Source organism: Bradyrhizobium sp. HKCCYLRH3061, from assembly GCF_051168015.1.
GTDB lineage: Bacteria > Pseudomonadota > Alphaproteobacteria > Rhizobiales > Xanthobacteraceae > Bradyrhizobium.
In genome coordinates this window covers 114,439-164,473 of record NZ_JBNPUE010000018.1, presented here as the reverse complement: position 1 = coordinate 164,473, position 50,035 = coordinate 114,439, and the positions used below count along the sequence as shown (strand labels likewise).

Below are 50,035 nucleotides of genomic sequence, written 5' to 3'. Positions count from 1 at the left end.
GAGAGAGAGAGAGAGAGAGAGAGAGAGAGAGAGAGAGAGAGAGAGAGAGAGAGGTTGCCGGAGGTATCAGTATACTAATATATCAGTTATTGCATGCCAGATACCAAGAGCGGCAGGTTATCAATGGTTTCAGCTCTGATCAAAGAACGTCCGCCAGCTCCCGTGCTGCGGAATACGACGTTTCGCGGCCGGCGTTGATCAGCACCGCTTCGCCGACGGCAGGATTGAGCTCCATCTGCAGGATACCGCCTCCGGCGATTCGAAGCTCAGCTTGCTCGCACAGGTGCCGGGCGATTCGTGGGCGGCGTCCGCGAGGAATCTCCTCTCACTCGCTTCCTGGTCAGCCCGTGCGCCTCGACCGGGACGGCGGCCGGAAATTTCAATATGCCCGGTCGAAAGTATGCCTGGTCGGACTTGGCGCCCATTTTGCCATATCCGGCCTGCGACGTCTTCGCGAAGCGACCGCCACGGCCGCGGGGCAGGGGTGCCGAGGTCCGGAGGGAGAGACGTGGGATGGCCCATCATCGTGCAGCGATTGACGTCGGCTGCTCGGCCCAGACAAGGAGACCGGGCGTGCTGCATGGACCCCTCATCAATGACTTCGCACAGCTCTCGGTTCATTGTCCTTGACTTCGAAACATCGCCCCTTTAAGTCGCACTCCTCCGCGGATTTCGCGATCACGCGGGAGTAGCTCAGTTGGTTAGAGCGCCGGCCTGTCACGCCGGAGGTCGCGGGTTCGAGCCCCGTCTCTCGCGCCATGTTTTCAATGGCTTAGCTTTCGATCTGATCCGTCCGCTGGCGCAAGCGGCACTCCCGCGCGATCTCTTCCCGCCTACGACCTGATGCCCCGCCGACTGCAAGTGCTCCGTCGCCAATTTTCCGACCGGGCATGAAAAAGGCCACCCGGCGGGTGGCCTGCGAATACTGTCAGATGGCAGCGGACAGTGGCCTCAGCGGACCATCGAGTCGCTGGAACTCGTCATGGTCACCGGCTTGCCGGCCTTCACGACGTGCGATGCCGTCTGGCTGTAGTCGACGTTGGCGCGGGTCGCTATGCCGAAAGCGGTCACGGCGATGCCGGCGATCAGGGCAACGGCGACGATCTTCAGATGGGTCGATCGGTCTGCGGAATGCAGCGAGTGGTTCATGTCAGCCTCCCGGCGTCTCAGAGCGCCACTTTGTTGCCTGGACATGTACCCCTGCTTTGTTTCGATCCGGTTTCTTCGTTTCCTCAAAATGGTTTCATCGGTTGCAGCCGCCGCGGCGGCAATCGGGAGTATGCGGCCGGGGCTGACTGCGCGCGGCGGTGCCGGCATCGACGGCGGCCGCGGATGATCTTGATCCGGCGGCCCTTCGTGACCATTTCCCGCGGTAACGGAAGCCTATCGGGCGACGGTCCAGTCGCCTCGTTTGGATCGCCCGATCGAACGCTGATCCGCATCCGTCTCCGACCAGCCCAGCCTGCGCACAACGCCGTGCGTCCTCGCGATTGCTGATCGCCTCAGCATCCTGCGGTGGACCGTGCGGCACCGTAATGCTGCGGGTCTGCAATGCGGCTCCTGCACGCGTCATCCGCGGCGCCGTTGCTCGGTGTGTCCCGGTTTCCGCAATGTGGGGAGGGATGACGACAGCGAGACGGCTCGTCTTGCGCGGCTTGGTGCGCTGCGCTAAGGCTTCGACCAATTCCAATGCAACGAGTCTGCGGTTTGCACCGAAACCGCAGAGGAAAGTGGCGCCGATGACCGGCATCCTTCAGAACTATCTCCCCCTCGTCGTTTTCATAGGTGTCGCAGCCATCATCGGGGTGGTGCTGCTGATCGCGCCGTTCCTGGTCGCCTACCAGCAGCCCGATCCCGAGAAGCTCTCCGCCTACGAGTGCGGCTTCAATGCGTTCGACGACGCCCGTATGAAGTTCGACGTCCGCTTCTATCTGGTTGCCATCCTTTTCATCATCTTCGACCTCGAAGTCGCCTTCCTGTTCCCCTGGGCAGTCGCATTCGGCAAGCTCGGCGCGGCCGGCTTCTGGTCGATGCTGGTGTTCCTGGCCGTGCTGACGGTCGGGTTTGCCTACGAATGGAAGAAAGGCGCGCTTGAATGGGATTGAGCCCGACCACGTCCTCGACCGGGCCGGCGATCGCTCCGGCCCCGAAGGGCATTCTCGATCCCGCGACCGGCAGGCCGATCGGTGCCAACGACCCGTATTTCCTCGAGGTCAGGTCCGAGCTGTCGGACAAGGGATTCTTCGTTGCCACCGCTGACGATCTCATCACCTGGGCCCGCACCGGCTCCCTGATGTGGATGACGTTCGGCCTGGCCTGCTGCGCCGTCGAGATGATGCAGGTCTCGATGCCGCGCTACGATGTCGAGCGCTTCGGCTTCGCGCCGCGTGCCTCGCCGCGCCAGTCCGACGTGATGATCGTCGCCGGCACGCTGACCAACAAGATGGCGCCGGCGCTGCGCAAGGTCTACGACCAGATGCCGGAGCCGCGCTACGTCATCTCGATGGGGTCGTGCGCCAATGGCGGCGGCTACTATCACTATTCCTATTCGGTGGTCCGCGGCTGCGACCGCATCGTTCCCATTGACATCTATGTGCCCGGCTGTCCGCCGACCGCCGAAGCGCTGCTGTACGGTGTGCTGCTGCTGCAGAAGAAGATCCGGCGCACCGGCACCATCGAACGCTGAAGGTTTTTCGTTATGGACGACGGCAGGCTCGACGCCCTTGGGCAGACGATCGTAAGCGCGCTCCCGGGCGCCGCGATCGGCCATACGGTCGCTTTCAATCAGCTCACGGTGAATGTGGAGCCCGCCCGGATCGTCGAGGTCGTGACACATCTGCGCGACGATCCGGCTCTCCGCTTCGTCAACATCACCGACATCACGGCGGTCGACTATCCCGAGCGCGCCAAGCGTTTCGATGTCGTCTACCACTTCCTGTCACCGACGCTGAACGCGCGCATCCGGCTCAAGGCCGAGGCCGACGAGACCACGCAGGTGCCGTCGCTGATCGATGTCTTTCCGGGCGCCGATTGGTTCGAGCGCGAGGCCTACGACCTCTACGGCGTGATCTTTGTCGGCCACCCCGACATGCGCCGCCTGCTGACGGACTACGGCTTCGACGGCCATCCGCTGCGCAAGGACTTCCCGACGACGGGGTTCGTCGAGGTGCGCTACGACGACCAGGAGAAGCGGGTGATCTACGAGCCGGTCAGGCTCAACCAGGAATTCCGCAAGTTCGATTTCCTGTCGCCCTGGGAAGGCGCGGACTATCCGCTGCCGGGCGACGAGAAAGCGAATAAGTGAGTGGGAGCGCGAGCATGAACGAGCAGAGCCCGGCCCTCCGCAACTTCACGATCAATTTCGGCCCGCAGCATCCGGCGGCGCACGGTGTGCTGCGCCTGGTGCTGGAGCTGGACGGCGAGGTGGTCGAGCGCGTCGATCCGCATATCGGCCTGCTGCATCGCGGCACCGAGAAGCTGATCGAGACCAAGACCTACATGCAGGCGATGCCCTATTTCGATCGGCTCGACTACGTCGCGCCGATGAATCAGGAGCATGCGTTCTGCCTCGCGGCCGAGCGCCTGCTCGGAATCGAGGTGCCGCGCCGCGGCCAGCTGATCCGCGTGCTCTACTCCGAGATCGGACGGCTGCTGTCGCACCTGCTCAACGTCACCACCCAGGCGATGGACGTCGGCGCGCTGACCCCGCCGCTGTGGGGCTTCGAGGAGCGCGAGAAGCTGATGGTGTTCTATGAGCGCGCCTCCGGCTCGCGCATGCACGCCAACTACTTCCGCATCGGTGGCGTCCACCAGGACCTGCCGCCGAAGCTGATCGACGACATCGACGCATTCTGCGATCCGTTCCTGAAGGTGGTCGACGATCTCGACCGGCTCCTCACCGGAAACCGCATCTTCAAGCAGCGCAACGTCGACATCGGCGTCGTCACCCTGAAGCAGGCCTGGGAGTGGGGCTTCTCGGGCGTGATGGTGCGCGGCTCGGGCGCGGCCTGGGACCTGCGCAAGTCGCAGCCCTATGACGTCTACGCCGAGATGGAGTTCGACGTTCCGATCGGCAAGAACGGCGACTGCTACGACCGCTATCTGATCCGCATGGAAGAGATGCGCCAGTCGGTGCGTATCATGAAGCAGTGCATCCAGAAGCTGCGTGCACCGGACGGGCAGGGCCCGGTGATGATCACCGACAACAAGATCGCGCCGCCGCGCCGTGGCGAGATGAAGCGCTCGATGGAAGCGCTGATCCACCACTTCAAGCTCTATACCGAGGGCGTGCACGTCCCCGCTGGCGAGATCTATGCGGCGGTCGAGGCGCCGAAGGGCGAGTTCGGGGTCTACCTCGTCGCCGACGGCACCAACAAGCCGTACAAGTGCAAGATCCGCGCTCCGGGTTTCGCGCATCTGCAGGCGATGGACTTCATCTGCCGCGGCCATCTGCTCGCCGACGTCTCGGCCATCCTGGGCTCGCTCGACATCGTGTTCGGAGAGGTGGACCGCTGATGGGCCATGCGCCGATCCAGTTCGATCGTGCGTCCGGAGCGCTCGAAGGAGCGAACCTCTGGGAGCGCACGGCTGCATTGGCGCTGTCGACCGGCTCGAAGATCTCGTCGCATTTCTCGCATCGCGGCTACAACCGTTGCGCCAACCTGTTGCGCCTGGCGCTGCCCGAACGCGATATCGCGGTGAAGCTCAACCCGGACGCCGTGTTCGAGTTTCCCTATGGCGACGGCTACTGGAGCAAGCTGCTCAACCGCGACTATCACTACGAGGACGAGCTCGAGATCCTGTTTCTCGGCACTGTCGATGTCGACTACACCTTCATCGATGGCGGGGCCAATTACGGCTACTGGTCGGTGCTGGTCTCGAGCGCGCCCTACGGTGCGCACGAGGCGATCGCGATCGAGCCGTCCTCGGCCAACTTCGCCAAGCTCGCCAACAACGCCCGGATCAATGCCGGCCGCTTCGAGGTGATGAAGTGCGCGATCGGCGCCAGCCGCGGCACGGCCTATTTGACTGGCACCAAGCACGAGGCCTTCAGCATTGCGGGCGGCGTCGCCGACGGCGAGCGGGTGCCGGTGATGGCGCTCGACGATCTGATCGACGACGGCAAGGTCGCCGCGTCCGGCAAGTACCTCATCAAGCTCGACGTCGAGGGCGTCGAGATCGAGGCGATCAAGGGCGGCGCGCGGCTGCTGGCGACCGACAGCATGATCCTGTGCGAGGAGCACGGCCAGGACCGCAACCATACGGTGTCGCGCTACATCCTCGATCAGACGCCGATGCAGCTGATGGTCTACGACCCCGCGAGCGGCCGCTTCGAGATCGTGACGGAGCTGTCGATCCTCGACCGCATCAAGGCTTCCGCCCACGTCGGCTATAACGTGTTCGGAACTGCAAGTGCCTTCTGGCAGAATCGCGTCGCAGCGCTCAATGCAGACGCCGCGCGCCGCATGCAATGAAAGATTGAAGAGCCATGTCCGTCCGCCGTCTTGCCCCGAAGGAAGTTCAGCCCGCGAGCTTTGCGTTCACGGACGAGAACCTTGCCTTCGCCAAAGCGCAGATCGCGAAATATCCGGAAGGCCGCCAGGCCTCGGCGGTGATTGCGATCTTGTGGCGGGCCCAGGAGCAGCACGACGGCTGGGTGTCGGAGGCTGCGATCCGCGTCGTCGCCGACATGCTCGGGATGCCCTATATCCGCGTGCTCGAGGTCGCGACCTTCTACACCATGTTCCAGCTCCAGCCGGTCGGGAAGAAGGCGCATGTGCAGGTGTGCGGCACCACGCCGTGTCGGCTGCGCGGCGCCGAAGAGCTGATCGAGGTCTGCAAGCATCGTATCCATCATGATCCCTTCCACCTGTCGAAGGACGGCGACTTCAGCTGGGAAGAGGTCGAGTGCCTGGGCGCCTGCGTGAATGCGCCGATGGTGCAGATCTGGAAGGACACCTATGAGGACCTGACGCCGGAGAGCTTCGGCAAGGTGCTGGACGGCTTCGCGACCGGCAATCTGCCGACGCCCGGCCCGCAGAACGGCCGCCAGTTCTCGGCGCCGGCAGGTGGGCCGACCACGCTGAAGGAGAAGACATGAGCCGCGATCGCACCCGCGTTGCGGCCCTGACGGAAGAGGGCGCCGCGATGAAGAACTGGCGCTACGTGGCGCTGCATACGCTTGCTGCCGCCGCTTTCATTTTCGTGCTGCAGCGGTTCGCGCTCAACGCGACGCTGGAGTCCAGTCTGCTGTGGGCCTTGGTGTTCGGCGGCTGTGCCGCCTTCATCGCCACCATGCAGTCGAACCGCTGATTTTCGAGGAAGCCGTCTGATGCTCGACGACAAGGACCGCATCTTCACCAACCTCTACGGCCTGCACGATTGGGGCCTCGAAGGCGCTCGCCGGCGTGGCAGCTGGGACGGCACCAAGGGCCTGATCGAGAAGGGCCGTGATTGGATCATCAACGAGATGAAGGCGTCGGGCCTGCGCGGCCGCGGCGGCGCCGGCTTCCCGACCGGCCTGAAATGGTCGTTCATGCCGAAGGAATCGACCGACGGCCGGCCGAGCTATCTCGTGGTCAACGCCGACGAGTCCGAGCCCGGCACCTGCAAGGATCGCGAGATCATGCGGCACGATCCGCATCATCTCGTCGAGGGCTGCCTGCTCGCCAGCTTCGCGATGAACGCGCATGCCTGCTACATCTATGTGCGCGGCGAGTTCATCCGCGAGCGCGAACGGCTGCAGGCGGCGATCGACCAGGCCTATGAGGCCAACCTGATCGGCAAGAACAACATCCACGGGTGGCCGTTCGATCTCTACGTCGCCCACGGCGCCGGCGCCTATATCTGCGGCGAAGAAACGGCGCTGCTCGAGAGCCTGGAGGGCAAGAAGGGCCAGCCGCGGCTGAAGCCGCCATTCCCGGCCAACGTCGGCCTCTACGGCTGCCCGACCACGGTGAACAATGTCGAGTCGATCGCGGTGGCGCCGACCATCCTGCGCCGCGGCGCCGCGTGGTTCGCCGGCATCGGCCGTCCGAACAATGTCGGCACAAAACTGTTCTGCATCTCCGGTCACGTCGAGCGGCCTTGCAACGTCGAAGAGGCGATGGGCATCCCGTTCCGCGAGCTGATCGAGAAGCATTGCGGCGGCATCCGTGGCGGCTGGGACAATCTGAAGGCGGTCATCCCCGGCGGCTCGTCCGTGCGCATGGTGCCGGCCGAGCAGATCATCGATACGCCGATGGATTTCGACAGCCTGTCGAAGCTGCGCTCCGGCCTCGGCACCGCGGCCGTGATCGTGATGGACAAGTCGACCGACCTGATCCGGGCGATCGCGCGCATCTCCTATTTCTACAAGCATGAGAGCTGTGGCCAGTGCACGCCGTGCCGCGAAGGCACCGGCTGGATGTGGCGCGTGCTGACCCGCATGGCCGAGGGCCGGGCGCACAAGCGCGAGATCGACATGCTGCTGGAGGTCACCAAGCAGATCGAGGGACACACGATCTGCGCGCTCGGTGACGCCGCGGCCTGGCCGATCCAGGGCCTGATCACGCATTTCCGTCACGAGATCGAAGCGCGCATCGATCAGTATTCGCACAAGGCCGATGTCGACGACGTCGGCGTGCGCGATCCCGCGCACATGGTGGCGGCGGAGTAGGCGATGGCGGTCCGGTCCGCCAGCAAGGTTTTCCCCCGCGCTCGCGCCCTCACGGTGCGCAGCGCGGCGGTCCGTGGTTTGAGAGAGATGTGAGGCTATGACCAAGATCATCATCGATGGCAAAGAGATCGATGTGCCGCCGGAGTACACGCTGTTGCAGGCGTGCGAGGCGGCGGGCGCCGAGATCCCGCGCTTCTGCTATCATGAGCGGCTGTCGATCGCCGGTAACTGCCGGATGTGCCTCGTCGAGGTGAAGGGCGGACCGAAGCCGGTCGCGAGCTGCGCCTGGGGCGTGCGCGACTGCCGGCCGGGCCCGAAGGGCGAGCCGCCGGAGATCTCGACGCGGTCGCCGATGGTCAAGAAGGCGCGCGAAGGCGTGATGGAATTCCTTCTGATCAACCATCCGCTGGACTGTCCGATCTGCGACCAGGGCGGCGAGTGCGACCTGCAGGACCAGGCGATGGGCTATGGTGTCGACACCAGCCGCTTCGCCGAGAACAAGCGCGCCGTCGAGGACAAATATCTCGGCGCATTGGTCAAGACCTCGATGAACCGCTGCATCCAGTGCACGCGCTGCGTCCGCTTCTCGGCGGAAGTCTGCGGCGTGCCGGAAATGGGCGCGATCGGCCGCGGCGAGGACATGGAGATCACGACCTATCTCGAGCAGGCGCTGAGCTCGGAGCTGCAGGGCAATCTGGTCGACATCTGCCCGGTGGGCGCGCTGACCTCCAAGCCCTATGCTTTCGCGGCGCGGCCCTGGGAGCTCGGCAAGACGCAGTCGATAGACGTCATGGACGGCGTGGGCTCAGCGATCCGGGTCGACACCCGCGGCCGCGAGGTGATGCGCATCCTGCCGCGCATCAATGACTCCGTGAACGAGGAGTGGATCTCCGACAAGACCCGCCATGTCGTCGACGGCCTGCGCACGCAGCGGCTCGATCGTCCCTACGTTCGCGAGGATGGCAAGCTGCGCGCCGCCTCCTGGCCTGAGGCATTCAAGGCGATTGCCGCCAAGCTGTCGCGCATCGACGGCAAGCGCATCGGCGCCATCGCCGGCGATCTCGCCGCGGTCGAAGAGATGTTCGCGCTCAAGGATCTGCTCGCCAAGCTCGGCTCGACCAACGTCGCCGTGCAGGGCGGTGACAGCTTCGATGCCAAGCTCGGCCGCGCATCCTATCTGTTCAATCCGACCATCGCCGGCATCGAGCAGGCCGACGCGATCCTGATCGTTGGCGCCAATCCGCGCAAGGAAGCGGCCGTGCTCAACGCCCGCATCCGCAAGCGCTGGCGGTCGGGTCAGCTCAAGGTCGGCGTGGTCGGCCCGAAGGCCGATCTCACCTATGCCTATGAGCACATTGGCGCGGGCACGGACTCCCTGAGCGACGTCGCCGCGGGCAAGCACTCGTTTGCGACCACGTTCCGCAACGCCAAGAATCCGATCGTGCTGGTCGGCGCCGGCGCGGTCGCGCGTCACGATGGCGCGGCGATCCTGTCGCTCGCGGCCAAGATCGCGATGGACGTCAACGCCGTGCGCGACGACTGGAACGGTTTTGCCGTGCTGCACGACACCGCGTCGCGGGTCGGCGCGCTCGACATCGGCTTCAACGGCACCGGCCTGACGGCTGCGCAGATGACGACCTTCGGCACCATGGACGTGATGTTCCTGCTGGGCGCCGACGAGGTCGAGGTGCCCGAGGGCGTGTTCACTGTCTACATCGGCACCCATGGCGACCGTGGCGCGCATCGCGCCGACGTCATCCTGCCGGGCGCCGCGTACACCGAGAAGTCGGGTCTCTTCGTCAACACCGAGGGCCGGGTGCAGATGACGGGCCGGGCGTCATTCCCGCCGGGCGAGGCACGCGAGGACTGGGCGATCATCCGGGCGCTGTCCGACGTGCTCGGCAGGAAGCTCGGCTACGACTCGCTGGCCGGCTTGCGCGCTGCGATCATCAAGGCCGTGCCGTATCTCGGCCGGATCGACCAGATCGAGGCGGGCAAGATCGCCGACATCAAGACCCTGGCGGGCAAGGGCGGCAGCCTCGAGAAGGCGCCGTTCAAGCCTGTCATCGATGACTTCTATCTCACCAACCCGATCGCGCGTGCCTCGGCAGTCATGGCGGAATGCTCCCGCCTGGCCTCCGGGCAGATGCTGACGGCAGCGGAGTGAGCGTGACCTGATGGCTGATTTCTTTGCGAGCTCATTCTGGACCGGTTTCCTCTGGCCGCTGATCATCATGATCGCGCAGAGCGTGCTGCTGCTCGTCGTCCTCCTGGTCGCGATCGCCTACATCCTGCTGGCCGACCGCAAGATCTGGGCGGCGGTGCAGATCCGCAGGGGTCCGAACGTGGTCGGGCCCTGGGGCCTGTTCCAGTCGTTCGCCGACCTCTTGAAGTTCGTGCTCAAGGAGCCGATCATTCCGGCCGGCGCCAACAAGGGCGTGTTCCTGCTGGCGCCGCTGGTGTCCTGCGTGCTGGCGCTGGCGGCGTGGGCGGTGATCCCGACCAATCTCGGCTGGGCGATCGCCGACATCAATGTCGGCATCCTCTTCATCTTCGCGATCTCGTCGCTGTCGATCTACGGCATCATCATGGCCGGCTGGTCGTCGAACTCGAAGTATCCGTTCCTGGCGGCGCTGCGCTCGGCGGCGCAGATGGTGTCCTACGAGGTCTCGATCGGCTTCGTGATCATCACCGTGCTGCTCTGCGCCGGCACCCTGAATCTGTCGGCGGTGGTCGAGGCGCAGCACGCCCGCGGGCTTGCGAGCCTGATCGGCCTGCCGCAGCTGACGATCCTGAACTGGTACGTCTGGCCGCTGTTCCCGATGTTCGTGGTGTTCTACGTCTCGGCGCTCGCCGAGACCAACCGCCCGCCCTTCGACCTGGTCGAAGCTGAATCCGAGCTCGTCGCCGGCTTCATGGTCGAATACGGCTCGACGCCGTATCTCTTGTTCATGCTCGGCGAGTATGTCGCGATCACCACGATGTGCGCGCTGGCCACGATCCTGTTCTTGGGCGGTTGGCTGCCGCCGATCGATCTGCCGCCGTTCAACTGGGTGCCGGGCGTCATCTGGTTCTCGCTCAAGCTGTTCTTCATGTTCTTCCTGATCGCGATGGCGAAAGCGATCGTGCCGCGCTACCGCTACGACCAGTTGATGCGCCTTGGCTGGAAAGTGTTCCTGCCGCTGTCGCTGGCCATGGTGGTGATCGTCGCGGGCGTGCTGCAATTCGCCGGCATCGCGCCGAAATGAGGCTGTCATGAACATCTCCGCCACCGCACGGTCGCTGCTGCTGCAGGAGTTCGTCTCCGCGTTCTTCCTCGCGATGCGCTACTTCTTCCAGCCGAAGCCGACCCTGAACTATCCGTTCGAGAAGGGCCCGATCTCGCCGCGCTTTCGCGGTGAGCATGCGCTGCGCCGCTATCCCAATGGCGAGGAGCGCTGCATCGCCTGCAAGCTGTGCGAGGCCGTGTGCCCGGCGCAGGCGATCACGATCGAGGCCGGCCCGCGCCGCAACGACGGCACCCGTCGCACGGTGCGCTACGACATCGACATGGTGAAGTGCATCTATTGCGGCCTGTGTCAGGAAGCCTGTCCGGTGGACGCCATCGTCGAGGGGCCGAACTTCGAGTTCGCGACCGAGACCCGCGAGGAGCTTTACTATGACAAGGCCAAGCTGCTCGCGAACGGCGACCGCTGGGAGCGCGAGATCTCCAAAGCCATCGCGCTCGACGCGCCGTACCGCTGAGGCCGTCCGATGATCCTTCCTGCGCTCTTCTTCTACCTGTTCGCGGCGGTCTGCGTGGCCTCCGCGGTGATGGTGATCGTCTCGAAGAACCCCGTTCATTCGGTGCTCTATTTGATCCTCGCCTTCGTCAATGCTTCAGGCCTGTTCGTGCTGATGGGCGCCGAGTTCCTGGCGATGATCCTGGTCGTCGTCTATGTCGGCGCGGTCGCGGTGCTGTTCCTGTTCGTGATCATGATGCTCGACGTGGACTTCACCGAGCTGCGCGAGGGATTCCTGCAATACATGCCGATCGGCCTCGTCATCGGCGGCATCTTCCTGTTCGAGCTGCTGCTGACGGTGTCGTACTGGGTCATCAACCCGACGACGCCGAAGGCGATCACGGCGGCGATCCCGACCAACGTCACCAACACCGAGGCGCTCGGCCTGGTGCTCTATACGAAGTACATCCATTACTTCCAGCTGTCGGGCATGATCCTGCTGGTGGCGATGATCGGCGCGATCGTGCTGACCCTGCGCCACAAGGCCAGCGTGAAGCGCCAGGACATCAACGTCCAGAACGCGCGCACGCCGGAGATGGCGATGGCGGTGCGCAAGGTCGCGGTCGGGCAGGGGCTGCAGGACACGGATGCCGCGGAGTGGGTGAAATGACCATCGGACTGGGACACTACCTCGCCGTGGCGGCGATGCTGTTCACGCTCGGCATCCTCGGCATCTTCCTGAACCGCAAGAACATCATCGTCATCCTGATGTCGGTCGAGCTGATCCTGCTCGCGGTCAACATCAACCTGGTGGCGTTCTCGACCTTCCTCGGCGACATCGTCGGCCAGGTGTTCGCGCTGCTGGTCCTGACCGTTGCGGCGGCGGAAGCCGCGATCGGCCTTGCCGTGCTGGTGGTCTACTTCCGCAACCGCGGCTCGATTGCGGTTGAAGACGTCAATCTGATGAAGGGCTAAGGACGCATGATCCGCACAGATGGGGGCCGGCTTGCCGGCAAGGTCATGCGTAAGGGGATGGGCGAATGATCCAGGCCATTGTCTTTCTGCCGCTGCTCGGCGCGATCCTGGCCGGCCTGATCGCGCTGCTGGGGGCGCATGGACGCCATCCGAGCGGCGATGTGGTCGAGCATCATCACGATGACGGCCATCACCACGGCGCCGCCGACGCGCACGCGCATGCGCATGATGATCACGGCCACGGACACGATGATCATCACGTCGCAGAGCCGCCCGCGGCCGGCACCTGGGCCGCGCAGGCGATCACCACCGCGCTGCTGTTCGTCTCGGCCGGCCTGTCCTGGGCGATGCTGATCAGCGTCGGCTTCATGCATCACGAGGCCGGGGTGAAGGAGCTCTTGCCCTGGATCAATTCCGGCGAGTTGCAGGTCTCCTGGGCGCTGCGCGTCGATACGCTGACGGCCATCATGCTGGTCGTGGTGACCAGCGTGTCCTCGCTCGTGCATCTGTATTCGATCGGCTACATGGACGAGGATCCGAACCGTCCGCGCTTCTTCGCCTATCTGTCGCTGTTCACCTTCGCGATGCTGATGCTGGTGACCGCGAACAACCTCGTGCAGCTGTTCTTCGGCTGGGAGGGCGTCGGTCTCGCCAGCTACCTGCTGATCGGCTTCTGGTTCCAGAAGCCGTCGGCCAACGCGGCCGCGATCAAGGCCTTCGTCGTCAACCGCGTCGGCGACTTCGGCTTCGCGCTCGGCATCTTCGCGATCTTCCTGCTGACGAAGTCGACCGACTTCGAGACGATCTTCGCCGCCGCGCCGAGCTTGGCTGGCAAGGCGACGATCAACTTCCTCGGCTGGCACGCCGACGCGCTGACCTTGACCTGCCTGCTGCTGTTCATGGGCGCGATGGGCAAGTCGGCGCAGTTCCTGCTGCACACCTGGCTGCCGGACGCGATGGAAGGTCCGACCCCGGTCTCTGCGCTGATCCACGCCGCGACCATGGTCACCGCCGGCGTGTTCATGGTGGCGCGCCTGTCGCCGCTGTTCGAGCTCGCGCCGAACGCGCAGGCCGTCGTGATGTTCTTCGGCGCGACCACGGCGTTGTTCGCAGCGACCGTCGGCCTCGTGCAGAACGACATCAAGCGCATCGTCGCCTACTCGACCTGCTCGCAGCTCGGCTACATGTTCGTGGCGATGGGAGCAGGGGCCTACTCGGTCGGCATGTTCCATCTGTTCACGCATGCCTTCTTCAAGGCGCTGCTGTTCTTGGGCTCCGGCTCGGTGATCTACGCGATGCACCACGAGCAGGACATCCGCAACATGGGCGGCCTGTGGCGCAAGATCCCGTACACCTTCGCGGTGATGACGGTCGGTACGCTCGCGCTCACCGGCTTCCCCGGCTTCGCCGGCTTCTTCTCCAAGGATGCGATCATCGAGGCTGCATACGCCGCGCACAATCCGTTCGCGACCTACGCGTATTTCCTCACCATTGTCGCCGCCGGCCTGACCTCGTTCTATTCCTGGCGCCTGGTGTTCAAGACTTTCTTCGGCACGCCGCACGATCAGCATCATTATGATGCCGCGCATGAGAGCCCGATCTGGATGCTGATCCCGATCGGCGTGCTCGCGGCCGGCTCGATCCTGGCCGGGCTCCCGTTCAAGGGCGTGTTCACCGATCCTCATGGCGTCGAGCACTTCTTCGGCGAGTCCCTGAAGATGAACCCGCACATCCTCGAAGACATGGAGCACATGCCGGCCTGGCTCGCTCAGCTTCCCTTCGTCATGATGGTGCTGGGATTTGTGGTCTCCTACTTCTTCTACGTCAGACGTCCGGACATCCCGGAGGAGCTCGCCGCGCAGCAGCCGCTGCTCTACAGGTTCCTGCTCAACAAGTGGTACTTCGACGAGCTGTATGATTTGATCTTCGTTCGTCCGGCGAAGTGGCTCGGCCGCTTCCTCTGGAAGAAGGGCGACGGCTTCGTCATCGACGGATTCGGTCCGGACGGTGTCTCGGCGCGGGTGCTCGACATCACGCGCAACGTCGTCAAGATCCAGACCGGGTACCTCTATCATTACGCCTTTGCCATGCTGATCGGCGTCGCCGGCCTGATCACCTGGTTCATGTTCATGGGGGGCCAGCAATGACCACCTGGCCAATTCTCTCCGTCGTCACCTTCCTGCCGATCGTCGGCGCGCTGCTGATCTATCTGGTCCGCGGCGACGACGAGGCGGCCCGGCGCAATGCGCGCTGGATCGCGCTGTGGACCACGCTGATCACCTTTGCGGTGTCGGTGATCCTGGTGCTGCGCTTCGATCCCGGACAGACCGACTTCCAGTTCGTGGAGAAGTCGAACTGGCTGGCGGCCGGCATCAGCTATCACATGGGTGTCGACGGCATCTCGCTGCCGTTCGTGATCCTGACCACCGCCTTGATGCCGTTCTGCATCGTGGCGAGCTGGAAGTCGGTCACCAACCGCCTGCGCGAATACATGATGGCGTTCCTGATCCTGGAAACGCTGATGGTCGGCACGTTCTCGGCCCTCGACCTCGTGCTGTTCTACCTGTTCTTCGAGGGCGGCCTGATCCCGATGTTCCTGATCATCGGCGTCTGGGGTGGTCCGCGTCGGGTCTATGCCTCGTTCAAGTTCTTCCTGTACACGCTGCTCGGCTCGGTGCTGATGCTGCTCGCCATCATGGCGCTGTACTGGAACGCAGGGACCACCGACATCCCGACGCTGATGCACACCGTGGTGCCGCGTAACCTGCAGACCTGGGCATGGCTGGCCTTCTTCGCCTCCTTTGCGGTGAAGATGCCGATGTGGCCGGTTCATACCTGGCTGCCGGACGCGCATGTCGAGGCGCCGACGGCGGGCTCCGTGATCCTGGCCGCGATCCTCCTGAAGATGGGCGGCTACGGCTTCCTGCGCTTCTCGCTGCCGATGTTCCCGCTGGCCTCGCACGACTTCGCGCCGCTGGTGTGGACACTCTCGGCCATCGCGATCATCTACACCTCGCTGGTCGCGCTGATGCAGGAGGACATCAAGAAGCTCATTGCCTACTCGTCGGTGGCGCATATGGGCTTCGTGACGATGGGCATCTTCGCCGGCACCATGCAGGGCGTCGCGGGCGGCGTGTTCCAGATGATCTCGCACGGCATTGTCTCCGGCGCGCTATTCCTCTGCGTCGGCGTCGTCTACGACCGGATGCACACCCGCGAGATCGCGGCCTATGGTGGCCTCGTCAATCGGATGCCGGTCTACGCGCTGGTGTTCATGGTGTTCACGATGGCCAATGTCGGCCTGCCCGGCACCTCCGGCTTCGTCGGCGAGTTCATGACCCTGCTCGGCACCTTCAAGGTGTCGATCCCGACCGCGTTCTTCGCGACCTTCGGTGTCATCCTGTCGGCAGCCTATGCGCTGTGGCTGTACCGCAAGGTGGTGTTCGGTGCGCTGACCAAGCCGTCGCTCGCCAGCATCAAGGACCTCACGCTGCGTGAAGGCGTGATCCTATTTCCGCTGGTGGCGCTGACCATCCTGTTCGGTGTCTATCCGAAGCCGATCCTCGACATGTCGGCGGCGTCGGTGCAGCAGCTCGTCACCAACTACAATACCGCCGTGACGGCCGTGAAGGCCGCCGCGCTGCTCCAATGATGAGACCCTTGGGGTCGGGACAGAGACGATGATCGAGAATCTTGGGCCTCAGCTTTGGGTGGTGCTGCCGGAGCTGCTGTTGGCCGTGGGGGCCATGGCGCTGTTGATGCTGGGCGCGTTTCGCGGGCAGGGGACGACGGGGCTCGTCACCTGGCTGGCGGTTGCTCTGCTGATCGTGGTCGGCATCCTCGTCTTCAGGCAGCCGGGCGGCCAGGCCTTCGGCGGCAGCTTCATCGCTGACAGCTACGCGCGCTTCCTGAAGATCCTGGCGATCATCGGCTCGATCGCGACTTTGGTGATGTCGGCGGAATTCTTGTCCAAGCCGGACCGCCGCATCTTCGAATATGCAATCCTGGTGCTGCTCTCGACCTTGGGCATGCTTGTCCTGATCTCGGCCGGCGACCTGATCTCGCTGTATCTGGGTCTCGAGCTGATGTCGCTCGCGCTCTACGTCGTCGCGGCCAGCCATCGTGACAACGTCAAGTCGACCGAGGCCGGCCTGAAGTACTTCGTGCTCGGTGCGCTGTCGTCGGGCATGCTGCTCTATGGTGCCTCGCTGATCTACGGCTTCACCGGCACGGTGAGCTTTGCCGGGATCGCGGCTGCCACCAAGACCGGCAGCGTCGGCATCATTTTCGGCCTCGTCTTCCTGTTCGCCGGCATGTGCTTCAAGGTCTCGGCGGTGCCGTTCCACATGTGGACGCCGGACGTCTATGAGGGCGCGCCCACCCCGGTGACGGCGTTCTTCGCCTCCGCGCCCAAGGTCGCGGCGATCGCCGTGTTCGCGCGCGTCGCGCTGACGGCGTTCCCGGGCATCACCTTCCAATGGCAGCAGATCATCGTGTTCGTCTCGATCGCCTCGATGGCGCTCGGCTCGTTCGCCGCGATCGGACAGACCAACATCAAGCGCCTGATGGCCTATTCGTCGATCGGCCATATGGGCTTCGCGCTGGTCGGCCTCGCCGCAGGCACGGTCGAGGGCGCGCAGGGCGTGCTGACCTACATCGCGATCTATGTCGCGATGACGCTCGGCTCCTTCGCGGTGATCATGGCGATCAAGCGGAACGGCCAGTCGTTCGAGAAGATCAGCGATTTCTCGGGGCTGTCGCGCACCAATCCGCTGCTCGCCTTCTTCTTCGCGATGCTGCTGTTCTCGCTGGCCGGCGTTCCGCCGCTCGCGGGCTTCTTCGCGAAATGGTACGTGTTCGTCGCCGCCATCAAGGGCGGGCTGTTCACGCTGTCGGTGATCGGCGTGCTGACCAGCGTGGTCGGCGCCTATTATTATCTGCTCATCGTCAAGACGATGTATTTCGACGAGCCGCTGCCGACGCTCGATCCGGTCAGGATCGAGCTGCGCACGGTGCTCGCGATCTCCGGCATCTTCAACATCCTGTTCTTCGCCTATCCCGGCCCGCTGGTCAGCGCGGCTGCGGCCGCGGCGAAGTCGCTGTTCTAGATGGCGTTTGCTCTCGGGTCCCGTGCCGCTGCGGCAGGTTACGGGCTCGTCACGTTCGATCAGGCGGGGTCGACCAACGTCGAGGCGCTGAAGTCGGCCAGAGAGGGCGGCAAGGCGCGGTGCTGGTTCGTCACGTCGGAGCAGACGGCCGGGCGCGGCCGTCGCCAGCGTCCGTGGATCGCGCCGCGCGGCAATCTGGCCTCGAGCGTGCTCGAAGTGCTGAACGTGGCTCCCGCCGTGGCCGCCACCCTCGGCTTCGCCGCGGGCCTGGCCATCGAGGCCGCGTTGCGCCAGGTGAGCCTCGAGGCTGCGCTGCGGTCCGGAGGCGGCGTGGCCTTTGCGTTGAAATGGCCCAACGACGTGTTGGCCGACGGCCGCAAGATCGTCGGCATGCTGCTCGAAGCGGAGCAGGTGGCTGGCGGGCTCGCCGTGGTTGCCGGCATCGGAACCAACGTGGTGGCGGCGCCGCCGGATACCCCGACACCGGCGGTCTCGTTGGCGGACCTCGGCATCCAGGTGGCTGCCGAGGATTTGTTCGCGGCCTTGTCTGACGCCTGGGTCGAATATTTCGGCATCTGGAACGAGGGCCGGGGCTTCGGTGATATTCGCCGGCTCTGGCTGGAGCGGGCGGCCGGCCTCGGGCAGCCCGTCGCCATCAGGTCCGGACATGCTATCATCGAGGGGATTTTCGACACGATCGACGAACAGGGTTGTATGCTGGTGCGGACCGCGGAGGGACGATTGGAGCCGATCACGGCAGGCGATGTTCATTTCGGCTCGGTCGCCTCCCAAGGAGCGGTCTAGATGGCACGTCCCGACGAACTGACTTTTGCACCGCTCGGCGGCGTCGGCGAGATCGGCATGAACCTGTCGATCTACGGCCTCGGCAACCGCCACCAGCGGTCCTGGCTCGCGATCGATCTCGGCGTCTCCTTCGGCGACGAGGAGCATCTGCCGGGCATCGACCTGATCATGCCCGACGTCGCTTTCCTGGAGAAAGAGCGCAACAACCTCGTCGGTCTCGTGCTGACCCATGCGCATGAGGACCATTTCGGCGCGATCATCGACCTGTGGCCGCGGCTGAAATGCCCGATCTACGCGACCAAGTTCAGCGCCGCTTTGTTCGAGGCCAAGTGCGAGGCCGAGCGCCTGCCGGCCAAGATTCCGGTCAAGGTGATTCCTTCCGGCGGCCGCGTCGATATCGGTCCGTTCAACGTCGAGTTCATCCCCGTCGCGCATTCGATTCCGGAATCGCATGCGCTGGCGATCCATACCGAGGTCGGTACCGTCCTGCACACCGGCGACTGGAAGATCGATCCGACGCCGGTGCTGGGTGCGCCGACCGATGAGAAGCGGCTGCGCGAGCTCGGCGACGCCGGGCTGCTGGCGCTGATCGGCGACTCCACCAACGCGGTGCGCGAGGGACGCTCGCCGTCCGAGGCCGAAGTCGCCAAGACGATCGCGGCTTTGGTTAAGGAAGCGAAGGGCCGCGTCGCCGTCACCACCTTTGCCTCCAACGTCGCGCGCATCCGCGCTGTCGCCGAGGCAGCGCGTGAGGCGGAGCGCGAGGTCGTCATCGTCGGCCGCGCCATGGAGCGGGTGGTCCAGGTCGCGCGCGAAACCGGCTATCTCGACGGCGTGCAGAACTTCCGCGGCATGGATCTCTACGGCCACTTCCCCGCGGACAAGGTGCTGGCGCTGTGCACCGGCAGCCAGGGCGAGCCGCGCGCCGCGCTGGCGCGCATCGCCAATGACGACCATCCGTTGGTGACGCTGAACAAGGGCGACACCGTCATCTTCTCGTCGCGCACCATTCCCGGCAACGAGAAGGCGGTCGGTGCCGTCATCAACGGGCTGGTGCAGCAGGGCATCGAGATCATCACCGACCGCAACCATCTGGTTCATGTCTCCGGCCATCCGCGCCGCGACGAGCTGCGCGACATGATCGCGTGGACGCGGCCGCAGCTCCTGATCCCCGTGCATGGCGAAGCGTTGCATCTGCATGAGCATGCGAGGCTGGCGCGCGCCTGCGGCGTGCCGAAGGTGATCACCTGCCGCAACGGCGACCTGGTCAAGCTCGGCCCCGGTGATCCCGGGATCATCGACGAACTGCCGGCGGGACGGCTCTACAAGGACGGCAGCATCGTCGAGGACTCGAAATCGCGCGCCGTGGTCGAGCGCCGCAAGATGGCCTTTGCCGGCTGCATCTTCGTCGCGCTCGCCATCACCGAGAAGGGCGAGCTGGCCGACGATCCCGAAGTCGACATGGTCGGCATCCCCGAGAAGAATGCGGCAGGCGAGGCGATGGACGACATCGTGTTCGACGCGGTCGTCTCGACCTTCGAAGGACTGCCACGCGCGCGGCGTCGTGATCCCGATGCCGCGGCGGAATCCGTGCGGCGGGCGGTGCGCTCGACGGTGAACGAGCAGTGGGGCAAGAAGCCGATCTGCCTCGTCCATGTCTTGGAAGTCTGACGCGGGCCAACAGAACGGCCGTTCAAAAGAAAAAGTGGAGGATGTCATGCTGGGCCGGCTCAACCACGTCGCCATCGCGGTCAAGGACGCCGAAAAGGCTGCCAGGATTTATGGCGCGGCGTTCGGTGCCGAGATCTCCCCCGCGGTGCCGCTGCCGGAGCATGGCGTGATCACCGTGTTTGTGACCTTGCCCAACACCAAGATCGAGTTCATCCAGCCGCTGGGCGAGGCGTCACCGATCGCCAAATTTCTCGAGCGCAATGCGGATGGCGGCATCCATCACGTCTGCTACGAGGTGGCCGACATCATCGCCTCGCGCGACACGCTGATCAAGGAGGGCGCCCGCGTGCTCGGCGACGGCCAGCCGAAGATCGGCGCCCATGGCAAGCCGGTGCTGTTCCTGCATCCGAAGGATTTTTCCGGCGCGCTCGTCGAGATCGAGCAGGCCTGAGCAGCGGGGGCAATCATGGCCTACATCATCTCAACCTGGCTTGCGATCTACTTCGTGCTGTGGTGGGTCATGCTGTTCGTGACCCTGCCGTTCGGCGTGCGTAGCCAGCACGAGACGGGCGGCGGTTCGCCCGGCACCGATCCCGGCGCGCCGACCATCAGCCTGATGGGGCGCCGCTTGATCTGGACCACGCTGTTGTCGGCGGTCGTGTTCGGCCTGGCGCTCCTGGCCTATCAGGCCGGCTATCTCAGCATCGAGCGGCTGTCACGGCTGATGGGAATTCCGTTCTAGCCGCGCTCGCATCGCACAACGTCCTCTCGAAGCCGATGCGCGGACGCGCGTCGGCTTTTTTGCTATAGGAGGTCAAAACAAGACCGACAGGGAGGTTGCGCGTGATGACATCGGCCGAGGCCCGGAACGGGACGCCATCGGGCTATCGCATTCTGAACGAGATTGATCTTCGAAACCATCTCGCGGGGATTCCTTCGGTCGCAGGGCAACTCGGCGGATCGGCTGAGCGCTGGTCGATCACCGAGGTCGGCGATGGCAACCTCAACCTGGTCTTCATCGTCAAGGGATCGTCCGGCGGACTCGCAGTGAAGCAGGCGTTGCCTTACGTGCGGCTGGTCGGCGAGAGTTGGCCGCTGCCGCTGTCACGCGCCCACTATGAGCATCTGGCGCTGACGTATCAGAACCGCCTTGGCCCCGGCCTCGTGCCGGCCATCATTCACCATGATCCGGCGCTGGCGCTGACGGCGATGGAGCTGCTCGAGCCGCACATCATCATGCGCAGGGGACTGGTCGCGGGCACGATCTACCCGGCCTTCGTCGATCACATCACGACCTTCATGGCGCGGACGCTGTTCTTCTCGTCCGACCTCGCGCTGTCTGCCGCCGCGAAGAAGGATGCGATTGCGAGCTTTGCCGGCAATCATGCGCTGTGCAAGATCACCGAGGACCTGATCTTCACCGACCCCTATCGCATCGCCGAGCAGAATCGCTGGACGTCACCGTGGCTCGACGCCACGGCCGCCGAGATCCGTGCCGATCTCGATCTGCACGTCGCGATCTCCCGGCTCAAGCTGAAATTCCTGTCATGCGCCGAGGCGCTGATCCATGGCGATCTGCACACGGGATCGATCATGGTGACGAATACCGAGACCCGGGTGATCGATCCGGAATTCGCCTTCTACGGCCCGATGGGTTTTGACGTCGGTGCCGTGCTGGCCAATTTGCTGATGGCGTATTTCGCCTCCGAAGGACATGAGCAGGAGCGCGGTAGTAGGGACGCCTTCGAAAGCTGGGTGCTTGCGACTGTCGATGAAGTCTGGACCGGGTTTGTCGACAAGTTCCTGGCACTGTGGCGGAGTGAGGCGACCGGTGATGCCTATCCGCCGTCGCTGTTTCCGGGCGAGGCGGGAGCGGCACGGCTGGAGACGGAGCGTCAGGCATACATGGCCGGATTGTTCCAGGATGCCGTCGGCTTCACGGCGGCGAAGATCATCCGCCGCATCCTGGGTCTCGCGCACAACATCGACTTCGAGCTGATCGAGGATGCCAAGCAGCGCGCGGTGTGTGAGGCGAGGGCGCTGCGGCTCGCGCGGACGCTGATGCTTGAGACGGCATCGTTTACGTCGATCGACACGGTAACGAAGGCCGCGCGCGAGCTGCGTCATTGGCAGCCGGGGTTCTAGACCTCGACAGAGGCTGCCGTCACCGCGAGAAGCGAAGCGACGAAGCAATCCGGAGGCGCGCGTGACGCCCTGGATTGCTTCCGCCTACGCCTTCGGCGGACATGTCACTTCGCTCGCAATGATGGAAGCAGGTGCGTAGGGTTGGCAAAGGCGCGCCGCGATGCATCAGCTCGGCCTCGTTCTTTCCCGCGCCGCGCCCACCATTTTCGCACCAAGCTTGCTGATGGACGGTGGGCACGCTGCCGCCCTGGGGCGGCGGCTTTGCCCACCCTACGGCATCCCAGTTAGTCCGCCGCCTTGGCGCGCAGCCGTTGTGCGTAGACGTTGATCACCAGTGCCGCCAGCAGGATCAGGCCGCGGATCAGGATTTTCAGGAAGCTGTCGATGTTGACGTGGTCGAGGCCGTTGTTGAGGACGCCGAGCACGAACAGGCCGACGATGGTGTTGCCGATGCCGCCGCGGCCGCCGAACAGGCTGGTGCCGCCGACCACGACGGCGGCGATCGAGTCCAGCAGGTAGGTGTCGAACTCGTTCTGCTGCGCGCTGCCGAAATGCGCCACGCCGAGCATGCCGCCGATCCCGGAGCACACCGCCGAAATCACCATCACGCTGCCGAGGATGAGCTTGACGTTCAGGCCGGAATATTCCGCCGCCTCGCGGTTGCCGCCGACCATGTAGACGTAGCGGCCGAACCGCGTGTAGGTCAGCACGAGGTGCCCGAGCAGCAGCATCAGCGCCGCCACGATCACGATCCAGGGCACGCCCGCGATCGAGCCTGAACCGAGCGTCGTGATGATGGGCGGGACCTTGTAGGCGATCTGGCCGCGCACCAGCATCGCCGAGATGCCTGCGGCGATCTGCATCATCGCGAGCGTCATGATGAACGAGGGAATGCCGATCACGGTCAGGCCGAAGGCGTTGACCACGCCGAGCAGCGCGCACAGCGCCAGCGCGAGCAGGATCGCGGCAAAGCCGGGCATCGGCAGGTTGGCGATGTTGACGTAGGACTCCTGCAGGGTGAAGTAGGCCACGGCGATGCCGGTGACGTTGGCGATGGCGGCGATCGACAGGTCGATCTCCGCGCACAGGATGACGAAGGTGAGGCCCACCGCAATGATGCCGGTGACCGATACCTGGGTCAGGATGTTGCCGACATTGTCGAGCGTTGCGAAAGATGGGCTTGCGATCGCGAAGAACGCGGTGAGGAAGATCAGCGTCAGGAACGGCGCGATGTTGCGCATCTGTGAGCGCAGCAGCGCTGCGACCCCGCCGGCGCGCCGCGGCTGCGCCTCCGGCATCGGAACGGTCTCGCCATGCGCCATGACAATCTCCCTACGCCGCCTCGAGCAGACGGTCTTTGCTGATGGTCTCGCCGGCGAATTCGCGCACGACCTCGCCGCGCTTGAGCACGATGACGCGATCGGCCAGCGACAGCACGGTCTCCGGCTCGGTCGAGAGCACGATCACGGCGATGCCCTGGTCGCGCAGCTGCCGCACGATCTGGATGACGTCGCTCTTGGCGCCGACATCCATGCCTCGCGTCGGTTCGCACAACACCAGGAGCCGCGGCGGATGGCTGAGCCATTTGGCGAGCGCCACCTTCTGCTGGTTGCCGCCGGAGAGCAGGCCGAGGTCGATCTCGACATCGGCAGGCCGGATCTGCAACTGCTCGACCTGGCGCTTCGCGAGCGCGCGCTCGTGTGCGGGCTTCAGCAGCACCGCGTTGATGCGGTCGAGGATGCTGATCGAGACGTTCTTGTAGACGGGCTCCTGCAGGAACAGCATGTCGCGGCGGCTCTCCGGCACGAAGGCGATGCCGGCGCGGCGCGCATCCGCCGTGCTCTTGAAGCGGTTGCGCTGGCCGGCGATGCGCAACTCGCCGGCGTCGGGTGCGAGTTTGCCGAACAGGATCCGCGCCAGCTCGAGCTGGCCGCAGCCCATGAAGCCGTAGATGCCGAGCACCTCGCCGGCGCGCACGGCGAACGAGACGCGCTTCAGATTGCGCGCCAGCGACAGGCCGTCGGCTTCGACGACCACGGGCTTGCCGGCCGTGGGCGCGGGCAGGGTGATGTCGTGGGTGTAGCTGTCCTCCAGCGCATCGCGTCCCTTGCCGATCATGGCCTCGATCAGCGCGGCCTTGCTGGTGTCCGCGGCACGCGTCTCCATGATCTTGCGGCCATTGCGGAACACCGTGACCTCGTCGGAGATCAGCAGGATGTCCTCGATAAAGTGCGAGATGAAGATGATCCCCGTGCCTTGCTCGCGTAGCTTGCGCAGCGCCGCGAACAGCCGCTCGACTTCGGGCGGCGACAGCGCCGAGGTCGGCTCGTCCAGGATGATGATGCGGGCGCCGGAGAACAGCACGCGCGCGATCTCGATCAGCTGCTGCACGCCGATCGGGAGATCGCCGAGCCGGCTCATCGGATCGGCGTCGATGCCAAGGCGCTTGAGCTGCTCGGCGGCCTCGCGCGCCATCCGGCGCCACTGCACGATGCCCAGCGCATTGGTCGGCTGGTTGCCGAGAAACACGTTCTCGGCCACCGTGAGATCCGGGGCGACGCTCAGCTCCTGATGGACCATGGCGATGCCGGCTGCACGGGCATCCCGGGCAGAGTTGAAGTGAACCTCGCGGCCGTCGAGCAGGAAGCGGCCGGAGAATCCGGTATGCACGCCGGCGATGATCTTCATCAGCGTGCTCTTGCCGGCGCCGTTCTCCCCGACGAGACCATGGATCTCGCCGGGGCGAAGCGTGAAGTCGACGCCGCGCAACGCGGTGACGCCGCCGAACGACTTGGTGATGTCCTGCAGTTCCAGAAGCGGCGGGCGGCTGTTCGACATGGGAGGGACTTCAGATCAGGAAATGATCCTCCATCCATTGCATGCCCGCGGCATTCGCCTTGGTCACGACCGGACCGTCGGTGATGACGTGCTTCGGAATGCCCTGGCCGCTCTTCTCGCCGGCGGTGACCGCCGCGACGCCGGCCACGATCGCGCCGCCGTGGATGCGGCAGGACGGATTGCGCACGGTCGCGAACATGCGGCCGTCGCTGACCGCCTGGATCGCCGGCGGCATGGCGTCGACGCCGCCGATCAGGATGTTGGTGCGGTTGCGCGCCTTCATGATGTTGTAGGCGGCAAGCGCCATGTCGTCATTGTGGAAGAACGCCGCGTCGATCTGCGGATATTTCGTGAGATAGGTCTCCCACAGCCGCGCCGCCTTCGACACGTCCCAGTCGGCCGGCTGCGTGTCCAGCACCTCGATGTTCGGGAACTGCTTGATCACCGAATTGAAGCCCTTGGCGCGGCCCTGTGCGCCGGTATGGCCGAGCGCGCCCTGCGTCATGATGATCTTGCCCTTGCCGCCCATCGCGTTCGCCAACGCCTGGGTGACGGATGCGCCCATGAACTCGTTGTCGGGTGCCAGGAAGGAGTGGACATTGATCTGATCGAGCGGGGCGATCAGCGTGTCCATGTCGATGACGGGAATGCCGGCGTCGATCATCTTCTGCACCGGCTGGGTCAGGGTGCCGATGCCGAACGCCTGGATGGCGACGAAATCCCACTTCTGCGACGCCATGTTGTCGATCGCGGCGCGCTGTTTCACCGCATCGAGCTGGCCGTCGAACCAGGTGACTTCGACGTTGAGCAGCTTGCCCCACCATTCCGCGGCCTGCTTGCCCTGGGCGCACCAGGTCGCCTGCAGTCCGGCATTGGAGAACGCCGCCTTGAGCGGCTTTTCGGAACGGCCCATCTCGGCGGCCATCGCCGGATTGATGCCGAAGCCGGCGAGCAGCGCGGCCGCAGAGCCCGCGGCCGTCGCCGCCTGGAGAAGATCGCGCCTGGTCGTTTTCTTGGACGTTTTGTCAGTGCCGGGCATCCCGTGCTCCCTGTCCCATCGTTGTCCGGCGGCGTCATTGATCGCGCCGCCAAGATCTGCAGTGTTTCACAACCCAATTCATCACGCCACAGCCGGATGTTGTGCGTTGCACTGGATGGCTTTCGCGCTGCACGCGCAATGTCAGAAAACCGTGATGCACCCGTGGTACGCGGCAGCGCAGCTTTGGGAGAGAGCCTTTGGCAACGACACGCATCGCCGTGATCGCCGACATCCATCACGGCCGGGATACGCAGACGAAGCGTGGATCGGTGGCGCTGCCATTGCTCGAGCGCTTCGTCACGCAGATGAACGCCGAAAACATCGCTGCGGTTATCGATCTCGGCGACCGGATTTCCGACGAAGATCCCGAGCGCGATCGTCTGCTGCAAAGCGACGTCGCGATGTGTTTCGCAAAGCTTGCGCCGGCGCATCATCATGTCAGTGGCAATCATGATCTCGCATTGCTCAGTCTCGCCGACAATGAAGCGATCATGGATCGTCCGTGCGGGTCGCGGGCTCTGATCATCGGCGATGTCAGATGTGTGTTCTGGCAACCCGACGTGAGTCTGACGCGGAGCCGTGGCTTTCGCCTCTCCGCGGGCGATCTCGGCGCGTTGGTCCAGCTGCTTGCCCAGGATGACCGGCCGACCCTGCTCGTCAGCCACGTGCCGCTGTCAGGACAGGCTCAGACCGGCAACTACTACTTCGAAGCCAATCCGGAACACGCGGCCTATGCCGAGACCGATGCGATCCGCGCGGCGATCGCGGATGCGCCTTGCCCGATCGTCGCGCTCGCCGGGCATGTCCATTGGAATACGATGACGACGGTCGATGGCACACCGCATCTGACGTTGCAGTCGCTGACCGAGACGTTCATCTCGGGCGATCCAGCCGAAGCGGCTGGCCTTCTCGATATCGGCGATGGTTCGTTGCGCTGGAGCGTGACGGGCCGCGAACCGCTGTCGGTGACGTTGCCTTGGCCAAAGGCCAAGGCGCGGTGGCGTGCGCCATTGACACGCTTCGCGACGGCTGCGGTGGCTTGAGGTGGTGGCGTGTTCAGGTGGCGTTCATGCGGCCCGCAATACCGTCATTAAGACGGTGGCTGCCCTGCGAGGACCGCAAAAAAAAATAGAGCAGGGCAGCGGGCCCTGCTCGGAAATTGTGTCGACCCTTTAGATATCCCGCAAGTTCAGATTTGATCTTGTTAAGCGGGGTGACGCTGCTTGTTGCGCGCCAGGGCTCCTCCCGAGACTTGGACCACCAGACTTCCGCAAGCGTTAGCCTGAGGCCCAAATTCGTAGACGATCTTTTTGCGTTTGTCATCCTTTTCGGCAACGATTGTTCAAATTTCGCGCACTTCCTGAAATGATCGGTAAGTGCTTGCAATTGACGAGTTTTATTTTCGTGTTTTCTCGTGATAGGTGCCAAGTTACCGTATTTGACGGCGGCCCTGAGGCGCGGCGGGATTGTTCTTAATCAACGACCGCTGGCGAAATGTGCCGACTGTGCCCTGCGCGACCTCGACTCCGGGCGTCCACTCGGGCACAAGAATTCGGTTCATTTGGCAGGCTTTGATGCGGCAGCGGCTGCAGGCGTTTCTCCCGATCATGCTGATCGCACTGATGGTGCAGATCCTGGCGCCGATCGGTGTTGCCTGGGCGGCGGCATCAGCCGCGGCCGATCCCCTGTACGGACTTGAGATCTGCCACGGCCAGCTGGGTTCCCAGCCGATTGACGATGGGTCGCCGGCGAGCCCTGCGCTTCACGGCTGTTCGCTGTGCTGCCTGGCGCAGCCGGTCACACTGGATGGGCCAGAGCTCTCCACCATCGCCGTTCCGCAACGCGATTCGGGCGAGGTCGTGTGGCGCGCCGGTGACCGGGCTGACGGGATCACCAAGGCTTTTTCGAACGCGCAGGCACGGGCTCCGCCCGCAGCGTGACGCGCTGGCCGTCGTGCGGCCCTGACCTCCCAAATCACATCACCATGACCTGCGTTGTCTGCGCGGCGATCGCCGTGCGGACATGCGCCGATCAACCAAGCTGGCGCATCGCCGCCAAGACAAGAAGGATAATCGACATGACCTTCCTCGGACGCTCTCTGCTCGCATTCGCTCTCCTGTTGGGAGGATCTTCCGCCGCCTTGGCCGCGGACGTGAAGGCCGGTGACCTCGTCATCACCCAGCCTTGGAGCCGCGCCACGCCGGGCGGCGCCAAGACGGGCGCTGGCTATCTGACCATCGAGAACAAGGGCAGCGCGCCCGACCGCCTCGTCGCGGTGACCGGCGACGTCGCCGGGCGAGTCGAGATTCACGAGATGGCCGTCACCAACGGTGTCATGACCATGCGCCCCCTCGACAAGGGACTCACGATCGAGCCGGGCAAGACCGTCGCGCTGGCGCCGGGCGGCTATCACCTGATGCTGATGGAGCTGAAGAGCCCGCTGAAGCAGGGCGACAAGCTGCCGGTCACGCTGGAGTTCGAGAAGGCCGGCAAGGTGGCCGTGACGCTCGAGGTGCAGGCGGTCGGCGCCAAGGCACCAGGCGGCGAGGGCGGCGGCATGATGAAGCAGCATGATCATTCCGGCATGAAGATGTAGGCCGGGCGCTCTGCGGCTCCGACGGAGAGGCCGGCCTCGATGACGCAACGGGTGTTGAACGCCGCCATGATAGCCGGCTCGCGCGCGAGCCGGCTGCTGGCGGCCGACCGCACCCGACGTCCTGCCAATGTCCGTCGGAAGTTCGTCCGATATCTGCCGGTCGCGCTGCTAGCAATGCTGTTGCAGGTGTTGGCGCCAGTGGCGGCGTCCGCCCTGACGGCAGCGACGATCGTGACGGTCGATCCGTTCGGCGGGACGGCGATCTGCCATGCCGAGACGGATGCGGCGCCCTCTAATGGTGATACCGACCGCGCTGCCTGCGGCCTTGACTGCGTCATGTGCTGCGTGCTGCACGCCGCTGCGGCGCTCGATGCGCCGCCGGCGCCATTCGATGCGGCTCCGCTGCGTCTGACGGCGTCCATCGTCTGGACTGCGCGCGAGCTCCGCCTCGTTCATCTCCTCGCCCGGGCGCAGGCGCAACCAAGAGGACCCCCGTTCCTCTCCTGAGCACAGAACTCGTCGTCGGCGCCGCAGCAGCGCGCCGATCCGTTTTGAACCAGGAAGACCGGCCGTGTAGAGCCGGCATCGGGGAAGTCAAACATGTTCCGTCGTCATGCCCTGGGTGGCGTGAGCGTGGTCGCCTTGCAGCTCATGCTGCTGCAACCGGCCACGATCGCGCGCGCCGAGACCGAGAAGGAATTGCCGTCCGTCACCGTCGACGCGCCGCGTGCAGCACCACAAGGGACCGTGCGCAAGCCGGTTGTGCAGGCCGCCTCCGTCCGCCCCCGCGCGCCGAAGCCGGCCGGCGCATCCGTGGCCGGCAGCTCCGGGCCGGGAGGAGCGGTGTCCGACCCAGCCTCGGCTGTCGGCGCCGCCCGCAACCAGCTCAGCCAGTCGCCGTCCGGCCAGACCGCAACCACCATCGACCGCAGCCGCTACGATGACCGGCCTGCGTTTTCCGTCGGCGACATCCTGCGCGAAAGCCCCGGTGTTTCGCTCAAGCAGGGCAACGGACCGCGCGATCTCGGCATCTCGATCCGAGGCTCCAACGCCCGCAACGGCTTCGGCATCCGCAACATCGCGCTGTTCGAGGATGGCTTTCCCGTCACGCAGCCGGACGGGCTGTCGCGCAGCGACCTGATCGATCCCCACGCCTATGGCGCGGTCGACGTCATCCGCGGCCCGTCCTCGGCGCTCTACGGCAACTATGCGACCGGAGGCGCCATCAACTTCCGCACCCGTCCGGGCGGCAGCATCGACGGCGCGGAGATCGGCAGCGAGGGCGGCAGCTTCGGCTATCTCAGCAACTACATGACCTTCGGCAAGAAGGTCGGCAATTTCGAGGGCTCGTTGTTCACCAGCGACGTCCGCGGCGACGGCTATCTCGGCAACGGCTGGTTCAACACCCAGACGGTCAACTTCCTCGGCACCTACAAGGCGACGCCGGATGACCGCTTCACGGTCAAGATCATCAACAACGACCTGTTTACGCGGCTGCCGATTCGATACACGCTGAGCCAGTACTATCAGAACCCATATCAGCAGGGCTGCACCACGAGAACGTCTATGGCGGCCGGCTGCGCGACCGTCGGGCTCAACAAGAACGGAATCAATACGCTCGGTGGGGTTGATCAGGAGACCGCGTTGCAGGCGGGGCTCGGCCGCAACGATCGACGCACGATCGTCGGCGGCCGCTGGGAGCACGACTTCGACAACGACACGACCTGGCGCAACCAGTTCGTGTTCGACGACCGCAACATCAGCCAGCCGACAGGATCGACCAGCGCGATCGGCGACTATCCGTCCTACAACTACATGAGCGACATCACCAAGAGGGGAGAGATCTTCGGGCTGGAATCGACCGCCTTCTTCGGCGCGTTCTACAACACGCTGACCGCGTCCGGAGATACGCGCTTCGTCGTGCCCGGCGGCAACGCAGCGCTCGGCGGCCTCTCGGCCAACACCTGGAGCGAGACCACCAACTACGGCCTGCGAGCCCGCGAGGAGCTCAAGTTGACGGCGGCACTGACGGGGGTGGCCGGTCTCGGCTGGGAGCGCACCCATCTGCGCGGCGTGAACACCGCCTACACCTACGGCGCGACGGCAACGACGACCACGATCACGACGGCGGACCGGCAGTTCGACAATCTCGCCCCCGAGCTGGCACTGCTCTACAGGGTGAATAGCGACTGGCTGCTGCGAGCTCGCGTCGCCACCGGGTACGGCACGCCGCAGGTCTCCAACCTGTTCGTGCTGCCGACCGGCGATTTCGGCAACAACACGCAGCTGAAGTCGCAGACCAATCTGGGCTACGACGTGGGGTTCGACTGGACGCCGAACCGGTCTCTGACCCTCAGCGCAACGGGCTTCTACGAGTTCTTCCGCAACGAGATCGTCACCCAGGCCGTCACAGGGACGCAGAACACGTCCTACACCTTCAACGCACCGCGTTCGGAGCATCGCGGCGTCGAATTGGCGGCCGATTGGCGGGTCCTGCCGGGCTGGCGGTTCACCGCTGCCTACACCTACCTCGACCAAGTCTACACCGAGTATTCTGAGAACCTTGTGAACGGCAGCAACCTGTTCGGCTTCAACCGCGCCGGCAACAAGATTCCCGGCATCTCGCCGAACGAGCTGACCGCGCGGCTCGGATACGATCACGACAGCGGGCGGTTCGCGGGACTTGGTGCGTTCGTCGAGGTCCAGTGGAAGGACTCGTTCTATATGGACAATGCGAATTTGCTGAAGGCGCCGGGCTACGAGCTCGTCAATCTGAACGTCCACTACAAGACCGAGCTTGCCTCGGACACGTTCAAGTCGATGAACGTCTTCTTCGAAGTCCGCAATGTGTTCGACCGCACCTACATCGCCTCCGCGAACAATCTGCAGAATACGGTGACGGGCGCCGGCGTGCAGGGACTGGCAGGCACGGGAACGATCTACGCCGGCTCGCCGCGCGCGTTCCTGGCCGGGATGAAGGTGGCATTCCGATGAGGACCGAAATGACAAGGATCGCACGGCTTCGGAGCGGGCTCGTCGGGCTGGCGATCGCCATGCTTTGTCCGCTCACCGCCCGAGCCCAGATGGCGCACCAGCACGGGTCGGAGGCGGCATGCGAGGGCACCGAGCTCCGATGCGCTACCAAGGTGACGCCATTCTTCGCTGAAGACGGCAAGCTCTGGCTCGTCTGGATGGCCGGAGGACGGGTGTCGGTGGCGAGCTCGACCGACGGCGGGAAAACGTATTCCGCCGCCGCGCCGGTCACCGAGCAGCAGCTCAATCTCGACTGGGGGCCCGATGCCCGGCCGAAGCTGGTGGTCGATCGCAAAGGCGTTATAGCAGTGGCGTTCTCGATCTTCCGCGACCAGGCGTTCAACGGGCAGGTGCTGTACTCCAGGTCGGAGGATGGCGGCAAGAGCTTCGCGGCGCCCCGTCCGATCACGTCGAACAACGAAAGCCAGCGCTTCGAGGCGCTGGCGCTGGACCAGGATGGCACCGTCTTCGTGGCGTGGCTCGACAAGCGCAACCGGGTGCCGGCCAAGGCCGCAGGGCGCTCGTACGAGGGTGCGGCATTGTACTTCTCCTCGTCGCGCGATGGCGGCGCCACCTATGCCGAAGCGACGCTGGCCCAGGACAACACCTGCGAATGTTGCCGGCTCGGCGTTGCCTTCGCGGGGCCGGGACGTCCGGTGGTGATGTTCCGCAACATCTTCGAAGGCAGCGTGCGCGACCACGCCGTGATCACGTTCAGCGACCTCGGCACCCCCGGCGAGGTCTACCGGGTCAGCACCGATGATTGGCAGATCAAGGCCTGCCCGCATCAGGGGCCGAGCCTGACCGTGGCGCCGACCGGCACCTATCATGTCGCCTGGTTCACCAGCGGCAAGGTTCGCAAGGGGCTGTTCTACGCGCATTCGCGCGACGGCGGCCGGACGTTCTCGGAACCGATGGCGATCGGCCAGGCCGACCGCAATCCGACGCGACCCTATATGCTCGCGACCCAGGACACCACGACGCTGGTGTGGAAGGAGTTCGATGGCGAGCGCACCACGGTGATGGTGATGCAATCCCGTGACGATGGCGAGACGTGGTCGAAGCCGCGCGCGCTTGCCAGCACGGACAATGCGTCGGATCATCCGCTCCTGGTCGCCCATGGTAGGCAGATCTTCCTGTCCTGGATGACCAAGTCGGACGGCTATCGGTTGCAGCCGATCGGAGATGAATCATGACACGCGCATTCGCCGCCCTTGCGATCTTTGGCCTCGTCGCCTTGACGGCGTCGAGCACCGCAGCTCCACCGTCGCTGAAGCCGTTCGAGCGCGGCACCTGGCGCGAGGTGCTGCGGGCCCATGCGGGTCGTCCGACACTGATCCATTTCTGGGGCGTCACCTGCGGCCCCTGCAAGATCGAGCTGCCGCAGCTCGGCAAGTTCATGTCCGATCATCCCGAGATCGACGTGGTCACCGTCAGCGCCGACCTGGTGCCGAATCTGGATGCCGCGACCCAGGCCATGCTGGACAAGGCCGGTCTCACCACGGCGGAGAACTTCATCTTCAACGACGGTTACGTCGAGCGCCTCCGGTTCGAGATCGATCCGTCCTGGCAGGGCGACATCCCGCGCACGATGCTCGTGACCCGCGAGGGCGTGGTCTCGACCATCGAAGGCAGCGCCGAGATCAGCGATCTCGACAAATGGTCGTCGGAGCAGGGGCGGGGGCACTAAGGCGTCTAGGGCGCGCGGGATCCTGCCCGGGCGCCCAGTGCGAGCCTCGTCATGGCGGCGTGCGCCGTTCATCCTCCACTTCAGCGGAACCGGTAAATTGATTGGGAATCCGGCGGCTTAGCCGCCTTTTTTCAAACCCAGCCTTGTGTTTTGCCGCCTGATCCGGTTTGACTGCGCCAGCCCGAACCGAATCTTGAAGGCCTCGCCCATGCGTCTGTCGCGGTTTTTCCTACCCATTCTGAAAGAAAATCCGAAGGAAGCCGAGATCGTCTCGCATCGTCTGATGCTGCGCGCGGGCATGCTGCGGCAGGAGGCGGCCGGCATCTATGCCTGGCTGCCGCTGGGCTTCAAGGTGCTGAAGAAGATCGAGCAGATCGTGCGCGAGGAGCAGAACCGCGCCGGTGCGCTGGAACTGCTGATGCCGACGCTGCAGCTCGCCGATCTCTGGCGCGAGAGCGGCCGCTACGACGCCTATGGGCCGGAGATGCTGCGCATCAGCGACCGCCACAAGCGTGAGTTGCTGTACGGGCCGACCAACGAGGAAATGATCACGGAAATCTTCCGTGCCTATGTGAAGTCCTACCGCAATTTGCCGCTCAATCTCTATCATATCCAATGGAAATTCCGCGACGAGCAGCGTCCGCGCTTCGGCGTGATGCGCGGCCGCGAGTTCCTGATGAAGGACGCCTATTCGTTCGATCTCGACGAGGCCGGCGCGCGGCGTGCCTACAACAAGATGTTCGTCGCCTACTTGCGCACCTTCGCGCGGATGGGCCTGAAGGGCATCCCGATGCGCGCCGAGACCGGTCCAATCGGCGGCGATCTCAGCCATGAATTCATCGTGCTCGCTGAGACCGGTGAATCCGGCGTCTACTGCGACCGTGACGTGCTCGACCTGCCGATCCCGCCGGCCTCCGTCGACTATGACGGCGACCTGACCCCGATCATCAAGCAATGGACCTCGCTCTATGCGGCGACCGAGGACGTCCATGACGCGGCCCGCTTCGAGGCCGAGGTGCCGGCCGAGCGGCGGGTCCATACCCGCGGCATCGAGGTCGGCCAGATCTTCTATTTCGGCACCAAATATTCCGAGCCGATGAAGGCCCTGGTCGCCGGCCCAGAGGGGGCGGAGGTCACCGTCCACGGTGGCTCCTATGGCGTCGGCGTGTCACGGCTGGCTGGTGCGATCATCGAGGCCTGTCACGACGAGGCCGGCATCAAATGGCCGGAGGAGGTCGCCCCGTTCCGCGCCGTCATCCTCAACCTGAAGCAGGGCGGCTCCGACACCGATGCCGCTTGCGAGCAGCTCTATCGCGATCTGCTCGCCAAGGGGGTCGACGTGCTCTACGACGACACCGAGCAGCGCGCCGGCGGCAAGTTCGCCACGGCGGACCTGATCGGCATCCCCTGGCAGATCATGGTCGGACCCAAGAGCCTTGCCGAAGGCAAGGTCGAGGTGAAGACGCGCAGCGACGGCGCCCGCCAGATGATGTCCCCAGCGGACGTCGTGGCACGGCTCGGCGGCGGGACATTGGCTGGCTGAGGCGCTCGTTCGATCATCGGATTATCCACCGGGGCTGCTCGCCCCTTCAGGCCAATCCGGCCACATTCGGCCCGAATCATGGGATGATCGCACAATGGATGACGCCATGACCGAACCGGTGCAGACCACCACTCCCTTCGCTCCCTTCGAGTGGATGCTGTCGGGGCGCTATCTGCGTGCGCGCCGCAGGGAGGGGTTCATCTCCGTGATCGCGGGGTTCTCCTTCCTCGGCATCATGCTGGGCGTCGCAACCCTGATCATCGTGATGGCGGTGATGAACGGCTTCCGCAAGGAGCTGCTCGACAAGATCCTCGGCCTGAACGGGCATCTGCTGGTGCAGCCGCTGGAGTCGCCGCTCACCGACTGGAAGGACGTCTCCGATCGGATCGCGCAGGTGCAGGGCATCCGCCTCGCCGCGCCGGTGGTCGACGGACAAGGTCTCGGCTCGTCGCCCTTCAATGCGTCCGGTGTGTTCATCCGCGGCATTCGCGCGCAGGACCTCACGAACCTGACGTCGATTGCCAAGAACATCAAGCAGGGCTCGCTGGAAGGTTTCGACGAAGGCCAGGGCGTCGCGATCGGCCGCCGGCTTGCCGACCAATTGTCGCTGCATGCCGGCGACAGCATCACTCTGGTCGCCCCGAAGGGCGCCGTGACGCCGATGGGCACCACGCCGCGCATCAAGCCCTACAAGATCGCGGCGGTGTTCGAGATCGGGATGTCCGAGTACGACGCCAGCTTCGTCTTCATGCCGCTGGCCGAAGCGCAGGCCTATTTCAACCGCAACAACGACGTCACCGCGATCGAGATATTCACCAGCAATCCCGACAAGGTGGAGGAGTTTCGCAAGACGGTGACGGAGGCGGCCGGCCGCCCGATTTTTCTCGTCGACTGGCGCCAGCGCAACTCGACCTTCTTCAATGCGCTGCAGGTCGAGCGCAACGTGATGTTCCTGATCCTGACCTTGATCGTGCTGGTCGCCGCGCTCAACATCGTTTCGGGACTGATCATGCTGGTCAAGGACAAGGGCCAGGACATCGCCGTGCTGCGCACCATGGGGGCTTCGCAGGGGGCGATCATGCGGATATTCCTGATCACCGGCGCTTCGATCGGGGTGGTCGGCACGCTCACCGGATTTGTCGTCGGCCTCCTGATCTCGATGAACATCGATTCGATCAGGAAGTTTCTGTCCTGGCTGACGAGCACCGATCTGTTTCCCAATGAGCTCTATTTCCTGTCGAAGCTGCCGGCTGAGATCGATGCCGGCGAGACTGCGGCCGTTCTGATCATGGCCTTGACCCTGTCTTTCCTGGCTACGCTGTATCCATCCTGGCGCGCGGCCCGATTAGACCCGGTCGAAGCGCTTCGCTACGAGTGAGGCGCTGATGGAAGAGCAGGGGGCAGAGGATGTGCCGGTCGTTTATCTCCACGAGATCAAGCGGCGGTACATGCAGGGCGAGCAGCAGCTGACCATTCTCGACGGGGCCAAGCTGGCGCTGTGGGCCGGGCAATCGGTGGCGCTGGTGGCGCCGTCGGGCTCAGGCAAGTCGACATTGCTGCACATCGCGGGCCTCCTGGAGAGCCCCGACGAGGGCGAGGTCTATGTCGGAGGCGTGCCAACGTCGCAGTTGACCGACATCGAGCGCACCCAGATGCGCAGGACCGACATCGGTTTCGTCTACCAGTCGCACCGGCTGCTGCCGGAGTTTACGGCGCTGGAGAACGTGATGCTGCCGCAGATGATCCGCGGCTTGAAACGGTCCGAGACGGTGAAGCGGGCGACCGAGATCCTGGCCTATCTCGGGCTCGGCGAGCGGATCAAGCACCGCCCGGCCGAACTCTCCGGCGGCGAGCAGCAACGCGTCGCGATCGCGCGTGCGGTCGCCAATGCGCCGCGTGCGCTGCTGGCGGACGAGCCGACCGGCAATCTCGATCCTGCCACCGCCGATCACGTCTTTCACGCGCTGATGCAGCTCGTGAAGGCCACGCGGGTCGCGATGCTGATCGCGACCCACAACATGGAGCTGGCCGGCCGCATGGACCGGCGCGTCTCCATCGTCGGCGGCAAGGTCGTCGAGCTGGATTGAGTCAGGTCGCAGTCAGGGCCTGATCACCGTCATCTGGAATGGCTCGCGATGAGCGGCGGCGTGGGCGACCGCGTCGTTGGCATGATCGAGGTCGAAACAGGTGGGCTCGAACTGCGCGAGCTCGAGCAGCCCGGCCCGGATCAGCGCGACCATCCTGACCGCAGCATCCGGCGGATACATCCAGACGCCGTGGATCGTGATGCAGTCGCGCATGATCCATGGATAGGGCAGCTCGAGCCCCGCTCCGCCCAGCATCCCGACGCCGCCCATCAGCACCACGCGCCCATAGGGACGCACGGTCATCACGGCTGATCGCACGACCCCGGCCGAGACCGACGGCGGCATGATGTCGAGCACGCAGTCGATCGGACGCGGCGACGCGCGCTTCATGCGTGCGGTGTCCTCGCTCTCGTCGCCGGAGAGTCTGACCGGGTGGACGCGGGGGCCGAACCGGCGCTTCAGCTCCGCCAGCATGGCCTCGTTGCGGCCGGGCGCCACGACCGCAGCGGCGCCCATGGCGAGCGCCACCGCAACCGCGGCGCTGCCGAACCTGCCGGTGGCGCCGCTGACCAGGACGGTCTCGCCCGCCTGCAGATGGGCGGCAAGAAAGCCGCCATAGGGCACGAGCAGGGTGCCGAGCGCGCACCACCGTGCCGCGTCGTCAGCGTCGATGGCCCCGATCGGCTTGGCGTTCTCCGTCGGCACGCGCATGCGCTCGGCAAACGAGCCGTGCCGGAAATGCTGTTGCAGCTTCAGCCCGCCCGGTCCGCGCGCGCTCAGGCCCTGCAGGGTGATGTCAGGGGCGAGTGCTGTGTCACGCGAGCGCACGGTTGGATCGCAGTACACCCAGTCGCCGATCGCGAGATGCGTCGCATCGGGGCCGAGGGCGCTGATCCGGCCGATGCCCCCGGTCCCCGGGATGACCGGCAGGTCCAGCAGGTACTTCCGCTCGCCGCTGAAAACCTCGTTGGCATAGGACAGCACGCCGGCCGCGGCGATGTCGACGATGACCTCGCCGGTGCCGAGCACGGGGTCCTCGACACGCTCGATCTCGAGCGGCGATCCAAATCGTTTGAGTACGGCGGCCTTCATGGTGCTTCTCCATTTCGCGATGGCGAGGCTGCAGCCTGCCGGTCTATGCTCCGCGCAGGAAGGCCTGGTATTATCCTGGGATTGGGCAAGCCCAGGCTGGCAAGCCGCCTCGAAAGCGAACCATGAGGGATCCAGCGCATGAGTGATCAGCGCCATGCCGAGCTCGGCAACTTCCTGCGCTCGCGGCGCGAGAAGCTGACGCCGCAGGCGGTCGGACTCGCGACCGGGCGGCGGCGACGCACCGCAGGGCTGCGGCGGGAGGAAGTGGCCGAGCTCGCTGGCATCGGCGTCGACTGGTACATCCGAATCGAGCAGGGCCGGGCGGTGAAGCCGTCCTCCTCGACCATCGATGCGCTGGCGCGCGCCCTGCGCCTGAGCCGAACCGAGCATGCTCACCTCAAGGCGCTGGTGCGCGATCCCACGCGCAAGCCGTTCGTGCGCGAGCAGGTGCCGGTCCGGCTGCGCGATCTCGTGCAGAGTCTGAACCAGCCGGCCTACATCTCCGGACGACGATGGGATGTGCTGGCCTGGAATGCCGCGGCGGACGAGATCTTCGGCTTCTCGCAACTCGCCGACGACGAGCGCAACACGCTGGTGCTGATGCTTTGCAAGCCCGGCGTGCGCCGGCTGTTCGGCGCGCAATGGAAGGAGCTGGCGCAACGCATGGTCGCGCAGTTTCGCGGGACCTATGATCTGTGGGCGGGCGATCCCGCCTTCGTCGATCTGATCGCGCGGCTGCGGCACGGCAGCCGCGAGTTCGACGGTCTGTGGGCGGCGCACGACATCAACCCGCTTGCTGCGGGCGAGAAGCTGCTCGAGCACCCGAAGAAGGGCCGCGTGAGGCTGCGATACGCGACGTTCCAGTCCAACGACGATCCCGCGCTGAAGCTGGCGATCTACTACACGTGATGACGCCGCCGCTGCGGACGAGCGCGCGCGTTCGGCATCGCCCGGCAGGCATCATACAATCGACTGCTTTGCGGATGATGATGCTACGCATTCGCAGGACCCATCGTGCTGCCCCGAAGAATCCACGACTGGGACGCCAGAAGGTTCGTTACGTGACCGGGAGTTTCCCGATCACGATTTTGCCGTCGCTCGTATTGTGGCCATGGATGGACGACGGCCACGACTCCTCCATACATCTTATTAGTTGTTTGTTCATGTTGCCGGCAAAGCCTTTGAAAACAGGCCTTTGCACCCAATCCCATAAAAGCCGGAAAGAATGGTTCTGATCTGCACATCGGTTTGATGTCGGCGGAGCGAATGCGGGTGGCATAGTCGCTTCGTCGCGCTGCATGTTTTTCGCAGGGAACCAGAGGGCCTGGGGACTTTGGGACAGAAGCTACGGAGTTCGATGATGAAGACGCTTTTCGGCGCAACGGTGGGGCTCGGCGCAATCGCGGCGGCGACGTCTGCATTCGCAGCTGATCTTCCAATGAAGAAGGGACCGTACACCAAGGCGCCGCCCGCCGTCGTGGCGACGGTGTATGACTGGAGCGGCTTCTATGTCGGCTTCAACGCCGGCGGCGGTTCCAGCCGGGATTGCTGGAATCTGGTTTCGAACGCCGGCGTGGCGGTGAATCCGGCCGCCAATCGCGAGGGTTGTTCCGGCGGTGGCGGCGCGGCGGTCGGCGGCCAGGTCGGCTACCGCTACCAGATGGCCAACTGGGTGTTCGGCGTCGAGGCGCAGGGGGATTGGGCCAACTTCAAGGGCACCAATCGCAACCTGATTCTTCCCAATGTCAGCGACCGGTCACGCACCAACGGCTTCGGCCTGTTCACCGGCCAGGTCGGCTATGCCTTCGACAACATTCTCGGCTATATCAAGGGCGGTGCCGCGGTCGTCGGCGATCGCTACGACACCTTCACCACGGGCACCAACGTGATGCTCGATCGGGCCAACACGACGCGTTGGGGCGGCACGGTCGGTGCCGGCATCGAATATGGCTTTGCGCCGAACTGGTCGGTCGGCGTCGAATACGATCACATTTTCCTGGGCAACAAGAACCTGAACTTCGTCGCCGCGGCCGGCGCGCCCGCGATGACTCATCGCATCAAGCAGGATATCGACATCGGGCTCGTGAAGCTGAACTACAAGTTCGGTCCGGGTTTCGGGATGATGCGCTGACGCAACGTCACCCTCGATTGCTCCGGTTCGTCGAAGCCGCGGCTTCGACGAACCTTGATGCTACGGCCTGAGACGGCAACGCGTCGCGTTGAAGGCGGGGACGGGTCAGTCCTCTTCGAACACGAACGGGTTGGGGAACGGCGCGTAGGGATTGGGCGCCGGCGGACGCGGCTTGATCCGCTGCCTGTGCGGATACGGATAGGGCGTCGCGCGCGGGTCATTGCTGACGCCGGCGAAATAGGGATTCGCGATGCAGTTCAGCAGGCGTCCCGACGCCGTCGCCTGGCATTGCGCGTAAGTGTCGAAGGTGCAGTGGCTCAAGCCCGGAAACTCATCACCCTGCAGGCAGAACGCATGTCTGACACCGACGGCGTGAGCCGGGGCATGGGTTGCGACCACGAGGCCGGCTGCAGCCAGGGCCGCGAATAACACCTCACGCATCAACGATCTCCCTTCATCCCTTCGATGACCAGAACGCGGGTGCATCATGGCGAAGCACTGGCGCGGCCCTGACGTGTGTAGTCGGTCGGCTCTCGATTGCAAGCTGGAAAGTTCCATCAACACACTGTGATTACAGATTAATTTCCCGACATGTCTCACGGCCTTTCAGCAGCGAGCTGTGACCGAGCGGCTACAGCAATTGTGGCGCAGATCGTTAAGAGGTGCGGCTGGCCTGGGGGCCAAATGAGACGAGACTGGACCTGTGATGAAGAAACTTCTGTTGACGACGACGGCGCTCGTGGTGCTGGCCTCGCCGGCGCTTGCTGCGGATCTCGCCGCGCGTCCCTACACGAAGGCACCGCCGCCGGTGATGGCTGCGATCTATGACTGGAGCGGCTTCTACATCGGCGTGAACGGTGGCGGCGGCTGGAGCGAGAATACCTGGGATCTGGTCGGCGGCGGCCGCGAAGGCTCGCATGATGCATCCGGCGGCACCGTCGGTGGCCAGGTCGGCTATCGCTGGCAGATGGGCCAGATCGTGTTCGGCGTCGAGGCGCAGGGCAACTGGGCCGACCTCACCGGCGACAATCAGAGCGCGCTGTTCGGAACGCGTAACCGCACCAAGACCGATGCGTTCGGCCTGTTCACCGGCCAGGTCGGCTACGCCATCAACAACGTGCTGCTCTACGCCAAGGGCGGTGCTGCCGTGACCAGCAACAAGTACACGATCACCAATGCGGCGACCGGCGCGTTCCTCGCCTCAAACGACGACACGCGCTGGGGCGGCGTGGTCGGTGCCGGCGTCGAATACGGCTTTGCGCCGAACTGGTCGCTGGGCGTCGAGTACGATCATCTGTTCATGGACCGTCAGACCGTCAGCTTCGGCGCGCTCGGCTCCGACAGCATCAAGCAGGACGTCGATCTGTTCACCGCCCGCCTGAACTACCGTTTCGGTGGCCCGGTCGCGACGCGCTACTGAGTCGCTTCCGCCCGATCGGCGGATTGGAGAGCCCCGGCGTTCGCGCCGGGGCTTTTGTTTGAGGGCCGGATTAACCATTTGCGGCGCCGGCGCCGCGACGGGCCGATCAGCGCGCTTGACCTGAGAACAGAAAAGGAACATTGTTCTTCATATGTTCTGACTCAGGGAGGTCCCGATGCTGAAGGTTTTCGTTCAAGAAGCCGCCGCGCTGGCGTCGATCACGCTGTTCGTCGGCATGATCGCGCTCTGGGCGCAAATCATTCCACAGCTTTAGTTTTCCGAGCGCGTTGGCTGGGGACAAGGCAGGCGAGGGCGCCGGACTTACCGATGGGCCTCCGATATGATGCGGGGGCGAGTCGGTCGGAGGATAGGGCATGGCGCGGGGGGCAGGATCCCGAGCGAGCCCCGAAGCCGGCCCGATCCCGTGATCTCGGAAAAGCCCAGGTATCAGCAAGGCGAGCATGTCCAGCGCCGGATTCGTCCATCTCCACGTTCACTCCGCCTATTCGCTGCTGAAGGGCTCGATCAAGATCGCCAAGCTCGGCGAGCTCGCCAAGGGCGATCGCCAGCCGGCGCTGGCGCTGACCGACACCGACAACATGTTCGGTGCGCTCGAATTCTCCGACAAGATGGCGAGCTACGGCATCCAGCCGATCGCCGGCTGCGAGCTCGCCATCGATTTCGGCGACATGGACCCTAACGCCCGCAATGCCGGCGCGGCCGCGCAGCCCTCGCGAATCGTCCTGCTCGCCGCACGCGAGGAGGGCTACCGCCACCTGATGCGGCTGAACTCGCGCGCCTTCCTGGACACGCCGACGCACCAGGCCCCGCACATCAAGTTCGAGTGGCTGAACGAGGGCGTCGATGGTCTGATTGCGCTCACCGGCGGGCCCGATGGGCCGATCTCGCTCGCGATCCAGCACGACATGGCGGCACTTGCGACGCAGCGCTGCGAGCGGCTGGCGAGCCTGTTCGGCGACCACCTCTACATCGAGCTGCAGCGCCACGGCGTCGACCGCGAGCGCCGCGTCGAGGGCGGCCTGATCGACATCGCCTATGGCAAGGGCCTGCCGCTGGTGGCGACCAACGAGCCGTATTTCGCGACCGCCGACGACTACGAGGCGCATGATGCGCTGCTGTGCATCGCCGGCGGCCACCTGATCGCCGACACCGAGCGCGTGCAGTTGACGCCCGACCACCGTTTCAAGACCCGCGCCGAGATGGCGGTGCTGTTCGCCGACCTGCCGGAGGCGCTGGCCTCGACGGTCGAGATCGCCGAGCGCTGCTCGTACCGGCCGCGCACGCGCAAGCCGATCCTGCCGTTCTTTACGGTCGGCGCCGGCAGCGGCGATGCCGTGGACGCCGCCAGCGCCGAGGCCGCCGAGCTGAAGCGGCAGGCGGAGGAGGGCCTGGAGCGGCGCCTCAAGGTGCACGGCATGGCGCCGGGCATGACTGAGGAGGACTACCAGAAGCGGCTCGCCTTCGAGCTCGACGTCATCATGCGCATGAAGTACGCGGGCTACTTCCTGATCGTGTCGGACTTCATCAAATGGGCCAAGGCGCACGGCATCCCGGTCGGACCGGGGCGCGGCTCCGGCGCCGGCTCGCTGGTTGCCTGGGTGCTGACCATCACCGACCTCGACCCGATGCGCTTCGCGCTGCTGTTCGAGCGCTTCCTCAATCCCGAGCGCGTGTCGATGCCGGACTTCGACATCGACTTCTGCCAGGACCGCCGCGGCGAGGTGATCTCCTACGTCCAGCAGCGCTACGGCCGCGACCAGGTGGCGCAGATCATCACCTTCGGTACCTTGCAGGCGCGCGGCGTGCTGCGCGACGTCGGCCGCGTGCTGCAGATGCCCTATGGCCAGGTCGACAAGCTCACCAAGCTGGTGCCGCAGAACCCGGCTGCTCCCGTCACGCTCGCCGCCGCGATCGAGGGCGAGCCGAAGCTGCAGGCGTTCCGCGACGAGGATCCGGTGGTGGCGCGCGCCTTCGACATCGCGATGCGCCTCGAAGGCCTGACGCGCCACGCCTCGACCCACGCCGCGGGCATCGTGATCGGCGACCGGCCGCTGAGCGAGCTGGTGCCGATGTATCGCGATCCGAAATCGGACATGCCGGTCACCCAGTTCAACATGAAATGGGTGGAGCCGGCCGGCCTCGTCAAGTTCGACTTCCTCGGCCTGAAGACGCTGACCGTGCTCGACGTCGCCGTGAAGCTGCTGAAGCAGCGCGACATCCACGTCGATCTCGCGACCTTGCCGATCGACGATGCGCCGAGCTACCAGATGCTCGCCCGCGGCGACGTGGTCGGCGTGTTCCAGGTTGAAAGTCAGGGCATGCGGCGGGCGCTGATCGACATGCGCCCCGACCGGTTCGAGGACATCATCGCGCTGGTCGCGCTGTATCGCCCGGGCCCGATGGCCAACATCCCGACCTACTGCGCCCGCAAGCACGGCGAGGAGGAGCCGGAATATCTACACCCGATTCTGGAGCCGATCCTGAAGGAGACCTTCGGCGTCATCATCTACCAGGAGCAGGTGATGCAGGTCGCGCAGCAGATGTCCGGCTACTCGCTCGGCGAAGCCGATCTCCTGCGGCGCGCCATGGGCAAGAAGATCCGCGCCGAGATGGACAAGCAGCGCGTCCGCTTCGTCGAAGGTGCCGTCAAGAACGGCGTGCCGAAGGACCAGGCCGACACGATCTTCGACCTCTTGGCCAAATTCGCCGACTACGGCTTCAACAAGTCGCACGCGGCCGCCTACGCGCTGGTGTCCTACCACACCGCCTACATGAAGGCGCATTATCCGGTGGAGTTCATCGCGGCGTCGATGACGCTCGATCTCAACAACACCGACAAGCTGTCGGAATTCCGCTCGGAGGCGCAGCGCCTGGGCATCAAGGTCGAGCCGCCGTCGATCAATCGCTCGGGGCCGACCTTCGAGGTCAGCGGCAACACCATCTTCTATGCGCTCGCGGCATTGAAAGGCGTCGGGCCGCAGGCGATCGAGATGATCGTCGAGGCCCGCAACAAGGGCGGCCCGTTCACCTCGCTCGCCGACTTCGCCTCTCGCGTTAATCCGCGCGCGATCAACAAGCGCATCATCGAGACGTTGGCGGCGGCCGGCGCGTTCGATGGGCTCGACAAGAACCGCGCCCGCGTGTTCGCCGGCGCCGATGCCATCGTCGCCGCCTGCCAGCGTGCCAACGAGGCCGCCACCTCCGGCCAGAACGACATGTTCGGCAACGCCGCCGACGCGCCCGCGATCATCCTGCCGAACATCGAGAACTGGCTGCCGGCCGAGCGCCTGCGGCGCGAATACGACGCGATCGGCTTCTTCCTGTCGGGCCATCCGCTCGACGACTACGCGGCGGCGCTGAAGCGCCTGCGCGTGCAGAGCTGGGCCGAGTTCTCGCGCGCGGTGAAGACCGGCGCGACCGCGGGCAAGGTTGCCGCCACCGTGGTGTCGCGCATGGAGCGGCGCACCAAGACCGGCAACAAGATGGGCATCATGGGTCTGTCGGATCCGACCGGCCATTTCGAGGCCGTGCTGTTCTCCGAGGGCCTCGCACAATATCGCGACGTGCTCGAGCCGGGCGCGGCGGTGCTGCTGCAGCTCGGCGCCGAGCTGCAGGGCGAGGATGTCCGCGCGCGCGTGCTGCATGCCGAGCCGCTCGATGATGCCGCCGCCAAGACGCAGCGGGGATTGCGCATCTTCCTGCGCGACACCAAGCCGCTCGACTCCATCGTCAAGCGCCTGCAGGGGCCGGAAGGCACCGCGGTCAATGGCAATGGAGCGATCGCCAAGGGTGCGGCGCCCCCCTTGGCGCCCCGCACGGCAGCAGGCGAGGGCGAGGTATCGCTGGTGATGATGCTGGACCTCGAAACCGAGGTCGAGATGAAGCTGCCGGGGCGCTTCAAGGTTTCGCCACAAATCGCAGGTGCCATCAAGGCGGTGACCGGCGTGGTCGACGTGCAGCAGCTCTAAAGGCGATCGTTCCGCTGGAGCGGCTGCGTCCGGCGATCTTGCCGGTCGAACGGGGACGAGGAACAAAAAAGCTGCGCGTGGGCTGTACGGACATGCCTCCGTTCAACCGCGGTTCAGCCATTCTCCCGCTGAATCCGCGGCGGGTGCCTCGAAGGGGCTTGAACCATGCGCTTGGCCAAGATCACCGCGAAGATCGTCCTGAGTGTCTCGCTCTGCCTGCTCGCCTTGGCGGCCTTGCCGCGGCCTGCCGCAGCGCAGCAGCCCGGCGCCGAAAAGCGTATCGCCTTGGTGATCGGCAACGGGGCCTATGCCAAGGGACCGCTGGCGTCTGCGGCCAACGACGCCGGCCTGATCGCGCAGACGCTGCAGGCCGCGGGCTTCGACGTGGTCGGCGCGCGCGATCTCGATGCCGACACGCTGCGCAAGAGCTTTCGTGATTTCATTCACAAGGCCCAGTCAGCCGACAACAACACCGTCGCGATGGTCTATCTCGCCGGCTACGGCATGCAGCTCGCCGGCGAGAACTATTTTCTGCCCGTCGACGCCAACATCGGCAGTGACGTCGACATTCCGACCGAGGGCCTGCGCCTCAGCGACTACATCCGCCAGCTTGCGGCGACGCCGGTGAAGGCCAGCGTCGTGGTGCTCGATGCCGCCCGCCAGCAGCCCTTCATCACCGGCGGTCCGGCGATCGCCGGCGGCCTGGCTTTGGTCGAGCCCGATGCCAACATGCTGATCGCCTTCAATGCGGCGCCGGGCACGATCGCGCCGAACGAGACCGGCGCCTACGGCGTCTACGCGCGCTCGCTCGCGGAGATGATCCGCACCGGCGGGCTGTCGCTGCCGGAGGTGTTCGACCGGCTGCGGCTGCGCGTCAACGAGGAGACCAAGGGCGCGCAGGTGCCATGGGATGCGCAGAAGATCCAGGCCGCCTTCACCTTCTTCGAGCGGGCGCCGGACGCGCCCGCCACGTCGGATTCGCCGGAGCAGAGTGCGGCGCTGCGCTCGCGCCCGATCCGCGAGCTGCCGGTGCAGGAGGCCTATGCCGCGGCGCTCGAGCGCGACACGCTGCAGGGCTATGAGGATTTCATCGCCGCCTATCCGAACGACCCGCTTGCGAGGCGCGTGCGCGCCCTCGTCGCCGCTCGCCGCGAGGCGCTGACCTGGCGGCGGACGTTTCGCACCGACAGCCCGGAGGCCTATTGGTCCTACCTGAAGCGCTATCCCTATGGCGCGCATGCCGAGGACGCCCGGCGGCGGCTGGCGATGTTGTCCGCGCCGCCCGCGCCGCCGCCGACCTTCGCGATGATCGACTATGACGTGCCGCCGCCGCCGCTCGACGAGGTGATCTATGTCGAGCGCCCGGTGCTGATGTTCTCGGATCCCGAATTCGATTTCGTGCCGCCGCCCCCGCCGCCGGTCTACATCCTGCCGCCGCCTCCGCCGGATTTCGTGGAGCTGCCGCCGCCATTCGCCCCGGTGGGCCTGTTCATCCTGCCGCGGCCGGTGTTCGTGCCGATCCCGGTCTATGTCCGGCCGCCGGCCTTCGTTGCGCCGCCGCCGAACAACATCATCTACCAGAACATCCACAACACGACCGTCATCAACACCGTGATCAATCGTCCGGCGCCGCCGGCCGGACCGATCACTGCAGGCCCCGCGGCGGTGCCGACGCCGGCCGTGGCGGTGGCACCGGCCCTGCCGCCGGCTGTCGTGCAGCGCGCCACGCTGATCCAGCAGGGCAAGGTCCCGCCGCCGGGAGGACCGCTCGCCAATCCCGCACTCCGGCCCGGTGCGGCACCGGCCATTCAGGCCAACGCTCCGCCGGGTGGACCCTCGCCCGCCATGACAGGACCAGGGCAGGGGCATGCCAACGTCAATCCGCTGCCGGTGCCCGGTCGCGGTGGTCCGCCGGTGCCACCATCGGTTCAGACTCCTGGTCTGCGCCAGCCGGCACCGGCATCGCCCTCTGGCGCGCTGCCACCGCCCGCGCGCCAGGATCTGCGCGCGAACCGCACGCCGCCGGGCGCCGTCATGCCGCAGCCGGCAAGGCCATCGGCGACGCCGTCCCGTCCGGTCATGCCGTCAGCCGCTCCGCGCGGGCCTGAGGTGAGCCCGCGCATTCAGCAGGCGACGCCACCGCAGATCCAGCGCCGCCCGCCGCCACCACCGGCGACGGCGCGTCTGAGTCCGCCGCCGGCGCCGCCACGACCGCCGGTTGCACCGATGGTTCGGGCGGCTCCGCCACCTCGGCCGGCGCCACCGCCGCCGCAAGTCATGCGTCCGTCCGCTCCGCCACCGATGGCGCGCCCTGCGCCTCCGCCGCAGATGGCGCGTCCCAGTCCGCCGCCGATGGCCGCCGTGGCCCGGCCGGCGCCGCCACCGCCGCCGATGGCACGGCCCGCGGCGCCGCCGCCACGTCCGGCGGCCCCGCCGCCGCCGGGCAAGAGATGTCCGCCGAACGTTCCGCATTGCTGAGCCGCCGCGCGTTGGCCTGACGCCGGCGCGGTTGCAACATCGGCCTGTTTTCGATATGGGCGGACCGCCGGACTGATCGATCGTGGGCGCAAGACGTCGACGGCCGACGACGTGTTGCGGGGGCTTCAGTGAAATCAGCGTTTGTCGGGACCTTGCGCACGCTGTCTTGGCGAAGCTCAATTTGGCGAAGCTCAATCATGGCCGCCCTTTGCAGCGTCGGTATCGCCGGCATGCCTTCGCCAAGCGATGCGCAGGGGCTGCCGGGCGCCGAAGCCGTCTATGCCTCGGCGCCGCCGCGCCTGCTCCAGATCCGCACGCTCGTGGCCGATGCCGGCCGCCAGACCTCGACAGGATCCGGCTTTCTGGTCTCGGCCGACGGGCTCGCGGTCACGAACTATCACGTCGTCTCGGATGCAGCGCTCGAGCCGAAGACGTACCGGCTCGAATATACCGGAGCGGATGGCACGCAGGGCGGCGTCACGTTGCTTGCCGTCGACCTGCCCAACGATCTCGCGCTCGTTCGCGTCGACAAGCAGAACGCGCCGTTCTTCTCGTTCGACAAGGCCGCGCTCGACGGCAGCCTGCCGAAAGGCGAGCGGTTGTATTCGCTCGGCAACCCGCTCGACCTCGGCTTCACCATCATCGAGGGCACCTATAACGGCCTCGTCGAGCACAGCTACAACGATCACATCCATTTCACCGGCGCGCTCAATCCCGGCATGAGCGGCGGCCCGGCGGTCAATGCGCAGGGCCAGGTGGTGGGCATCAACGTCGCGACGCGCCGCGGCGGCCAGCTCATCAGCTTCCTGGTGCCCGCACGCTTCGCGGCCGCGCTCCTGGCGCGCGGCCAGGATGCCAGGCCGGCGGCGGCCGATCTGCGCAAGGACGTGATCGCGCAGCTTACGAGCTGGCGGGGAGCGCTCTACAAGTCGCTGGGCGAGGAGGGCTTCCGCGACCGCGTGTTCGGGTCCTATCAGGCGCCGGAGACGCGCGCGGGGTGGTTCGAATGCTGGGCGAGCACCAATGCCAGCGCGTCGCCGAAGCCGCGCGCCAGCATCAATTCGACCAGTTGCAAGGCCGAGGCCAGCGTCTATGTCGCCTCCGACCTCAACACCGGCGTGGTCGAGGTCAGCCACTCCTACGCGAAATCGATCGACCTCAATCAATTCCAGTTCGCGACCGTGCTGACGCAGCTGGCGCAGCCACGACTCACCCAGGGCGGCTCGTTCCGCAAATGGTACACGCCGCAGCATTGCCATGCCGATTTCGTCGGCGTGACGCCGGCGGCCGCTCATCCGCCGCTGCGCGTGCTGTGGTGCGCGCAGGGCTATCGCGAGTTCGACGGCCTCTATGACGTCGTTCTGGTCGCGGTGACGCAGGATCATGCCGACGAGGCGCTGGTGTCGCGGCTGAATCTGCAGGCGATCGCTTATGACGACGCCTTGCGCCTCGGCAAGAGCTTCCTCGAACGCCTGCAGGTCGCACGATGATCTGGATCGAGATCCTCTCCAAGCATCGCGACGTCGCCGGCCGCTTCCGTGTCGATGCCGCCGAGATCAGCATCGGCCGCGGCTACGACAATCACGTCATTCTCGACGATCCCTATGTCGCCGCGCGCCATGTGCGAATTTTCCGCGACGGCGAGGGGCGCCTGGTCGCCGAGGATCTCGGCAGCGCCAACGGCCTCTTTCTCGATCGCGGCAAGAGCCGGAAGCCGCAGCTCGTTCTCGACGGCACCAAGCCGATCCGGATCGGCCAGACGCTGCTTCGGATCCGCGACGCCGGCCATGCCGTCGAGCCGGAGCGGCTCGCGGGCTCCGAACGCGGGGCGCTGCCGATCATCGCCGCGATCGCCCTCGGCGTCGTCCTGCTCGCAATCAACGCCGTGATGACCTGGTTTGCGCAGACCTCCGAGGCGCATCTGTCCGATTATCTCGTGCCGACCGTCACGATGATCGGGGTGGTCGTCGCATGGGTTGGCGTCTGGGCGCTGCTGGCGCGGTTGTTTTCCGGCCGC

General features: G+C 65.4%; 44 protein-coding genes and 1 tRNA gene (1 of these 45 cut by a window edge). 39 read left to right on the top strand and 6 right to left on the bottom strand.

From position 1 onward, the window contains the following. Nucleotides 1-682 precede the first annotated feature (682 nt). Nucleotides 683-759 (top strand) — tRNA-Asp (locus tag ACQR2C_RS26155). Nucleotides 760-951: 192 nt separating this feature from the next. On the opposite strand, the gene ACQR2C_RS26150 is transcribed toward ACQR2C_RS26155, so the two are convergent. Further along, the gene (locus tag ACQR2C_RS26150) at nt 952-1,149 is read right to left on the bottom strand and encodes a hypothetical protein (RefSeq protein WP_315799693.1); all 198 of its coding nucleotides are present in this window, start codon (nt 1,147-1,149) and stop codon (nt 952-954) included. Between the two features lie 590 nt (nt 1,150-1,739). Here ACQR2C_RS26150 and ACQR2C_RS26145 point away from each other — a divergent pair. From ACQR2C_RS26145 to mtnK, 21 genes are all read left to right on the top strand, one after another. Beyond that, entirely contained in the window at nt 1,740-2,105 is a 366-nt protein-coding gene (locus tag ACQR2C_RS26145; protein ID WP_008964559.1) for an NADH-quinone oxidoreductase subunit A, read from the top strand. Beyond that, nucleotides 2,102-2,686 carry a NuoB/complex I 20 kDa subunit family protein gene (locus ACQR2C_RS26140; RefSeq protein WP_315800415.1) on the top strand — a complete coding sequence of 195 codons (585 nt, stop codon included), beginning with the start codon at nt 2,102-2,104 and terminating at the stop codon, nt 2,684-2,686. Before ACQR2C_RS26145 ends, ACQR2C_RS26140 begins: the two co-directional genes overlap by 4 nt. A gap of 12 nt (nt 2,687-2,698) precedes the next feature. Continuing rightward, complete coding sequence (locus ACQR2C_RS26135) at nt 2,699-3,304, top strand: NADH-quinone oxidoreductase subunit C (RefSeq protein ID WP_315799694.1); 606 nt, start codon at nt 2,699-2,701, stop codon at nt 3,302-3,304. Nucleotides 3,305-3,318: 14 nt separating this feature from the next. Beyond that, nucleotides 3,319-4,515 (top strand): NADH-quinone oxidoreductase subunit D, encoded by a 1,197-nt coding sequence (locus ACQR2C_RS26130; RefSeq protein ID WP_315711546.1) that lies wholly within the window; start codon nt 3,319-3,321, stop codon nt 4,513-4,515. Continuing rightward, nucleotides 4,515-5,474, top strand: coding sequence for an FkbM family methyltransferase (locus ACQR2C_RS26125; RefSeq protein WP_434882428.1), 960 nt, complete (start codon nt 4,515-4,517; stop codon nt 5,472-5,474). The genes ACQR2C_RS26130 and ACQR2C_RS26125 overlap by 1 nt, the downstream gene beginning before the upstream one ends. Before the next feature lie 14 nt (nt 5,475-5,488). Next, nucleotides 5,489-6,100, top strand: coding sequence for an NADH-quinone oxidoreductase subunit NuoE (nuoE, locus tag ACQR2C_RS26120; protein ID WP_315799696.1), 612 nt, complete (start codon nt 5,489-5,491; stop codon nt 6,098-6,100). Continuing rightward, nucleotides 6,097-6,312: a hypothetical protein gene (locus ACQR2C_RS26115; RefSeq protein ID WP_315799697.1), complete on the top strand. Its 216-nt coding sequence runs from the start codon at nt 6,097-6,099 to the stop codon at nt 6,310-6,312. Before nuoE ends, ACQR2C_RS26115 begins: the two co-directional genes overlap by 4 nt. 19 nt (nt 6,313-6,331) lie before the next feature. Continuing rightward, complete coding sequence (gene nuoF / locus ACQR2C_RS26110) at nt 6,332-7,657, top strand: NADH-quinone oxidoreductase subunit NuoF (protein ID WP_316181348.1); 1,326 nt, start codon at nt 6,332-6,334, stop codon at nt 7,655-7,657. A 97-nt stretch (nt 7,658-7,754) separates the two neighbouring features. Continuing rightward, a complete protein-coding gene (nuoG, locus tag ACQR2C_RS26105; RefSeq protein ID WP_434882427.1) occupies nt 7,755-9,824 on the top strand; it encodes an NADH-quinone oxidoreductase subunit NuoG in 2,070 nt (689 codons plus the stop codon). Between the two features lie 10 nt (nt 9,825-9,834). Next, nucleotides 9,835-10,905, top strand: coding sequence for an NADH-quinone oxidoreductase subunit NuoH (gene nuoH, locus ACQR2C_RS26100; RefSeq protein WP_315799700.1), 1,071 nt, complete (start codon nt 9,835-9,837; stop codon nt 10,903-10,905). Between the two features lie 7 nt (nt 10,906-10,912). Further along, nucleotides 10,913-11,401 carry an NADH-quinone oxidoreductase subunit NuoI gene (gene nuoI / locus ACQR2C_RS26095; protein ID WP_006611003.1) on the top strand — a complete coding sequence of 163 codons (489 nt, stop codon included), beginning with the start codon at nt 10,913-10,915 and terminating at the stop codon, nt 11,399-11,401. A gap of 9 nt (nt 11,402-11,410) precedes the next feature. Then, the gene (locus ACQR2C_RS26090) at nt 11,411-12,049 is read left to right on the top strand and encodes an NADH-quinone oxidoreductase subunit J (protein ID WP_015666525.1); all 639 of its coding nucleotides are present in this window, start codon (nt 11,411-11,413) and stop codon (nt 12,047-12,049) included. Continuing rightward, on the top strand, nt 12,046-12,354 hold the full coding sequence (gene nuoK / locus ACQR2C_RS26085) for an NADH-quinone oxidoreductase subunit NuoK (RefSeq protein ID WP_006611001.1): 309 nt from the start codon (nt 12,046-12,048) through the stop codon (nt 12,352-12,354). The genes ACQR2C_RS26090 and nuoK overlap by 4 nt, the downstream gene beginning before the upstream one ends. Before the next feature lie 65 nt (nt 12,355-12,419). Further along, nucleotides 12,420-14,501: an NADH-quinone oxidoreductase subunit L gene (gene nuoL / locus ACQR2C_RS26080; RefSeq protein ID WP_434882426.1), complete on the top strand. Its 2,082-nt coding sequence runs from the start codon at nt 12,420-12,422 to the stop codon at nt 14,499-14,501. Next, nucleotides 14,498-16,006, top strand: coding sequence for an NADH-quinone oxidoreductase subunit M (locus ACQR2C_RS26075; protein WP_316217858.1), 1,509 nt, complete (start codon nt 14,498-14,500; stop codon nt 16,004-16,006). The genes nuoL and ACQR2C_RS26075 overlap by 4 nt, the downstream gene beginning before the upstream one ends. A gap of 28 nt (nt 16,007-16,034) precedes the next feature. Next, nucleotides 16,035-17,462: an NADH-quinone oxidoreductase subunit NuoN gene (gene nuoN / locus ACQR2C_RS26070; protein WP_316237401.1), complete on the top strand. Its 1,428-nt coding sequence runs from the start codon at nt 16,035-16,037 to the stop codon at nt 17,460-17,462. After that, nucleotides 17,463-18,266 carry a biotin--[acetyl-CoA-carboxylase] ligase gene (locus tag ACQR2C_RS26065; RefSeq protein ID WP_315799704.1) on the top strand — a complete coding sequence of 268 codons (804 nt, stop codon included), beginning with the start codon at nt 17,463-17,465 and terminating at the stop codon, nt 18,264-18,266. Then, complete coding sequence (locus ACQR2C_RS26060) at nt 18,267-19,937, top strand: ribonuclease J (protein WP_315799705.1); 1,671 nt, start codon at nt 18,267-18,269, stop codon at nt 19,935-19,937. It abuts the gene before it with no gap. 46 nt (nt 19,938-19,983) lie between these two features. Next, entirely contained in the window at nt 19,984-20,388 is a 405-nt protein-coding gene (mce, locus tag ACQR2C_RS26055) for a methylmalonyl-CoA epimerase (protein WP_316181340.1), read from the top strand. Between the two features lie 15 nt (nt 20,389-20,403). Next, nucleotides 20,404-20,679: a DUF1467 family protein gene (locus ACQR2C_RS26050; RefSeq protein ID WP_315799707.1), complete on the top strand. Its 276-nt coding sequence runs from the start codon at nt 20,404-20,406 to the stop codon at nt 20,677-20,679. Nucleotides 20,680-20,780: 101 nt separating this feature from the next. After that, entirely contained in the window at nt 20,781-22,082 is a 1,302-nt protein-coding gene (mtnK, locus tag ACQR2C_RS26045; RefSeq protein ID WP_434882425.1) for an S-methyl-5-thioribose kinase, read from the top strand. A 284-nt stretch (nt 22,083-22,366) separates the two neighbouring features. Here mtnK and ACQR2C_RS26040 read toward each other — a convergent pair whose 3' ends face one another. The 3 genes from ACQR2C_RS26040 to ACQR2C_RS26030 are packed head-to-tail and all read right to left on the bottom strand — an operon-like array spanning nt 22,367 to nt 25,959. Beyond that, a complete protein-coding gene (locus tag ACQR2C_RS26040) occupies nt 22,367-23,404 on the bottom strand; it encodes an ABC transporter permease (protein WP_315799708.1) in 1,038 nt (345 codons plus the stop codon). Nucleotides 23,405-23,414: 10 nt separating this feature from the next. After that, nucleotides 23,415-24,920 (bottom strand): sugar ABC transporter ATP-binding protein, encoded by a 1,506-nt coding sequence (locus ACQR2C_RS26035; protein ID WP_316181338.1) that lies wholly within the window; start codon nt 24,918-24,920, stop codon nt 23,415-23,417. A 10-nt stretch (nt 24,921-24,930) separates the two neighbouring features. Then, nucleotides 24,931-25,959 (bottom strand): sugar ABC transporter substrate-binding protein, encoded by a 1,029-nt coding sequence (locus ACQR2C_RS26030; protein WP_315799710.1) that lies wholly within the window; start codon nt 25,957-25,959, stop codon nt 24,931-24,933. Between the two features lie 197 nt (nt 25,960-26,156). Between ACQR2C_RS26030 and ACQR2C_RS26025 the strand changes: the two genes are divergently transcribed. The 10 genes from ACQR2C_RS26025 (at nt 26,157) to ACQR2C_RS25980 (ending at nt 36,908) form a co-directional block, all read left to right on the top strand. Continuing rightward, entirely contained in the window at nt 26,157-27,002 is an 846-nt protein-coding gene (locus ACQR2C_RS26025; RefSeq protein WP_316181336.1) for a metallophosphoesterase family protein, read from the top strand. Between the two features lie 531 nt (nt 27,003-27,533). Further along, entirely contained in the window at nt 27,534-27,899 is a 366-nt protein-coding gene (locus ACQR2C_RS26020) for a DUF2946 family protein (RefSeq protein ID WP_315799712.1), read from the top strand. A 137-nt stretch (nt 27,900-28,036) separates the two neighbouring features. Further along, nucleotides 28,037-28,555 (top strand): copper chaperone PCu(A)C, encoded by a 519-nt coding sequence (locus ACQR2C_RS26015; RefSeq protein ID WP_316217862.1) that lies wholly within the window; start codon nt 28,037-28,039, stop codon nt 28,553-28,555. 39 nt (nt 28,556-28,594) lie between these two features. Next, nucleotides 28,595-29,062 (top strand): DUF2946 family protein, encoded by a 468-nt coding sequence (locus ACQR2C_RS26010; RefSeq protein WP_434882424.1) that lies wholly within the window; start codon nt 28,595-28,597, stop codon nt 29,060-29,062. 93 nt (nt 29,063-29,155) lie between these two features. Then, nucleotides 29,156-31,549, top strand: a complete 2,394-nt coding sequence (locus ACQR2C_RS26005) for a TonB-dependent receptor domain-containing protein (protein WP_434882423.1) — start codon at nt 29,156-29,158, stop codon at nt 31,547-31,549. A gap of 8 nt (nt 31,550-31,557) precedes the next feature. Then, nucleotides 31,558-32,784 (top strand): sialidase family protein, encoded by a 1,227-nt coding sequence (locus ACQR2C_RS26000; RefSeq protein WP_315799716.1) that lies wholly within the window; start codon nt 31,558-31,560, stop codon nt 32,782-32,784. Beyond that, entirely contained in the window at nt 32,781-33,278 is a 498-nt protein-coding gene (locus ACQR2C_RS25995) for a TlpA family protein disulfide reductase (protein WP_315799717.1), read from the top strand. The genes ACQR2C_RS26000 and ACQR2C_RS25995 overlap by 4 nt, the downstream gene beginning before the upstream one ends. A 208-nt stretch (nt 33,279-33,486) precedes the next feature. Continuing rightward, nucleotides 33,487-34,821: a proline--tRNA ligase gene (gene proS, locus ACQR2C_RS25990; protein ID WP_316237395.1), complete on the top strand. Its 1,335-nt coding sequence runs from the start codon at nt 33,487-33,489 to the stop codon at nt 34,819-34,821. A gap of 94 nt (nt 34,822-34,915) precedes the next feature. After that, the gene (locus tag ACQR2C_RS25985; RefSeq protein WP_316181325.1) at nt 34,916-36,199 is read left to right on the top strand and encodes a lipoprotein-releasing ABC transporter permease subunit; all 1,284 of its coding nucleotides are present in this window, start codon (nt 34,916-34,918) and stop codon (nt 36,197-36,199) included. Nucleotides 36,200-36,206: 7 nt separating this feature from the next. Further along, nucleotides 36,207-36,908, top strand: coding sequence for an ABC transporter ATP-binding protein (locus ACQR2C_RS25980; RefSeq protein ID WP_316181324.1), 702 nt, complete (start codon nt 36,207-36,209; stop codon nt 36,906-36,908). 12 nt (nt 36,909-36,920) lie between these two features. On the opposite strand, the gene ACQR2C_RS25975 is transcribed toward ACQR2C_RS25980, so the two are convergent. Next, on the bottom strand, nt 36,921-38,000 hold the full coding sequence (locus tag ACQR2C_RS25975; protein ID WP_434882422.1) for an alcohol dehydrogenase catalytic domain-containing protein: 1,080 nt from the start codon (nt 37,998-38,000) through the stop codon (nt 36,921-36,923). Between the two features lie 138 nt (nt 38,001-38,138). On the opposite strand from ACQR2C_RS25975, the gene ACQR2C_RS25970 reads away from it, so the two are divergent. Together ACQR2C_RS25970 and ACQR2C_RS25965 are read left to right on the top strand one after the other, a co-directional pair. Next, entirely contained in the window at nt 38,139-38,909 is a 771-nt protein-coding gene (locus ACQR2C_RS25970) for a helix-turn-helix transcriptional regulator (protein WP_315799721.1), read from the top strand. A 448-nt stretch (nt 38,910-39,357) separates the two neighbouring features. Beyond that, nucleotides 39,358-40,131 (top strand): outer membrane protein, encoded by a 774-nt coding sequence (locus tag ACQR2C_RS25965; protein WP_315799722.1) that lies wholly within the window; start codon nt 39,358-39,360, stop codon nt 40,129-40,131. 105 nt (nt 40,132-40,236) lie between these two features. Here the strand turns inward: ACQR2C_RS25965 and ACQR2C_RS25960 are convergent, their stop codons facing one another. Further along, the gene (locus ACQR2C_RS25960) at nt 40,237-40,572 is read right to left on the bottom strand and encodes a DUF3551 domain-containing protein (protein ID WP_315738242.1); all 336 of its coding nucleotides are present in this window, start codon (nt 40,570-40,572) and stop codon (nt 40,237-40,239) included. A 265-nt stretch (nt 40,573-40,837) separates the two neighbouring features. On the opposite strand from ACQR2C_RS25960, the gene ACQR2C_RS25955 reads away from it, so the two are divergent. The 5 genes from ACQR2C_RS25955 to ACQR2C_RS25935 all read left to right on the top strand — a co-directional run. Continuing rightward, nucleotides 40,838-41,551 carry an outer membrane protein gene (locus ACQR2C_RS25955; RefSeq protein WP_315711588.1) on the top strand — a complete coding sequence of 238 codons (714 nt, stop codon included), beginning with the start codon at nt 40,838-40,840 and terminating at the stop codon, nt 41,549-41,551. 461 nt (nt 41,552-42,012) lie between these two features. After that, nucleotides 42,013-45,540 carry a DNA polymerase III subunit alpha gene (gene dnaE / locus ACQR2C_RS25950; protein WP_434882421.1) on the top strand — a complete coding sequence of 1,176 codons (3,528 nt, stop codon included), beginning with the start codon at nt 42,013-42,015 and terminating at the stop codon, nt 45,538-45,540. Between the two features lie 165 nt (nt 45,541-45,705). Then, entirely contained in the window at nt 45,706-48,018 is a 2,313-nt protein-coding gene (locus ACQR2C_RS25945; protein WP_434882420.1) for a caspase family protein, read from the top strand. 197 nt (nt 48,019-48,215) lie between these two features. After that, the gene (locus ACQR2C_RS25940; protein WP_434882419.1) at nt 48,216-49,508 is read left to right on the top strand and encodes a S1C family serine protease; all 1,293 of its coding nucleotides are present in this window, start codon (nt 48,216-48,218) and stop codon (nt 49,506-49,508) included. Next, nucleotides 49,505-50,035: the 5' portion of an FHA domain-containing protein gene (locus ACQR2C_RS25935; protein ID WP_434882418.1), read on the top strand. Its footprint extends 432 nt past the window's final position; 531 of the gene's 963 nt are visible here — the first part of the coding sequence; its start codon is at nt 49,505-49,507; the stop codon falls past the right edge of the window. Before ACQR2C_RS25940 ends, ACQR2C_RS25935 begins: the two co-directional genes overlap by 4 nt.

Excerpts from the sequence above, each read along its gene's own strand:
- dnaE (WP_434882421.1), top strand. The coding sequence starts at position 42,013 with ATGTCCAGCGCCGGATTCGTCCATCTCCACGTTCACTCCGCCTATTCG.
- ACQR2C_RS25965 (WP_315799722.1), top strand. The coding sequence starts at position 39,358 with ATGATGAAGACGCTTTTCGGCGCAACGGTGGGGCTCGGCGCAATCGCG.
- nuoN (WP_316237401.1), top strand. The coding sequence starts at position 16,035 with ATGATCGAGAATCTTGGGCCTCAGCTTTGGGTGGTGCTGCCGGAGCTG.
- nuoH (WP_315799700.1), top strand. The coding sequence starts at position 9,835 with ATGGCTGATTTCTTTGCGAGCTCATTCTGGACCGGTTTCCTCTGGCCG.
- proS (WP_316237395.1), top strand. The coding sequence starts at position 33,487 with ATGCGTCTGTCGCGGTTTTTCCTACCCATTCTGAAAGAAAATCCGAAG.
- ACQR2C_RS26000 (WP_315799716.1), top strand. The coding sequence starts at position 31,558 with ATGACAAGGATCGCACGGCTTCGGAGCGGGCTCGTCGGGCTGGCGATC.
- ACQR2C_RS26030 (WP_315799710.1), bottom strand. The coding sequence starts at position 25,959 with ATGCCCGGCACTGACAAAACGTCCAAGAAAACGACCAGGCGCGATCTT.
- ACQR2C_RS26015 (WP_316217862.1), top strand. The coding sequence starts at position 28,037 with ATGACCTTCCTCGGACGCTCTCTGCTCGCATTCGCTCTCCTGTTGGGA.
- ACQR2C_RS26035 (WP_316181338.1), bottom strand. The coding sequence starts at position 24,920 with ATGTCGAACAGCCGCCCGCCGCTTCTGGAACTGCAGGACATCACCAAG.
- nuoE (WP_315799696.1), top strand. The coding sequence starts at position 5,489 with ATGTCCGTCCGCCGTCTTGCCCCGAAGGAAGTTCAGCCCGCGAGCTTT.
- ACQR2C_RS25975 (WP_434882422.1), bottom strand. The coding sequence starts at position 38,000 with ATGAAGGCCGCCGTACTCAAACGATTTGGATCGCCGCTCGAGATCGAG.
- ACQR2C_RS25960 (WP_315738242.1), bottom strand. The coding sequence starts at position 40,572 with ATGCGTGAGGTGTTATTCGCGGCCCTGGCTGCAGCCGGCCTCGTGGTC.
- ACQR2C_RS25995 (WP_315799717.1), top strand. The coding sequence starts at position 32,781 with ATGACACGCGCATTCGCCGCCCTTGCGATCTTTGGCCTCGTCGCCTTG.
- nuoK (WP_006611001.1), top strand. The coding sequence starts at position 12,046 with ATGACCATCGGACTGGGACACTACCTCGCCGTGGCGGCGATGCTGTTC.
- ACQR2C_RS26135 (WP_315799694.1), top strand. The coding sequence starts at position 2,699 with ATGGACGACGGCAGGCTCGACGCCCTTGGGCAGACGATCGTAAGCGCG.
- ACQR2C_RS26125 (WP_434882428.1), top strand. The coding sequence starts at position 4,515 with ATGGGCCATGCGCCGATCCAGTTCGATCGTGCGTCCGGAGCGCTCGAA.
- ACQR2C_RS26040 (WP_315799708.1), bottom strand. The coding sequence starts at position 23,404 with ATGGCGCATGGCGAGACCGTTCCGATGCCGGAGGCGCAGCCGCGGCGC.
- ACQR2C_RS26010 (WP_434882424.1), top strand. The coding sequence starts at position 28,595 with ATGACGCAACGGGTGTTGAACGCCGCCATGATAGCCGGCTCGCGCGCG.
- ACQR2C_RS25955 (WP_315711588.1), top strand. The coding sequence starts at position 40,838 with ATGAAGAAACTTCTGTTGACGACGACGGCGCTCGTGGTGCTGGCCTCG.
- nuoF (WP_316181348.1), top strand. The coding sequence starts at position 6,332 with ATGCTCGACGACAAGGACCGCATCTTCACCAACCTCTACGGCCTGCAC.
- mce (WP_316181340.1), top strand. The coding sequence starts at position 19,984 with ATGCTGGGCCGGCTCAACCACGTCGCCATCGCGGTCAAGGACGCCGAA.
- ACQR2C_RS26005 (WP_434882423.1), top strand. The coding sequence starts at position 29,156 with ATGTTCCGTCGTCATGCCCTGGGTGGCGTGAGCGTGGTCGCCTTGCAG.
- ACQR2C_RS26020 (WP_315799712.1), top strand. The coding sequence starts at position 27,534 with ATGCGGCAGCGGCTGCAGGCGTTTCTCCCGATCATGCTGATCGCACTG.
- nuoI (WP_006611003.1), top strand. The coding sequence starts at position 10,913 with ATGAACATCTCCGCCACCGCACGGTCGCTGCTGCTGCAGGAGTTCGTC.
- ACQR2C_RS26150 (WP_315799693.1), bottom strand. The coding sequence starts at position 1,149 with ATGAACCACTCGCTGCATTCCGCAGACCGATCGACCCATCTGAAGATC.
- nuoG (WP_434882427.1), top strand. The coding sequence starts at position 7,755 with ATGACCAAGATCATCATCGATGGCAAAGAGATCGATGTGCCGCCGGAG.
- ACQR2C_RS25945 (WP_434882420.1), top strand. The coding sequence starts at position 45,706 with ATGCGCTTGGCCAAGATCACCGCGAAGATCGTCCTGAGTGTCTCGCTC.
- ACQR2C_RS25970 (WP_315799721.1), top strand. The coding sequence starts at position 38,139 with ATGAGTGATCAGCGCCATGCCGAGCTCGGCAACTTCCTGCGCTCGCGG.
- nuoL (WP_434882426.1), top strand. The coding sequence starts at position 12,420 with ATGATCCAGGCCATTGTCTTTCTGCCGCTGCTCGGCGCGATCCTGGCC.
- ACQR2C_RS26050 (WP_315799707.1), top strand. The coding sequence starts at position 20,404 with ATGGCCTACATCATCTCAACCTGGCTTGCGATCTACTTCGTGCTGTGG.
- ACQR2C_RS26090 (WP_015666525.1), top strand. The coding sequence starts at position 11,411 with ATGATCCTTCCTGCGCTCTTCTTCTACCTGTTCGCGGCGGTCTGCGTG.
- ACQR2C_RS25940 (WP_434882419.1), top strand. The coding sequence starts at position 48,216 with ATGGCCGCCCTTTGCAGCGTCGGTATCGCCGGCATGCCTTCGCCAAGC.
- ACQR2C_RS26130 (WP_315711546.1), top strand. The coding sequence starts at position 3,319 with ATGAACGAGCAGAGCCCGGCCCTCCGCAACTTCACGATCAATTTCGGC.
- ACQR2C_RS26060 (WP_315799705.1), top strand. The coding sequence starts at position 18,267 with ATGGCACGTCCCGACGAACTGACTTTTGCACCGCTCGGCGGCGTCGGC.
- ACQR2C_RS26065 (WP_315799704.1), top strand. The coding sequence starts at position 17,463 with ATGGCGTTTGCTCTCGGGTCCCGTGCCGCTGCGGCAGGTTACGGGCTC.
- ACQR2C_RS26075 (WP_316217858.1), top strand. The coding sequence starts at position 14,498 with ATGACCACCTGGCCAATTCTCTCCGTCGTCACCTTCCTGCCGATCGTC.
- ACQR2C_RS26145 (WP_008964559.1), top strand. The coding sequence starts at position 1,740 with ATGACCGGCATCCTTCAGAACTATCTCCCCCTCGTCGTTTTCATAGGT.
- ACQR2C_RS26115 (WP_315799697.1), top strand. The coding sequence starts at position 6,097 with ATGAGCCGCGATCGCACCCGCGTTGCGGCCCTGACGGAAGAGGGCGCC.
- ACQR2C_RS25980 (WP_316181324.1), top strand. The coding sequence starts at position 36,207 with ATGGAAGAGCAGGGGGCAGAGGATGTGCCGGTCGTTTATCTCCACGAG.
- ACQR2C_RS25985 (WP_316181325.1), top strand. The coding sequence starts at position 34,916 with ATGGATGACGCCATGACCGAACCGGTGCAGACCACCACTCCCTTCGCT.